The 49,719-nt window shown below is 63.8% G+C and carries 57 protein-coding genes (1 of these 57 cut by a window edge); 33 read left to right on the top strand and 24 right to left on the bottom strand.

The annotated features are described in order from the left end of the window. The first annotated feature begins 454 nt into the window (after positions 1-454). Complete coding sequence (locus GM909_RS14300) at positions 455-871, top strand: hypothetical protein (RefSeq protein WP_157017066.1); 417 nt, start codon at positions 455-457, stop codon at positions 869-871. 135 nt (positions 872-1,006) lie between these two features. Further along, the gene (locus GM909_RS14295; protein WP_157017065.1) at positions 1,007-1,441 is read left to right on the top strand and encodes a VOC family protein; all 435 of its coding nucleotides are present in this window, start codon (positions 1,007-1,009) and stop codon (positions 1,439-1,441) included. Positions 1,442-1,491: 50 nt separating this feature from the next. On the opposite strand, the gene clpS is transcribed toward GM909_RS14295, so the two are convergent. Together clpS and GM909_RS14285 are read right to left on the bottom strand one after the other, a co-directional pair. Beyond that, on the bottom strand, positions 1,492-1,836 hold the full coding sequence (clpS, locus tag GM909_RS14290) for an ATP-dependent Clp protease adapter ClpS (RefSeq protein ID WP_157017064.1): 345 nt from the start codon (positions 1,834-1,836) through the stop codon (positions 1,492-1,494). A 183-nt stretch (positions 1,837-2,019) separates the two neighbouring features. Further along, the gene (locus tag GM909_RS14285; protein WP_157017063.1) at positions 2,020-2,241 is read right to left on the bottom strand and encodes a hypothetical protein; all 222 of its coding nucleotides are present in this window, start codon (positions 2,239-2,241) and stop codon (positions 2,020-2,022) included. Between the two features lie 597 nt (positions 2,242-2,838). On the opposite strand from GM909_RS14285, the gene GM909_RS14280 reads away from it, so the two are divergent. Both GM909_RS14280 and GM909_RS26495 read left to right on the top strand, forming a co-directional pair. After that, positions 2,839-3,054 (top strand): cold-shock protein, encoded by a 216-nt coding sequence (locus GM909_RS14280; RefSeq protein ID WP_157017062.1) that lies wholly within the window; start codon positions 2,839-2,841, stop codon positions 3,052-3,054. A 424-nt stretch (positions 3,055-3,478) separates the two neighbouring features. Further along, complete coding sequence (locus GM909_RS26495) at positions 3,479-3,715, top strand: BA14K family protein (protein ID WP_407941300.1); 237 nt, start codon at positions 3,479-3,481, stop codon at positions 3,713-3,715. Between the two features lie 158 nt (positions 3,716-3,873). On the opposite strand, the gene GM909_RS14270 is transcribed toward GM909_RS26495, so the two are convergent. The 3 genes from GM909_RS14270 to GM909_RS14260 form a co-directional block, all read right to left on the bottom strand. Beyond that, positions 3,874-4,515, bottom strand: a complete 642-nt coding sequence (locus GM909_RS14270) for an MBL fold metallo-hydrolase (protein WP_157017060.1) — start codon at positions 4,513-4,515, stop codon at positions 3,874-3,876. A gap of 129 nt (positions 4,516-4,644) precedes the next feature. Continuing rightward, positions 4,645-4,938, bottom strand: a complete 294-nt coding sequence (locus GM909_RS14265; RefSeq protein WP_157017059.1) for a hypothetical protein — start codon at positions 4,936-4,938, stop codon at positions 4,645-4,647. 282 nt (positions 4,939-5,220) lie between these two features. After that, positions 5,221-6,114 (bottom strand): branched-chain amino acid aminotransferase, encoded by an 894-nt coding sequence (locus GM909_RS14260; protein WP_157017058.1) that lies wholly within the window; start codon positions 6,112-6,114, stop codon positions 5,221-5,223. Between GM909_RS14260 and GM909_RS14255 the strand changes: the two genes are divergently transcribed. The 6 genes from GM909_RS14255 to GM909_RS14230 all read left to right on the top strand — a co-directional run bounded on the left by GM909_RS14255 (position 6,113) and on the right by GM909_RS14230 (position 10,372). Beyond that, on the top strand, positions 6,113-6,328 hold the full coding sequence (locus GM909_RS14255; RefSeq protein ID WP_157017057.1) for a hypothetical protein: 216 nt from the start codon (positions 6,113-6,115) through the stop codon (positions 6,326-6,328). The genes GM909_RS14260 and GM909_RS14255 overlap by 2 nt on opposite strands. A gap of 26 nt (positions 6,329-6,354) precedes the next feature. After that, the gene (locus GM909_RS14250) at positions 6,355-6,897 is read left to right on the top strand and encodes a MarR family winged helix-turn-helix transcriptional regulator (protein WP_157017056.1); all 543 of its coding nucleotides are present in this window, start codon (positions 6,355-6,357) and stop codon (positions 6,895-6,897) included. Then, positions 6,890-7,594 (top strand): response regulator, encoded by a 705-nt coding sequence (locus GM909_RS14245; RefSeq protein WP_157017055.1) that lies wholly within the window; start codon positions 6,890-6,892, stop codon positions 7,592-7,594. Before GM909_RS14250 ends, GM909_RS14245 begins: the two co-directional genes overlap by 8 nt. 208 nt (positions 7,595-7,802) lie before the next feature. After that, positions 7,803-9,206 carry an ATP-binding protein gene (locus GM909_RS14240; protein ID WP_157017054.1) on the top strand — a complete coding sequence of 468 codons (1,404 nt, stop codon included), beginning with the start codon at positions 7,803-7,805 and terminating at the stop codon, positions 9,204-9,206. Between the two features lie 72 nt (positions 9,207-9,278). Beyond that, entirely contained in the window at positions 9,279-9,695 is a 417-nt protein-coding gene (locus GM909_RS14235; protein ID WP_157017053.1) for an antitoxin Xre-like helix-turn-helix domain-containing protein, read from the top strand. Continuing rightward, positions 9,692-10,372 (top strand): RES family NAD+ phosphorylase, encoded by a 681-nt coding sequence (locus GM909_RS14230; protein ID WP_328600460.1) that lies wholly within the window; start codon positions 9,692-9,694, stop codon positions 10,370-10,372. The genes GM909_RS14235 and GM909_RS14230 overlap by 4 nt, the downstream gene beginning before the upstream one ends. A gap of 25 nt (positions 10,373-10,397) precedes the next feature. On the opposite strand, the gene GM909_RS14225 is transcribed toward GM909_RS14230, so the two are convergent. The 3 genes from GM909_RS14225 to GM909_RS14215 are packed head-to-tail and all read right to left on the bottom strand — an operon-like array spanning position 10,398 to position 15,128. Further along, positions 10,398-11,531, bottom strand: a complete 1,134-nt coding sequence (locus tag GM909_RS14225) for an osmoprotectant NAGGN system M42 family peptidase (protein ID WP_157017052.1) — start codon at positions 11,529-11,531, stop codon at positions 10,398-10,400. Further along, positions 11,528-13,348, bottom strand: a complete 1,821-nt coding sequence (gene ngg, locus GM909_RS14220) for an N-acetylglutaminylglutamine synthetase (RefSeq protein ID WP_157017051.1) — start codon at positions 13,346-13,348, stop codon at positions 11,528-11,530. Before ngg ends, GM909_RS14225 begins: the two co-directional genes overlap by 4 nt. 4 nt (positions 13,349-13,352) lie before the next feature. After that, a complete protein-coding gene (locus GM909_RS14215; protein ID WP_157017050.1) occupies positions 13,353-15,128 on the bottom strand; it encodes an N-acetylglutaminylglutamine amidotransferase in 1,776 nt (591 codons plus the stop codon). A 158-nt stretch (positions 15,129-15,286) separates the two neighbouring features. Here GM909_RS14215 and GM909_RS14210 point away from each other — a divergent pair, with 158 nt between their 5' ends. The 4 genes from GM909_RS14210 to GM909_RS14195 all read left to right on the top strand — a co-directional run bounded on the left by GM909_RS14210 (position 15,287) and on the right by GM909_RS14195 (position 18,328). Continuing rightward, complete coding sequence (locus GM909_RS14210; RefSeq protein ID WP_235911896.1) at positions 15,287-15,697, top strand: MarR family winged helix-turn-helix transcriptional regulator; 411 nt, start codon at positions 15,287-15,289, stop codon at positions 15,695-15,697. Positions 15,698-15,949: 252 nt separating this feature from the next. Next, positions 15,950-16,831, top strand: coding sequence for a helix-turn-helix domain-containing protein (locus GM909_RS14205; protein ID WP_198174248.1), 882 nt, complete (start codon positions 15,950-15,952; stop codon positions 16,829-16,831). Positions 16,832-17,001: 170 nt separating this feature from the next. Then, positions 17,002-17,388 carry a hypothetical protein gene (locus tag GM909_RS14200; protein WP_157017047.1) on the top strand — a complete coding sequence of 129 codons (387 nt, stop codon included), beginning with the start codon at positions 17,002-17,004 and terminating at the stop codon, positions 17,386-17,388. Positions 17,389-17,422: 34 nt separating this feature from the next. Beyond that, positions 17,423-18,328: an autotransporter outer membrane beta-barrel domain-containing protein gene (locus GM909_RS14195; RefSeq protein ID WP_157017046.1), complete on the top strand. Its 906-nt coding sequence runs from the start codon at positions 17,423-17,425 to the stop codon at positions 18,326-18,328. 119 nt (positions 18,329-18,447) lie between these two features. Here the strand turns inward: GM909_RS14195 and GM909_RS14190 are convergent, their stop codons facing one another. Further along, the gene (locus GM909_RS14190) at positions 18,448-19,107 is read right to left on the bottom strand and encodes a TetR/AcrR family transcriptional regulator (RefSeq protein ID WP_157017045.1); all 660 of its coding nucleotides are present in this window, start codon (positions 19,105-19,107) and stop codon (positions 18,448-18,450) included. 240 nt (positions 19,108-19,347) lie between these two features. Here GM909_RS14190 and GM909_RS14185 point away from each other — a divergent pair, with 240 nt between their 5' ends. Both GM909_RS14185 and GM909_RS14180 read left to right on the top strand, forming a co-directional pair. Further along, the gene (locus GM909_RS14185; protein ID WP_157017044.1) at positions 19,348-19,713 is read left to right on the top strand and encodes a VOC family protein; all 366 of its coding nucleotides are present in this window, start codon (positions 19,348-19,350) and stop codon (positions 19,711-19,713) included. Between the two features lie 126 nt (positions 19,714-19,839). Next, entirely contained in the window at positions 19,840-20,835 is a 996-nt protein-coding gene (locus GM909_RS14180) for an aldo/keto reductase (protein WP_157017043.1), read from the top strand. Positions 20,836-21,045: 210 nt separating this feature from the next. On the opposite strand, the gene GM909_RS14175 is transcribed toward GM909_RS14180, so the two are convergent. The 3 genes from GM909_RS14175 to GM909_RS14165 form a co-directional block, all read right to left on the bottom strand. Further along, positions 21,046-21,405, bottom strand: a complete 360-nt coding sequence (locus GM909_RS14175) for a tRNA-binding protein (protein ID WP_157017042.1) — start codon at positions 21,403-21,405, stop codon at positions 21,046-21,048. A gap of 27 nt (positions 21,406-21,432) precedes the next feature. Next, positions 21,433-21,933, bottom strand: coding sequence for a type III secretion system chaperone family protein (locus GM909_RS14170; RefSeq protein WP_157017041.1), 501 nt, complete (start codon positions 21,931-21,933; stop codon positions 21,433-21,435). Between the two features lie 300 nt (positions 21,934-22,233). Continuing rightward, positions 22,234-22,551 carry an accessory factor UbiK family protein gene (locus GM909_RS14165; protein WP_157017040.1) on the bottom strand — a complete coding sequence of 106 codons (318 nt, stop codon included), beginning with the start codon at positions 22,549-22,551 and terminating at the stop codon, positions 22,234-22,236. A 164-nt stretch (positions 22,552-22,715) separates the two neighbouring features. Here GM909_RS14165 and lgt point away from each other — a divergent pair, with 164 nt between their 5' ends. The 6 genes from lgt to GM909_RS14135 all read left to right on the top strand — a co-directional run bounded on the left by lgt (position 22,716) and on the right by GM909_RS14135 (position 28,289). Beyond that, positions 22,716-23,552, top strand: coding sequence for a prolipoprotein diacylglyceryl transferase (gene lgt, locus GM909_RS14160; protein WP_157017079.1), 837 nt, complete (start codon positions 22,716-22,718; stop codon positions 23,550-23,552). Beyond that, a complete protein-coding gene (locus GM909_RS14155) occupies positions 23,549-24,637 on the top strand; it encodes a class I SAM-dependent methyltransferase (protein WP_157017039.1) in 1,089 nt (362 codons plus the stop codon). Before lgt ends, GM909_RS14155 begins: the two co-directional genes overlap by 4 nt. Positions 24,638-24,695: 58 nt before the next feature. Further along, positions 24,696-25,490, top strand: a complete 795-nt coding sequence (gene pgeF, locus GM909_RS14150) for a peptidoglycan editing factor PgeF (RefSeq protein WP_157017038.1) — start codon at positions 24,696-24,698, stop codon at positions 25,488-25,490. After that, entirely contained in the window at positions 25,490-26,641 is a 1,152-nt protein-coding gene (locus GM909_RS14145) for a M24 family metallopeptidase (RefSeq protein ID WP_157017037.1), read from the top strand. The genes pgeF and GM909_RS14145 overlap by 1 nt, the downstream gene beginning before the upstream one ends. Before the next feature lie 50 nt (positions 26,642-26,691). Further along, positions 26,692-27,225, top strand: coding sequence for a hypothetical protein (locus tag GM909_RS14140; protein WP_157017036.1), 534 nt, complete (start codon positions 26,692-26,694; stop codon positions 27,223-27,225). A gap of 131 nt (positions 27,226-27,356) precedes the next feature. Then, positions 27,357-28,289, top strand: coding sequence for a ribose-phosphate pyrophosphokinase (locus GM909_RS14135; protein ID WP_157017035.1), 933 nt, complete (start codon positions 27,357-27,359; stop codon positions 28,287-28,289). Here the strand turns inward: GM909_RS14135 and chrA are convergent, their stop codons facing one another. The 3 genes from chrA to GM909_RS14120 form a co-directional block, all read right to left on the bottom strand. Next, positions 28,290-29,630, bottom strand: a complete 1,341-nt coding sequence (gene chrA / locus GM909_RS14130; protein ID WP_157017034.1) for a chromate efflux transporter — start codon at positions 29,628-29,630, stop codon at positions 28,290-28,292. Continuing rightward, the gene (locus GM909_RS14125; protein ID WP_407941299.1) at positions 29,627-30,445 is read right to left on the bottom strand and encodes a chromate resistance protein ChrB domain-containing protein; all 819 of its coding nucleotides are present in this window, start codon (positions 30,443-30,445) and stop codon (positions 29,627-29,629) included. The genes chrA and GM909_RS14125 overlap by 4 nt, the downstream gene beginning before the upstream one ends. 122 nt (positions 30,446-30,567) lie before the next feature. Next, positions 30,568-31,431: a LysR family transcriptional regulator gene (locus GM909_RS14120; protein WP_157017032.1), complete on the bottom strand. Its 864-nt coding sequence runs from the start codon at positions 31,429-31,431 to the stop codon at positions 30,568-30,570. A gap of 96 nt (positions 31,432-31,527) precedes the next feature. Between GM909_RS14120 and GM909_RS14115 the strand changes: the two genes are divergently transcribed. The 9 genes from GM909_RS14115 to GM909_RS14075 all read left to right on the top strand — a co-directional run bounded on the left by GM909_RS14115 (position 31,528) and on the right by GM909_RS14075 (position 37,659). Continuing rightward, positions 31,528-31,755 (top strand): DUF1127 domain-containing protein, encoded by a 228-nt coding sequence (locus GM909_RS14115; protein ID WP_157017031.1) that lies wholly within the window; start codon positions 31,528-31,530, stop codon positions 31,753-31,755. A 264-nt stretch (positions 31,756-32,019) separates the two neighbouring features. After that, positions 32,020-32,664, top strand: a complete 645-nt coding sequence (locus tag GM909_RS14110) for a 50S ribosomal protein L25/general stress protein Ctc (protein WP_157017030.1) — start codon at positions 32,020-32,022, stop codon at positions 32,662-32,664. Positions 32,665-32,738: 74 nt separating this feature from the next. Beyond that, positions 32,739-33,458 carry an aminoacyl-tRNA hydrolase gene (gene pth, locus GM909_RS14105; RefSeq protein ID WP_157017029.1) on the top strand — a complete coding sequence of 240 codons (720 nt, stop codon included), beginning with the start codon at positions 32,739-32,741 and terminating at the stop codon, positions 33,456-33,458. Positions 33,459-33,638: 180 nt separating this feature from the next. Continuing rightward, positions 33,639-33,998 (top strand): hypothetical protein, encoded by a 360-nt coding sequence (locus GM909_RS14100; protein WP_157017028.1) that lies wholly within the window; start codon positions 33,639-33,641, stop codon positions 33,996-33,998. After that, positions 33,976-34,425 (top strand): PIN domain-containing protein, encoded by a 450-nt coding sequence (locus GM909_RS14095; protein WP_157017027.1) that lies wholly within the window; start codon positions 33,976-33,978, stop codon positions 34,423-34,425. The genes GM909_RS14100 and GM909_RS14095 overlap by 23 nt, the downstream gene beginning before the upstream one ends. A 13-nt stretch (positions 34,426-34,438) precedes the next feature. Next, the gene (gene ychF, locus GM909_RS14090) at positions 34,439-35,542 is read left to right on the top strand and encodes a redox-regulated ATPase YchF (RefSeq protein WP_157017026.1); all 1,104 of its coding nucleotides are present in this window, start codon (positions 34,439-34,441) and stop codon (positions 35,540-35,542) included. Positions 35,543-35,641: 99 nt separating this feature from the next. After that, complete coding sequence (locus GM909_RS14085) at positions 35,642-36,619, top strand: magnesium transporter CorA family protein (RefSeq protein ID WP_157017025.1); 978 nt, start codon at positions 35,642-35,644, stop codon at positions 36,617-36,619. 93 nt (positions 36,620-36,712) lie between these two features. After that, a complete protein-coding gene (locus GM909_RS14080; RefSeq protein ID WP_157017024.1) occupies positions 36,713-37,177 on the top strand; it encodes a MaoC family dehydratase in 465 nt (154 codons plus the stop codon). After that, positions 37,174-37,659 carry a hotdog family protein gene (locus GM909_RS14075; protein ID WP_157017023.1) on the top strand — a complete coding sequence of 162 codons (486 nt, stop codon included), beginning with the start codon at positions 37,174-37,176 and terminating at the stop codon, positions 37,657-37,659. Before GM909_RS14080 ends, GM909_RS14075 begins: the two co-directional genes overlap by 4 nt. A gap of 56 nt (positions 37,660-37,715) precedes the next feature. Here GM909_RS14075 and GM909_RS14070 read toward each other — a convergent pair whose 3' ends face one another. After that, a complete protein-coding gene (locus tag GM909_RS14070) occupies positions 37,716-38,381 on the bottom strand; it encodes a glutathione S-transferase family protein (protein ID WP_157017022.1) in 666 nt (221 codons plus the stop codon). Positions 38,382-38,452: 71 nt separating this feature from the next. Beyond that, positions 38,453-40,384 (bottom strand): FAD-binding monooxygenase, encoded by a 1,932-nt coding sequence (locus GM909_RS14065; RefSeq protein ID WP_157017021.1) that lies wholly within the window; start codon positions 40,382-40,384, stop codon positions 38,453-38,455. Positions 40,385-40,616: 232 nt separating this feature from the next. Here GM909_RS14065 and GM909_RS14060 point away from each other — a divergent pair, with 232 nt between their 5' ends. Next, the gene (locus tag GM909_RS14060; protein WP_157017020.1) at positions 40,617-41,114 is read left to right on the top strand and encodes a MarR family winged helix-turn-helix transcriptional regulator; all 498 of its coding nucleotides are present in this window, start codon (positions 40,617-40,619) and stop codon (positions 41,112-41,114) included. Positions 41,115-41,218: 104 nt separating this feature from the next. Here GM909_RS14060 and GM909_RS14055 read toward each other — a convergent pair whose 3' ends face one another. From GM909_RS14055 to GM909_RS14025, 7 genes are all read right to left on the bottom strand, one after another. Continuing rightward, positions 41,219-41,764, bottom strand: a complete 546-nt coding sequence (locus GM909_RS14055; RefSeq protein WP_157017019.1) for an adenine phosphoribosyltransferase — start codon at positions 41,762-41,764, stop codon at positions 41,219-41,221. A gap of 92 nt (positions 41,765-41,856) precedes the next feature. Then, positions 41,857-42,717 carry a cytochrome c1 gene (locus GM909_RS14050; protein ID WP_157017018.1) on the bottom strand — a complete coding sequence of 287 codons (861 nt, stop codon included), beginning with the start codon at positions 42,715-42,717 and terminating at the stop codon, positions 41,857-41,859. Between the two features lie 30 nt (positions 42,718-42,747). Continuing rightward, positions 42,748-44,046 (bottom strand): cytochrome b, encoded by a 1,299-nt coding sequence (locus GM909_RS14045; RefSeq protein WP_157017017.1) that lies wholly within the window; start codon positions 44,044-44,046, stop codon positions 42,748-42,750. Positions 44,047-44,067: 21 nt separating this feature from the next. Further along, complete coding sequence (petA, locus tag GM909_RS14040; RefSeq protein WP_407941297.1) at positions 44,068-44,676, bottom strand: ubiquinol-cytochrome c reductase iron-sulfur subunit; 609 nt, start codon at positions 44,674-44,676, stop codon at positions 44,068-44,070. A 236-nt stretch (positions 44,677-44,912) separates the two neighbouring features. Continuing rightward, positions 44,913-45,221 carry a DUF6665 family protein gene (locus GM909_RS14035; RefSeq protein ID WP_157017015.1) on the bottom strand — a complete coding sequence of 103 codons (309 nt, stop codon included), beginning with the start codon at positions 45,219-45,221 and terminating at the stop codon, positions 44,913-44,915. 5 nt (positions 45,222-45,226) lie between these two features. Continuing rightward, positions 45,227-47,095, bottom strand: a complete 1,869-nt coding sequence (locus tag GM909_RS14030) for an ABC transporter ATP-binding protein (RefSeq protein ID WP_157017014.1) — start codon at positions 47,093-47,095, stop codon at positions 45,227-45,229. Between the two features lie 79 nt (positions 47,096-47,174). Continuing rightward, on the bottom strand, positions 47,175-49,022 hold the full coding sequence (locus tag GM909_RS14025; protein ID WP_157017013.1) for an ABC transporter ATP-binding protein: 1,848 nt from the start codon (positions 49,020-49,022) through the stop codon (positions 47,175-47,177). Positions 49,023-49,632: 610 nt separating this feature from the next. Between GM909_RS14025 and GM909_RS14020 the strand changes: the two genes are divergently transcribed. After that, positions 49,633-49,719 carry the beginning of a tRNA (cytidine(34)-2'-O)-methyltransferase gene (locus GM909_RS14020; protein WP_157017012.1) on the top strand. It continues 372 nt past the right edge of the window, so only the first 87 of its 459 coding nucleotides appear in the window; it begins with the start codon at positions 49,633-49,635; its stop codon lies off the right edge, out of view.

Raw genomic sequence — 49,719 nt, 5'->3', positions numbered from 1 at the left:
AACGTTTCAACAGCGCCCGCGCCCTCTGCGGAGACCGGCCGCGCCTCTCAATGGATCCCGGCTCTCGCTCCGCTCGGCCGGGATGACGGGCGTTGTGAACGCCAGCGCACCCGCGACCCGAAAAAGAGCGGCCGGCCGGGCCACTATAATCTCCATCGTCATTCCGGAAGCCACCCCCTCAATCGTCATCCCGGAAGCCCGAAGGGCTATCCGGGACCCATTGGAAGATCATCGTCGAGCACGGCCCGGTCCTCGTTATCGACGTTTCAACAGCGCCCGCGCGCTCTGCGGAGACCGGCCGCGCCCCGCTTCCCGGCCCCGGCCCGGGGACCAACGGCCAGACGGAAAATCCGGGCGTGGCGAGAATGCCGCACGCCGGTGATCGGCGAAATGCAGGTGCTCGGCGAAGATCACGCTCAGGCGAAGGCAATCACCCCACCGAAGGAGATCAACCATGGCGAAGACGGCCGGCACGGCCCACGATCCCAATCTCGACGACATGCTGCGCGCGCTCGCCAGGGCGGCAAAGAGCGTGCCGGCGTCCGGCGGCGTGGAAATAATCGCGCCATTCGATCCGCCGCCCTGGCCGCGCGAGCAGATGATGGCAATGTACCGCTATCTCGCCGCCGAGGCCGGCTTGCAGAAACGCTGCCCCGACCGGCGCTGCCGGCGCACCGGCCAATGCCAGGGCGGGCCGGAGCGCGACGGCCCCGACGGTTGCGCCGAGCTTTGGGACGAGACACAGGTGCACAGCCTGACGACCGCCTTCCTCGCCCTGGCGCTCGGCTGGGCCTGCGAGGCGAAGCGCAACGAGGCGATGGCCGCGGCCTTCTTTTCCGGCGAGCCGGCGTGGCCGGACGCCGGCCGATGACATGGCCTGCCGGGCAACAGATTGCATCGCTGCGCGGAAAAAATTCCCGCCGCGTGTCGGCCCGGCCGCTCCCGCTTCGTCATTTGGACGGAATTGAACCTCATCATTCCGCAACCATGGCCATGGAGGACCACGATGAACGAACCGACAGCCCAGACAGACTTCGCGCCAATGCCGCCCGTCAAGGGCGGGCTCACGCCCTATCTCGGCATCGACGGCGCGGCGAAGGCGGCCGAATTCTACACGCGCGCCTTCGCCGCCGAGGAGGCCTATGTCGTGCCGCCCGACGAAAAGGGCCGCACCATGCACATTCACCTCTACGTCAACGGCTCGAGCCTGATGCTCGGCGATTTCTACCCCGAGCACGGCCATCCGGCGAAGGCGGTGCAGGCCTGCACGATGCAGCTCCATCTCGGCGCCGACGAGGTCGACGCGTGGTGGAAGCGCGCGGTGGACGCCGGCTGCGAGGTGATCATGCCGCTGCAGGTGATGTTCTGGGGCGACCGCTGGGGCTCGCTGCGCGACCCGTTCGGCGTCGAATGGGCGATGAATGCACCGGTGAAGAAATAGGCCGGCACCCCGGACGCGGGACGGGTTGGCCCGCCCCGCAAACCGGCGGCTCACTCCTCCGGTTCGGTGGTGAACAGGAGCGGGTAGCCCGCCGCCCGGCCCGCATCGGTGGCGCGCGTCGCCTTGGTCTCGGCGATGTCCCGGGCATAGACGGCGACGACGCACACGCCGCGCCGGTGGGCAGTGATCATGATGGCGTAGGCCTGGTCCTGAGTGACGCGGAACTCCGCCTTCAGCACCTTGACGACGAATTCGCGCGGCGTGAAATCGTCATTGACCAGGATGACCTTGTGCAGGCGCGGCCGCTCGACCTTGCGCCGCACTTTGGCGCGCGGCTTGACGACGGTATCCCCGGCCAGGCGCACCCGGCCCTTGTCCGATGGTCCCAAGCGCATGGGCCGATGATAGGACGCGATCGTGACGACGAAAAGTCCGGCCGGCGCATCGAGCCAGGCGATGAGGGCGGATGCCGACGCACGGCCGTGAGCGAAATCAAGCCTACGACAGTAGGCCGCCGGTCGTCCGGCGCCCCCGCGGAGGCCAGCGAACAAAGTGAGCGCTCGGCCGTGAGCGGAAAATCACGCGTGCCCTTCGAGCCCGGCATGCACAAGGTCGAGCGGCTGCCGCCGTCCCTTGAGATAGGCCTGCGTCACGCGGCTTTCGATTGCCGCGCGCCGCTCCTTGGCCCGCGCCGAGACACCGAGTTCGGCGCACAGCGCATCCACGACCTGCCGGATTTCACGGTCGCCCGCGCCAGCCCGCCCGGCCAGGGGCTGTTGCCGGCCTTCTGCGCCTGTCATTGCGCATTCCTCCTCGCACATCGCCCCGAAAGTCGAAATCGAAATCCGCGATGCGCCGATCCACGGTCTTTGAACGTCCTTGACGCGTCCGGAGGACCCACGGCGTTCGGCCGGTCGGTGACGCAACTCCCGTTCCACGTCCGGCTCCGACCGACATCATATTGAGCGCCGCATTCTTCAAAAAGCGTAGCCCCAATTATTCAATAATTGTTGCATGCCGTTACAAACCGCATGGAGCATGGTAGCCCTTCCGTTGCGGTATGTTAGCAAGTTGTCTTTTAGCGCCGGGCGCGCCAGGACCGGCCGAATTGCGGCGGCATGGGCGCCGGCAAGGCTCTGTCACAGCCGAAAAAGACCTTGCCCCACTTGGGAAAATATACGACAATTTTCAGGTTCGGGCATTTGCCGGCCCGGAGACTGGAATAGCCTGCCCCCGGAAAGTAGCGCAGTTCAGCACCGGGTGTGGACCATGAGAGAGAGGGTATTGCGAGGCCCCGGGCAACGGTCCAACTGTTTCTTCTCCCCCGATGAACGGCCGAGTGAACGCGGAGTCCGGCTCCGCATGACTGCAACTGACCGGTGACCAAGGAGTTTCATATGGGCGAGCAGACCGGAACGGTAAAATTCTTCAACCACGCCAAAGGCTTTGGCTTCATCACGCCCGACGGCGGCAGCAGGGACGTCTTCGTCCACATCTCTGCCGTGCAGGCTTCCGGCCTTCCTGGATTGGAAGATGGACAGGCGGTGTCCTTCGACACCGAACCCGACAAGCGCGGCAAGGGTCCCAAGGCCGTCAACCTGACGCTGGGCTGAGCCCTTAGAGCGCATTGCCCCATCGCTTTTCCGGTGGGCGTCGAACATTCCGCTCCGCGCGCCCGCCGCGCGGATTTTTTGTTTTCAGGCGCGCCGATTGTGACAGTGCGCAATATGAAATTGACGCTGAACGGCCCGTTCAGCCTGCATTCAGCCCCATTCTCCTATTTGACCTTGCATACCCGTTCGCGCCGCAGCCAACCGGTGCGAGTAAGAGGAGAATGAAATGAACCGCCTATTCAAGACCATTGTTCTGGCCGGCGCGACCGCAGCCACCATCATGCTTCCGATCATGGAAGCCAGTGCCGGGGATCGCCGCTGGCGCGATCATCATCGCCCGCGCCATCACCAACATTATGTCGAGAAGAACCGGACCGGCGAGATGATCGCGGCCGGCGTGGTTGGCCTTGCCGTCGGCGCATTGGTGGCCGGCGCGGCCAATAGCGGCAACGCGCAGCCGGTCTATCGCGAGCGCAACTACTACCCGCCTGCGCCGCGCCCGGCCTATCGACGGCCCCATGTCGTCTATGCCGACCGCGGCCTGGAGCCGTGGAGTCCCGGATGGTACCGCTATTGCGAAGACCGTTATCGCAGCTTCAACCCGAGCACCGGCACCTTCCGCGGCTATGACGGCCGCGACCATTTCTGCGCCGCCCGATAGGACCGCAGCAGCTTTTGAAATACTACGGCGCGGCGGGCAAACTGGGCCCGCCGTCCCTGCTCAAAACAGAAACGTTTGAAGCAAAGATATGCGCGCCAGATCAACATGTTGGAACATGTACCTTTCGCTCAAACGATTCCGTTTGAGCGGGACATGTTCTATCGCAGAAACGGATTCGTGCGCCGCTCCTCGCCGAACCGTCCGCCCGGCCCATGGCCGCAGATGAAGCCGACATCGTCGCCGAGCGGCAGCAGCTTTTCCTTGATCGAGCGGATCAGCGCCTCGTGATCGCCGCCCGGCAGGTCGGTGCGCCCGATCGAGCCGTGGAAGAGCACGTCGCCGACATGGGCGAACGACGCCTCGCGATTATAGAAGACGACATGGCCGGGTGCATGGCCCGGGCAGTGCAGAACCTCGAACACATGTGCGCCGAACGAGACGGTCTCGCCTTCGTCGAGGAAGCGGTCCGGCGTGCAGTTGCGCACCGCACCCGGCAGACCGAACATGCGCGCCTGCTCTTCCAGCCCATCGAGAAGCCGCTTGTCATCGGCATGCGGTCCGATGATGTCGACGCCGAGCGCCTCCTTCAGCTCCATCGCGCCACCGGCATGGTCGATATGGCCATGGGTCAGCCAGATCGCCTCGATGTCGAAGGCGTTTTCCTCGATGGCGGCCCGGATCCGCTCCACCTCGCCGCCCGGATCGACGACGACGCCCCGCTTGCTGTCGGTGTCGAACAGAATGGCGCAGTTCTGCTGGAATGGCGTGACGGGAATGATCCCGGCATTGAGCTGACCCATTATCGTCTCCCTGAATTTCGCCCAGATAGGACGAATTGACCGGTGAGGTCCACCGTGGAGACCGTTGGTCGCTGAATCAGAAGGGCGGCCGTGGCCGCCCTTCTTGGGATCTCTGTATGCGGAGCGGGCTCAGCTCTTCTTCATCGCGCCCATCACCGCGCCGACGATTGCGGTGAGGATACCGCCACCGGCGACACCGCCGACTGCATCGCCAAGCACACCGCTCATCGCGCCGGCCGCCGCTGCGGGATCACCGCCACCAAGCAACGAGGCCAGTATGGCGCCACCACCCACACCGCCGATGGCGCCGGAAATCGTCTTCATCACGGCGCTCATGGCCGCCTGCTTGAATGCTGCGCCAACGGCATGACCGCCGATCGCACCCGTAACGAGCTGAATGATAAGGGGGACAAGTGCTTCCATGGGACTTCCTCTCCCTGGAGCGCCGTATGCCCGTTCAGGCGCACAACGGACACTCCAACACTTTGAATCCGCGCACCGGTTGTCCGCAAATCAGTGCCGATTTGCGGCCGGCACGCAGGCCGGACCGGCCGAATCGCCGGGCAATCCAATCCAAATCCCAAATTAGACAAATGTCAAATAGGGTTGCGCGCCTGCAGGCGTGCAATCCCTTGTGGAGCGACCCGGAACGTTCGCAGCGAAGCGTCGCTGCGAACCGGCCCGCTCCAGCCGCACGCGGCTCGGCTATTCGGCGGCGACAGCGTGCCTGGGCCGCACCTCCGCCACATAGTCGTTCATCAGCGTGAGCGACGTCTCGCCGACATCGAAACGGTAAGGACCGACCTCCGACACCGGTGTCACCTCGGCCGCCGTGCCGGTCAGGAAGCATTCGTCGAAGCCGGCAAGTTCCTCCGGCATGATCGCCCGCTCCACGATTTCATAGCCGCGGCGGCGCGCCAGGTCGATCACGGTGCGCCGCGTGATGCCGTCGAGGAAGCAGTCGGGCGTCGGCGTGTGAAGCACGCCGTCCTTGACGAAGAAGATGTTGGCACCGGTTGCCTCGGCAACCTGCCCGCGCCAGTCGAGCATCAGGGCGTCGGCATAGCCCTTGGCCTCGGCCGCGTGCTTGGAAAGGGTGCAGATCATGTAGAGCCCCGCCGCCTTGGAGCGCGACGGCGCGGTGCGCGGATCGGGGCGACGATACTCGGCGATGTCCAGCCGGATGCCCTTGCGCTTCTGCTCGGGATCGAAATAGCTCGGCCACTGCCAGATGGCGATCGCGCAATTGATGCGGTTATGCTGCGCCGAAACGCCCATCATTTCCGATCCGCGCCAGGCGATCGGACGCACATAAGCATCGGCGAACCCCTGCTTCTTGAGCAGGGTGCGGCATGCATCTTCGATTTCAGCCACCGAATAGGGAATGGTAAAACCGAGAATGCGCGCCGATTCATGCAGGCGCTCTGTGTGCTCGGTAAGCTTGAATATCTCGCCTCCGTAAGCCCGTTCGCCTTCAAACACGGCGCTCGCATAGTGCAGGCCATGCGTCAGCACGTGGATCTTGGCGTCGGCCCACTTTACGAACTCCCCGTTCATCCAAATGAAGCCGTCAAGCTGATCGAAGGGAACGGATGCCATGCGAAACCTCCTGCGGGCGCCCTGCCCGCTTCTCGTTGGTAGTCTTTTTTCCGCGCTTGAAGCACGCGGCGTCATTGCAGTTTTGCTGATCGGCGACGAAAACGCAAAAGAAGGATCGAACCGTAGAGCGGCTCACGCTTGCCTTTTTGTTCACAATCTGTCGAAAAGCTTGCCAAAAATTACCAGCCGGCCGAATATAAGTCAATATGGCTGACATATTCCGGAGTCGAATGTAATCCAATGTCGAAAAATGCCGAGGCAGATCAGGTTCCGATCCGCAGCCCGCTCACCCGTGACGACAGCGTCAATCTCGACATCATCGAGTTGCTGTTCTTCGCCTATCGGGATTTCACCTCCGACCCCGACCAGATCCTGGCCGATGACGGATTCGGCCGCGCCCACCATCGGGTGCTGCATTTCGTCAACAGGATGCCGGGCCTTAACGTCGCGGAACTGCTCGAAGTTTTGCAGATCACCAAGCAAAGCCTGGCGCGCGTGCTCAAGCAGCTCATCGACAGCGGCCACATCGTGCAGTTGCACGGGCTGCGCGACAGGCGCCAGCGCGAACTCTACCCCACCGCCAAGGGACGCGCCCTGATCCTGGCTCTGGCTTCGCCACAGTCGCGCCGCATCCGTGCGGCACTGGAGGAGGCGGGAGTTGCCGAGAGAAGCGTGATAGAACGTTTTCTCAAGGCAATGGTAAATCCCGAGCTGAGGACGCAGATCGACAACTTGCCGGGTGCCGCCTCGGTCAATCACCGCGGAGAACAAGAACATGGCTGACGAGATGGTGGCGCCCGACGATGATGCCCCGCATCTTCTGGTGGTCGACGACGACACCCGGATCCGAACGCTGCTGAACCAGTTTCTCACGGCCAATGGCTTCCGTGTCACCATCGCCGGCACGGCGGCCGAGGCACGCCGGCGCCTGGCCGGCCTCGACTTCGACATGATCGTGCTCGACGTGATGATGCCGGGCGAAAACGGTGTCGACCTGACCCGTGCCCTGCGCGAAGAAAGGGACGTTCCCATCCTCATGCTGACGGCCCTGTCGGAGACCGACAGCCGCATCACCGGCCTCGAAGCCGGCGCCGACGACTACCTGCCAAAACCGTTCGATCCGCGCGAACTGATCCTGCGGGTCAACAACATATTGCGCCGCGGGGGACCACCGACAACGCCGAAGGTCGAGCAGATCGTCTTCGGTCCCTACACCTTCCAGATCGCCAAGCGCGAACTGCGCAATGCCGGTCAGACGATCAAGCTCACCGACCGCGAGCAGGAGATCCTCTCCATCTTCGCCGAGCGGCCGGGCGAGACGATTCCCAGGCACGAACTCGTCAGCAACGATTCCGATGTCGGCGAACGCACGATCGACGTCCAGATCAACCGCTTGCGGCGCAAGATCGAACGCGACCCGGCCAATCCGATGTGGCTGCAGACGGTGCGCGGTGTTGGATATCGACTGAGCGTGGAATAGACTGTCGCGGGCAGGGCCGAGTGTCTTCCCGGACAGGGCAGCCGCATAAGGGACAGCGAGTCTTCGCGCAAATCCCCTTCCCTCCCTCCGAGGAAGGGAAGGGTCAAAGGCTCGGGGGCCGGTGGAGCCGGCAGGCATGGCCCGAATGCAATTGCTCTGCGTCCTTGGGGGGAGCGCTTTGCGCCTCGGAAACCGGCGGGAAGAACCGATGGCGACGACAGATTCCGAAAGCATGAGCCTGGGCACGCGCCTCGCGCGGCGCGCGGGCATTGTTGCGGTCGTCTGGCGCAAATTCTGGCGGCGCGTCTCGCGCTTTATGCCGAAGCGGCTCTATCAGCGCTCGCTGATCATCGTGATCGCGCCGATGATCCTCCTGCAGTCGGTAGTCGCCTTCGTCTTCATGGAACGCCACTGGCAGACCGTGACGCAGCGCCTGTCGACCGCGGTGACGCGCGACATCGCCGCCATCATCGACTTGATCGAGACCTATCCCGGCGAGGAAGGCACCGCCAATGCCATCCGCATCGCCCAGGATCGCCTGTCGCTCAAGGTCGACATCATGCCGCCCGACCCCCTGCCCGCGCCCGGGCCCAAACCCTTCTTCTCGATCCTCGACCAGATCCTGAGCGCCGAGATCACCCGCCAGATCAACCGGCCGTTCTGGATCGACACGGTCGGCAACTCCAACGTCGTCGAAATCCGCATTCAGCTGGAGGACAAGGTGCTGCGGGTGTTCGCCCGGCGCAGCCAGGCCTATGCCTCGAACACGCATATCTTCCTGTTGTGGATGGTGGGCACGTCGCTGGTGCTGCTGACCATCGCCGTCTTGTTCCTGCGCAACCAGATCCGGCCGATCCAGCAACTTGCAGAAGCCGCCGAGAGCTTCGGCAAAGGACGCCCGACGCCGGAGGATTTCCGTCCGCGCGGGGCCGAAGAGGTACGTCGGGCAGGGCTCGCCTTCCTGCAGATGCGCGAGCGCATCGAGCGCCAGATCGAGCAGCGCACTGCCATGCTCACCGGCGTCAGCCACGACCTGCGCACCATCCTCACCCGCTTCAAGCTGCAGCTTGCGCTTGCCGCCGGCAAGGCCGACATCGAGCCGCTCAACCAGGACATCGAGGACATGCAGTCGATGCTCGAAGGCTATTTGTCCTTCGCGCGCGGCGAGGCGCTGGAAGACACCGGCAAGCTCGACCTGTCGGCCCTGCTCGACAAGCTGCGCGAGGAGGCCAAGCTGCGCAAGCGCCATCTGACGGCACGGCTTACGGGCGACGCGGAGGTGCATGTGCGCCCCACCGCGTTCACCCGACTGGTGGCGAATCTGGTCAGCAACGCCTTCCGACACGCCAAGACCGTCGAGGTCGCGGCGATCCATTCGCCCGGCGCGCTGATCATCACGATCGATGACGACGGACCCGGCATACCGCTGGAAAACCGCGAGGCCGTCTTCCGGCCTTTCGTGCGGCTCGACGCGGCGCGCAACCAGGATTCCAGCGGCACGGGGCTCGGCCTGTCGATCGCCCGCGACATCGCGCGCAGCCATGGCGGCGACGTGACGCTCGACGACAGCCCGCTCGGCGGGTTGCGCGCCGTCGTGCGCGTGCCGGCCTGAAGGAACCGCCATCCCTTGCCGTATGCCATATGACGTATTATCTTATGTCATGTGGCACAAGGAGCTTCTGTGATGCAGGTTGTTCAATCCGCCCGCGACCATTCTCCGGCGCACGGCCGGCACAACCGCCCGGAGATGTCCGCCGTCGCGGTCAAGGCTTTCCTGCGCGTGGCCGAGGCATGGACGCTGCGCAATGATGAGGCGGCCCGCCTCGCCGATGTTTCCGCGCGCACCTGGGCGCGCATGAAATCCGGTTCCTGGGCCGGCCTTCTGACGCGCGACCAGCTCATGCGCCTGAGCGGCCTGACCGGCCTCTACAAGGGGCTGCACCTCTATTTCAGCGACCGCCTGGCCGATGAATGGGTCGGCCTGCCCAATAGCGGGCCCCTGTTCGCCAACCGCCGCCCGCTCGACCGGATGATCGACGGCGGCCTGCCGGCAATTCTGGAGACACGGGACTATGTGGACGCGCTCAGGGGCGGCGCGTGAAGCTGCCGCTGACAGCGATTGCCGAGCCTGCCACCATGCGTCTGATCTCGACCGCCTATTTCAAGCCGCCGGTGCTCAGGCCGCTTGTCGACACGGACGAAGAGCTCGACATACTTGCCGAAATCGAGGGGCTGACCAGCCGCCGCCTGCGCGCCGAAACGAGCGGCGTCGGTGCGCTCGATGCGCGCGAAATGATCTTCCGCGCCTGGGGCCACACCTATATCAACGCCGCCTTTGCCTATACGCGCGCGGAGGGCAACCGCTTCAACGGCGGCGAGCGCGGCGCCTGGTACTGCGCCTTCGAGGAACTGACCGCGATTGCCGAGGTGGGCTATCATCGCAGCCGCGAACTGACCCGCATCGGGCGCTTCCATGACGAAGCGATCTACCAGTCATTGCTGGCCGGCTTCATCGGCGACTTCCACGACCTGAGACCCGCCGCGAAGCCGATTGCCTGTCTCGGCGCCGACCCGGCCATGGCCTACCCGGAAGGCCAGGCCCTCGCCCGGGCATTGCGCGAAGACGGCGCGCGCGGGCTCATCTACCCGTCCGTGCGCCGCGCGGGCGGCACCTGCCTCGTCGCCTTCGAGCCGCATACGGTGCAAAATGTGCGCCCCGGCGCGCGCTGGAAGCTCATCTGGGACGGCAGCCCCGAATACACGGTGACGACGGACTGAGCGGTGACAACCGATTGCGTCTCACTCACGCATCGGACGGTTCCTGGACCGTCGTTGGCTGCTCGGTAAAGCCCTCGACATCGGAGATTTCCTTGGTGTCGCGCTTTATCTCGAGCGGGCTTGCGACATAGATCGCCACCAGTTCGGCGGCCGATCGCAAGGCGTCGAGGTGAATGCGCTCATAGCCGTGCGAAGCATCGACGCCGAAGGCCACCAGGGCCGTGCGGATGTCGTGGCCGGCCTCTACCGCCGAAGCTGAATCGGAACGGTAGAAACGGAACACATCCTTCTGGAATCCAATATGATTTTCCCGGCACAGGTCGACCAGCTTGCGCGTCAGATGATAGTCGAAAGGCCCCGTCTGGTCGGCCATGGCGATGGTGACGCCGAATTCCGACGAGTTCTGGCCGGGCGCCGTCGTGCCGTTGTCGATCGTCACCATGGAGGCAACCTCGGGCGCAACGATCGAAGCCGCGCCGACGCCGACCTCCTCGGAAATGGTGAACAGCCAATGGACGTCGACCGGGGTGCGCAGCCCTTCGCGCTCCGTCGCCTCGAGCGCGGCAAGGGCGATCGCCACGCCCGCCTTGTCGTCCAGATGGCGCGACACGATGAAGCCCGAATCGAGGAATTCGGGCTGCGGATCGATCGCAACCATGTCGCCCACATCAATGCCCAGCGCCAGGGTTTCGTCGCGCGTGCGCGTCAGCGCGTCGATGCGCAGCTCGACATGCGGCCAGCCGACGGGCTGGGTATCGACCGCGTTGTTGTAGGTGTGGCCAGACGCCTTCAACGGCAAGATGGTGCCGCGGAAGCTGCCGCTGTCGGCATAAATGTTGGCGCGCGCGCCTTCGGCGAAGCGGGCCGACCAGTGGCCCACCGGAACGATTTCCAGCCGGCCGTTTTCCTTGACGTTCTTGACCTGCGCGCCGAGCGTGTCGAGATGCGTGACGATGGCGCGGGCGCCGGCGCGCCGGCTCCCCTGGCGCACGGCGCGGATCGCACCGCGGCGCGTCAGTTCCACGTCCATGCCGAGCCGCTCGAGTTCGCTCGTGCAGTGGCGCACGACCGTGTCGGTGTAGCCGGTCGGGCTGTCGATCGAAAGAAGCGCCTTGAGTTGGTCCGTCAGATAATCGGTGTCGATGCGCGGTTTCGTCATTCATCTGTTCTGGCCCGCATTCCGTCCCATTGCAATGCGTCGGGCATGGAATGCGGGAAAAGCAAATCGATGAAGCGCTCCGCCGTCGGCTGCGGCTCATGGTTGGCGAGACCCGGCCGCTCATTGGCTTCGATGAAGACATAGTCGGGCTCGGTCGGCGCCTTGACCATGAAGTCGACGCCGACCACCGGGATCTTGATCGCGCGCGCCGCCCGGCAGGCCGCGTCGACGAGACGCGGATGTACGATGCCCGTGACATCGTGGATGGAGCCGCCCGTATGCAGGTTGGCCGTCTTGCGCACGACGATCTCGCGCCCGGTGTCAGGTACCGTCTCTAGCGTGCAGGATTGCCCTGCCAGGCAGCGCAGGGTCTCGTCGTCGATGGGGATGGTGCTTTCGCCAGCCGTTGCCGCGGCGCGCCGGCGCGACTGGCTCTCGATCAGAGTGCGGATGTTGTCCTGGCCGTTGCCCACCACGCGCGGCGGCCGGCGCACGGCGGCGGCGACGAGCTTGTAGTCGATGACGATGAGGCGCAGATCCTCGCCCGCGAAGCAGGATTCGATCAACACCCGGTCGCAGACGCTGCGCGCCCCGGCGATGGCGCTGTCGACATCGTCCTTGCGCGACAGGCCGACCGACACCCCGCGACCCTGCTCGCCGCGCGCCGGCTTGACCACCAGGCTGCCGTGCTTTTCGAGCAATGCGGCGACGGCCGCCGCGTCGTCGGCATCGACCTGTTCGGGCACGGTCAGCCCGGCCCGCTCCACGACACGCCGGGTCACGGCCTTGTCGTCGCAGATCGAGACCGCGACGCCCGACGTCATTTCCGACAGGCTTTCGCGGCAATGCACCGCGCGCCCGCCATAGACGAGGCGGAAAAAGCCGCCCTCGGCGTCGGTGACCTCGACCTGCACGCCGCGCCGGCGCGCCTCGTCAACGATGATGCGGGCATAGGGATTGAGCGCGTCATAGCCATCCACCTGGCCGGCAAAGAGCTTCTCGTTGATCGAGTTCTTGCGCTTGACGGCAAAGATCGGCACGCGCCGAAAGCCGAGCTTCTCGTAAAGCGCGATGGCCTGCTCGTTGTCGTGCATGACGGACAGGTCGAGAAAGGCCGCGCCGCGTGCCTGGAAGTGCTCGGCCAGGCGCCTGACCAGCATCTCGCCGATGCCAGGATGGCGCGATTGCGGATCGACCGCCAGGCACCACAGCGACGCGCCGCGCTCGGGATCGTTGAACAGGCGCTGATGGTCGATGCCCGTCACCGTTCCGATGACGTCGCCGCTCGTGGTGTCCTCGGCGACGAAATAGGTGATGGAGCGGCTGTCGCGATTGGCCCAGAAGAATTCCGGACGCACGCTCACCATGCCGCGCGCGGCATAGATGTTGTTGACCGCTTCAGCGTCGATTTCCGAGGTCAACCGGCGGATGAAATAGCTCTTGGTCCTGCGCCGGCCCGGCCGGTAGGTCGACAGGTCCAGGCGATAGGTGTGCGAGGGGTCGAGGAAGGTCTCCTGTGGCGCAAGCGTCAAAAGCACGTGCGGGTCGCGCACATAAAACGCGATGTCGCGGCGGTCCTCGCCTTCGCGTGCCAGCGCCTCGACCAGCGAATGGTTGTCGGGAAAGGTCTGGGCGAAAAGCACGCGCCCCCAGCCGCAATCGATCGCGACGGAGGAACGCATTTCGCTTTCCCCGTCTTCGACATGGGTGATCGGCGGCTTCATGCTTTCGCTGCGCAGCCGCTTCAACCGGTAGCCGAGCGCCTTGTCGGTGCGGCCGGCATGCGCCCGCTGCTCGCTCGTGCGTTCCTTCGCCATCACCTCAAATCCCGTGCGTCTGCAGCCACAGCTCCAGGAGCCCGGCCTGCCAGAGCTCCGATCCGCGCAGCGGCGTGATGTGCTCGCTCGGGGCTTCGAACAGCTGTTCCAGCCACTCCTGGCGGAACAGGCCGCGCTCGCGCGCCTTCTGCGAGGTCAGCGCGCCGCGCACCATGTCGAGATAGGGACCGTCGACATATTTGAGCTGCGGCACCGGAAAATAGCCCTTCTTGCGGTCGATCACCTCTGCCGGCACGACCTGGCGCGCGACATCCTTGAGCACGCCCTTGCCGCCGTCGCGAAGCTTCTCTTCCGGCGGAATGCGCGCGGCAAGCTCGACCAGCTCGTGATCGAGAAAGGGAACCCGCGCCTCCAGGCCCCAGGCCATCGTCATGTTGTCGACCCGCTTGACCGGATCGTCGACCAGCATGGCTTTTGAATCGAGTCTCAGCGCACGGTCGACGGCCGTGTCGGCGCCGGGCCGCATGAGATGCTCTGCGACCAGTTCGCGGCTGTAGTCGACATCGTCCGTCCAGGCTTCGCCGAGCTGGGTCTTCAGCGTCTCGTGCGAGCGGTCGAAGAAGACGCGCGCATAGTCGCCGACCACGTCGTTGGAGTTCATCAGCGGCGGATACCAGTGATAGCCACCGAAGATCTCGTCGGCCCCCTGCCCCGACTGGACGACCTTGATGTGCCTGGAAACCTCCTGGGAGAGCAGATAGAAGCCGACATTGTCATAGGAGACCATGGGCTCCGACATCGCCGCGAAGGTGCCCGGCAGCGCATCCATCAGCCGATCGGAGGGCACGAAGATCTTGTGATGGTCGGTGCCGAACGTCTTGGCGATCAGGTCGGAATAGACGAACTCGTCGCCCTTTTCGCCATTGGCCTCCTCGAAGCCGACAGAAAAACTCATCAGCCCGGTCTGGCCGGCCTCGGCCAGAAGGCCGACGATGAGGCTGGAATCGACACCGCCCGACAGGAGAACGCCGACCGGCACGTCAGCCACCATGCGCCGCTTCACCGCGAGGCGCAGCGCCTCCATGACGCGGTCGCGCCAATCGGCCGAGGTCAGCTTGCTGTCGGCGGGATCGCGGGCAAAGGGCGGATTCCAGTAGATGCGTTCCTTCGACGTGCCGTCTGGTTCGATCACGCGGATGGTCGCCGGCGGCAGCTTCTTGACACCCTTGAGGATCGTGCGCGGCGGCGGCACCACGGCGTGAAAGCTCATATAGTGATGCAGCGCCACCGGATCGATCGACGTGTCCACGCCGCCCGATTTCAAAAGTGCGGGAAGTGCCGAGGCAAAACGCAACGTCTTGCCGTTTTCGGCCAGGTAGAGCGGCTTGATGCCGAAGCGATCACGCGCCATGACGATGCGGCCGCTGTCGCGCTCCTGGATGACGAAGGCGAACATGCCGTGGAAACGCTCCACGCAGGCCTCGCCCCAGGCGCGCCACGCCTTCAGGATCACTTCCGTGTCGCCATGCGAGAAGAAGGTATAGCCCTCGCCTTCCAATTCACGGCGCAGTTCGGGATAATTGTAGATGCAGCCGTTGAAGGCGATGGTCAGGCCGAGACCGGAATCGACCATGGGCTGCTGCGCCTTTTCCGACAGGTCGATGATCTTCAGCCGTCGGTGCCCGAAACCGGCATTGCCGTGGGTGACCAGACCCGACGCATCGGGCCCTCGCCGCGCCATCGCGTCCGTCATGTTGGAAATTGCTGTTGCGGAAGGCGTTCCGCCGTCGAACCTTATCTCACCACAAATGCCGCACATCGGCGCGCGTCCAAACCTCCATTGTGAAGTTGCAAATTCGCGCGATCTATTATAACTCTAATCATTAGAAGTCAAATTAAAGACACGCAGCCATCATGCTCGGTGAAGACACAGCCAACGCGCCGCGAGGCGAAAAGTTCCATGAAGCGGAGTTGCGGATGCTGCTGAAGGCAATCCGCCGCATCGTGCGCGCCAATGACCTGCAGTCGAAGGCGCTGGCGCGTGCCAGCGGGCTGACGACGCCACAACTCGTGATGCTGACCGGCGTGACCGAACTCGGCGAGGTGACGACGAATGCACTTTCCAGCTATGCCGATCTGAGCCCGGCCACTGTCGTCACCATACTGGAAAAGCTGGAACAACGCGGCATTGTCGACCGCTACCGCTCGACCATCGACCGCCGCGTCGTCTACACGCGCCTGACCGAAAAGGGCCGCGGCATGGTTGCCAATGCACCGGGCGTCTTCGGCACAGAATTCGCCGACCGCTTCATGGGCCTTCCGCAAGGCCGCCGCCGCGCCATGCTCGACGGACTCACCGAACTCGCAGAGATGATGAGCCGCGGGTGAGCCTGCGGGGCGCAGGTGATTTCGACCACATGCGCCGTTTTCGGGGCGCCGGACCGCCGCACCTGTTGACGAAAGGGCATTCAGACGGGACATTGATCGGGGGGACACAAGATGCGGGCATCCAATCCACGGCCACCAGCACTCCAATCGCGGCGTCACGGACCAGAAGCAGGGCTTCAGCATATCTCAACCCTCGCCGAACGCCCCGATCGGCGCTTTGACTATTGGCGTGCGCTGCACCCGAACATCGACATGGATGTGGTCGAAAGGGATACGCGCAAGGATTTCAGGGCTGAATTGCTGCACTACGCCGCGCCGGACGGTTCGACCTTCGGTATGGCCTCCGGCGATGACGTGGTTGTCCGTTTTGCAAAGCCCGATCGCGAGTTCGTTCTATTCAGCCTTCCTCTCTCTGGCTCGGCGGAACTCACGCAAGGCAGCGATGCAGCGCGCGTTGTTTCACCCGACAACGGCTTCCTCGCGCTCGATTCAACGCGGCCACTAACAACGGCTACCAAGCGATACAAACATCTCTATCTGACCATTCCACGAGCGAAGGTCATCGGGGTTCTCAATGATAGCGCAGATATGTTGCGCGACGGATTATTGAGCTTGCCGTCCAGCGGTGTCGCAGAACTCCTGAAATCACATCTCCTGATGACCGCGAAGGAAGGACAGCGGCTGAATGCGCATGGCGTGGCGGCGGCGGTCCGATGCGGCGTCGATCTCGCCCTGGAAACTCTTGCACAAGAACTGGTTCGCAACGGGCATTCCTTGCGCCAAGGTCCCACCGAAGCCCTTTATGCCGCCACTTGCCGCTATATCCAGCTTCACCTTGGCGACAGCACGCTTACCACTGCCCGGGTCGCCCATGCCGTCGGCTGCTCGCGCGCGCATCTCAACAGGGCCTTTGCTGAACGGGACGAACGGGTGGGCGAAACCATTCGCCTTGCCCGGCTGCAAGCGGCCTGTACGCTGCTGGCCTCGTCCGCGAATCCGTCGATCGAACAGATCGCCCATTCCTGCGGGTTCGCCAGTGCATCGGCATTTGCCCGCGCCTTCCGGGACTTTGCCGGAATGCCGCCGTCCGCTTATCGCGAACTCCGGGCACCAGAAGCCGATTCGTATCGCTGACGCTTCCAGCACCGATCGCGCCTCGATCCGCGTTAACGGCACAGGAAAAAGCTGCTTTTCAGGCGATTTGAGACAATCTGCACTGAATTGAGACACCCTGCAAAGCCCTGTTCGTGTATGCCTCCTCCAATTGAAATATTTGCGACTGGAGGCAATTGGGGATGGGACAAATGAGGGGACGGCTGCGAACCGCGCTGATTTTCATGGTGTTTGCGGTGTTGGCGGGCTGCGTGGGCGAGATGGGTGGATGTGCCACCCTGGACTTCCGCCTTGCGTATAATTACTCCATTCCAAATGAAGATGGAACAACTGATGAAGTAAAAATTATTCGAAGAAATATACCCGTCGGGAGAAATGAGAGAACAATCGCTCGCAGTACACTTGATATATACATCAACGGCACGGAAATATCAGATACAGATGCCAGGTTCGACGAAATTTTGAAGAAGATCTACATACCAGGCAATTCTGTCAAAGGGGACTGGGGAATTACAACAGCTACTTTAAATCTGAGGCCAATTGGCAATCCAGCCACCGGAATTCGTCCGGTATCTTGACATTTGATGTTTTCGCCACGGATGGGGGATTAAGATGAACATTAGGAATGGCGTCATCGCCACGTTCGGCATCGCAACGGCGGCAGCATTCATCGGGCCGGGTAGTGCGCTGGCCGAGCAAGACCCGGCAAAGATCCATCCGGAAAGCATGTCGATCACGGACGCAGACGGCAATCCGGTCCTGCTTGCCCCGATCCGCGTCTACACCGAGTACCAGTACGGCACCTCGAAATCCGACAGCGGGCTCAGCGACGTTGTCGACTACCGCGGACAGCGCGTTCTCGTCGGCGCGGATTTCATAACGCCCGGCCCCTGGCTCTTCGGCCTTGCGCTTTCCTATACCGATGCCAGCGACGACGGCAGTTCGCCCTTTGCGACCATCGACACGGACAAGATTGCCCGGGGCATATCATTCTACGTCGCAAAGCCGATCTTGCCCAACGTCGCCATTGGCGGTGCCTTCTATTACGAGGACATATCCGGGCAGTCGATCTACAACGGCTTCGACGTCAACCATGAGGATTCGGACGCCTACGGTTTCAGCGGCTTTGTCTCGATCACAAAGCCGCTGACGGAAAGGCTCGACCTCGAGCTGAGGCCGTACCTCAGATACAGCCATGGTGCGTTCAACTACGACCTGAACGTTCCGCCGACGGCCAGCACCGAAAGCACCTCGGTCCACCTGCCAGCGACGCTGTCCTTCGACGTCACGGAGGCGTTCTCTGTCTCGGGCATGGCGATGTTCAACTACACGCTCGACGAAGACACGTTCCCGAACGTGCCGGCCCCGAGCGACGCAACTGTGACGGTCGAGGCAGGCGCCTCATATGATTTCGGCAACGGAACCAGCATCTACGGCTCTGTGAACCACGTCCTGTTCGACAGCAACTACGACTCAACCAGTTTCCGGTTGGGCATGAGCTACGCATTCCTGCAATAAGGCGGGCCCTGCAACAGGGCGGGCGCCGCCGCATCCCCTGCCTCGACGGGCAGCGGGATGCGGTCAGGTCGAGCGCGTGACCGGTTCGCGGCCCGGCTCGACCCCCAAGAGGATGATGCTCACGGCGCGCCGTAGGCGGCCAGGAACACCCTGACGCCCCGCTCGGCATGTTGGCGCAACGCTTCGGGTGACGGGATTGCTTCGTCGCCCAAAAGCATCGCCCGGTTGATCGGCTCGGCCATCACCAGCCAGTTGAAATGCGAGGCGGCGGCCATCGGGTCGTCGAGGACGAGCAGATCGCGCGCAGCCAGCCGCTCGAAGGCGGCGGCCAGCATCGTCATGGCGCGCAAGGGTCCGCGCTCGTAGAGCACCCTGGCGAGGTCCGGAAAGCGCGGCACCTCGGCGATCACCAGCCGGCGCAATTGCATCAGCCGCGGCGTCATGACGACGGTGAGTTGGCGCCAGGCATAGTCGACGAGATAGCGCCTGAGCGCCTCGACACCCTCGACATGTGGCATCTCGGCGTGAACGGCGTCGCCCGCCCTTCCGGTCATGCTTGTCACGATTTCGACAAACAGCGCCTCCTTGCTGGAAAAGTGCTTGTAGACGGTCTGCTTCGACACGCCGGAAAGGGTGGCGATCTCGTCCATATTGGCGCCGAGATAGCCGTTCCTCAAGAAGGCCTCGGTGGCCGCTTCAAGGATCGCCTTGTGCTTGCGCGCCGAACGGCCCGTTTCCGCTTCCCCGGCCTGATTGTCGTCGGTTTCCATCGGCCTCATCCAGCCCGCATGTCCCTGGCCCGCATTCGCTTCAAACGGAAACGTTGAAGCAAAGATATGCACGCCATATCACTATGTTGGAGCACGTGCCTTTCGCTCAAACGATCCCGAATGAGCGGCACATGCTCTCGTTTCGAATGCCTGTTGACACTCTAGTACTGGACCGTCTAGTTTTTCGCAAGCTTGGAACTGGACCGTCCAGTTCTGCCCTAGATCGCCATTCCATTCCGGGAGACCGCCATGCACATCCAGTTCGCCGAACTGCCCGTCTTCGACCAGGACCGCGCCAAGGCCTTTTATGCCGAACATCTGGGCTGCGAGGTCGCCTCGGATGCCCCCATGGGCGCCGATGGATGGCGCTGGGTCGAGATGCGCCTTGCCGGCGCCCGGACCAACCTGCATTTCGTCCGCCGCGATGACGACAAACCGTCGGCCGGCCCGGTGCTGGTTCTGGTCGACGACGATGTCGCCGGCACGGTCGAGCGCCTGCGCGCGGAAGGCGTGGAGATCGTCACCGAGCCGCAGGACGCGCCGTGGCAACCGGGCCGGACCTTCGCCGAGTTCCGCGACAGCGAAGGCAATCGCATGGTGCTCGGCAGCGCCTGACGCCGTGCCGAAATCGGCCGCTTTCCTTCCCGCTGCCGTCAACAGCCGAAAAGACCAGGTTGACGGATCATGCTGCAGCGCCAACATGGGATTGCCGCTGGATGGCTGGATGGAAGGAAGCGACCGATGAAGACACGCAAACTCGGCCCTGAACTCACCGTATCGGCCGTCGGGCTCGGCTGCATGGGCATGAGCCACGCCTATGGCGGACAGGATGAGCAGGATTCCATCCGCACCATCCATCGCGCCGTCGAGCTCGGTGTCAGCTTCTTCGACACGGCCGAAGTCTACGGGCCGTTCGAAAACGAAAAACTGGTCGGTAAGGCGCTGAAGCCCTATCGCGACAAGGTGGTCATCGCCACCAAGTTCGGCTTCCGCATCGACACGAGCAAGTCGGGCGCCGCGGCCATGGCGGGCGTCGACAGCCGGCCAGCCCATGTCCGCGAAGTCGCCGAGGCGTCGCTGAAGCGGCTCGGGGTCGAGGCAATCGATCTCTTCTACCAGCACCGCGTCGACCCCGACGTGCCGATCGAGGATACCATCGGCGCCATGGCGGAGCTGGTGAAGGAAGGCAAGGTGCGCGCGCTCGGCCTTTCCGAGGCGGGTGCGGCGATCATCCGCCGGGCCCATGCGGTCCATCCGATCTCCGCCCTGCAGAGCGAATATTCGCTGTGGACGCGCGATCCGGAGGGCGAGGTTCTCGACACCTGCCGCGAGCTCGGCATCGGCTTCGTGCCGTTCAGCCCGCTCGGCCGCGGCTTCCTGACGGGCAAGATCCAGAAGCCCGACGATTTCGGCGATACCGATTTCCGCCGCACATTGCCGCGTTTCAGCGCAGAGAACATGGCGGCCAACGCCGCGCTGGTGAAGATGCTGGAAGAGATGGCCGAGGCCAAGGGCGTGACGACCGCGCAGCTGGCGCTCGCCTGGGTCGTCAACCAGGCGGACTTCATCGTGCCGATTCCCGGCGCCCGCAAGATCGCCCATCTGGAACAGAACGTCGCTGCGGCCGACATCGTGCTTTCAGCGGACGAACTTGCGACGCTTGCAGACATGCTGGCGCCGGAAAAATTCGCCGGCGATCGCTATGGCAAGGCCGCAATGTCGCTGACGAACCGGTAGGTCGTTGCTCCTCGTTCAAGCGAACCACCGGCCCTCGTCCTTCGACAGGCTCAGGATGAGGGCTGCCTTCGACCCGCCGGCGTCCTGCGAAAAACCGTCATCACAGTCATCGCAAGGATCAGAGACACATGTCGACTTCAGAATTGATGACGGCGCTGCACATACCGGCGCTCGCCGCGTCTCGGCGTTGATGACGCAGCGCAGGCGAGACTAAAACAGCCGCCCGCCGTTCGGCACGTCCTTGTCGATGGCGGCGAGAACGATCGCGCCGTCCGCGTCCGGAAAGCCGAGCGTCAGGACCTCCGACATGAACTTGCCGATCTGGCGCGGCGGAAAGTTGACCACCGCCATCACCTGCCTTCCGACCAGTTCCTCCGGCGTGTAGTGGTTGGTGATCTGGGCGGACGACTTCTTCACGCCGATCGTCGCGCCGAAATCGATCCTCAGCTTGATCGCCGGCTTGCGCGCCTCGGGAAAGGGCTCCGCCTCGACGATGGTGCCGGCGCGGATATCGACCTTCTCGAAATCGGCGAAGCCGATCTCCGGGCTGCGGGCGTTGTCGCTCGTCATGTCAAATCCCGTTCTGCGATGGCCTTGTCAGGCCGTTCCGTAGGTCTCGAAGAGCACGCTCGACAGCGCCTGGCGGGCCGAAACGCCAGACCAGATGACGAACTGGAAGGCCTGGAAATAGCACTCGCAGGCCTCCAGCGCGCTGTGCAGCAAGACCTCGACCTGCTGGCTCGTCGGCTCCACGCCGCCCGACAGGAGCAGCGCCTGGCGGAACATGATGGCGCCTTCCTGCTCCCACAGGTCGAAATGGCCGAACAGCATCTGCTCGTTGATCAGCGCCAAAAGCCGCATGATCTCCAGCGTCCGGTTGTCCGGCACCTTGATGTCGAAGGCGCAGGCCAGATGGAGGGCCTCGAAATCCTCCATCCATGAAAAGGAGACGTGATAGTCGGTCCAGTTGCCGGCCACCGAGATCGAGATCTCGTCGTCGCCGGCGCGCTCGAACGCCCACTCGTTTGCGTTGGCGACCTGTTCAATCACATCCACCGGATGCGCCTCGCGTGACAGGTCTATTTCCAGAAGGCTCATGATTGCTTCCTGTTGTTGTGGGAGCACCACCGCGCGCTCCGCCGGGAAACGCAGACGCGACATGCAAGACTGAGGGCCGTAACGGGAACTCTCCTGCCGGACGCCCTGCCCCGGCGCATGACCGCTTCGAATCATGCAGTAAATTCAGTCTATTGATGGAGAGTCACAGGTCCAATTCTTTTTTAACCTTACGGCCGGCCCACATGTGGATAGCGCTTTAGCCGGCTTTCCACGCCGTCGGTTAAGGGACTCTGTAAACTGGCTTTTTCGCGGCGGCGGGCTTGTGGAAACGCCACCCGGCTATTTCTTCGCCGGACGCTTCGTCCGCGCCGCGGCGGCCGGCTTGGCCGCCCCCGGCGCTTCCATTGCCGCGATTCGTGCCTCGAGCGCATCGATTCGCTCGGCGAGCTTTTCGTTCTCGCTGCGCGCCTTGGCGGCCATGTCGCGCATGGCCTCGAACTCTTCGCGCTGAACCACGTCCATGGAATTGAGAACCCGTTCGGCCTGAGCGCGGAAGGCCGTTTCCGCCTCGCGGCGCACGCCCTGCGCGGCGCCTGCGGCATCGGTGAGAAGCTTTGCGAACTCGTCGAGGATGCGGTTGGGTCCGTTGGTCGTCATTGGCGCAAATCCCATTCTTGCTCCGAGGTAAGGGGCCGGGGCCTCATTTGCAAGCCGCAACTTGCCGCAAAGGCGCGGCAATCGCGCTGCTTGACCCCGCCACGCCCCTCCATCATGGTCCGCGCGTCAACACATCCCGCAAGAGGCCGACCTTGTCCGAGATCATGCTGCTGCCGCTCCTGGCACTGCCCTTTCCCCAGATCGACCCGGTCATATTCAGCATCGGACCCCTCGCCGTCCACTGGTATGGGCTGGGCTATGTGGTCGGCATCCTGTTCGGCTGGTGGTATTCCAAGCGCCTTCTGGCGAACCCGCGCCTGTGGCCCAACGGCGAGGCGCCGCTGAAACCCGAAGCGCTCGACGATTTTCTCGTCTGGGCGGCGATCGGCATCGTTCTGGGCGGACGCATCGGCTATATCCTGTTCTACGATTTCGCGCGCTATATCGCCGATCCGCTCTCCATCTTCGCGGTCTGGCAGGGCGGCATGTCGTTTCACGGCGGCCTCATCGGCACCACGCTGGCCATGATCCTGTTCGCCCGTTCGCGCGGCTGCAGCATCTGGAGCCTGTTCGACGTCATCGCCGCCGGCGTTCCGGTCGGCCTCGGCCTGGTCCGGGTGGCGAACTTCATCAATTCCGAGCTCTGGGGCCGGCCGTCGGACGTGCCCTGGGCGTTCGTCTTTCCCAATGGCGGCGCCGAGCCGCGCCATCCGAGCCAGCTCTACGAGGCCGGGCTCGAAGGCATCGTCCTGTTCTTCGTCCTGCGCCTGCTCACGCACTATGCACTGAAGCTGAAGCAGCCCGGCTTCATCGCCGGCGCCTTCGTCACCGGCTACGGCCTGTCGCGCATCGTCGCCGAATTCTTCCGCGAGCCCGACGCCCATATCGGCTACCTGGCCGGCCAGTGGCTGACCATGGGCATGGTGCTGTCGCTGCCCATGGTGCTGATCGGCCTGTGGGCCATGCTGCGCGCACGCAGCGCGGCCGCAGCGTCGGCATGACGGCGCTCGAAAAGCGCATCAAGGCGCTCATCGCCCAGACCGGCCCGATGAGCGTGGCCGATTACATGGCCAGTTGCCTGTTCGATCCGCAGGACGGCTACTACACGACGCGCGAGCCTTTCGGCACGGCCGGCGACTTCACGACGGCGCCGGAGATCAACCAGATGTTCGGCGAACTCGTCGCCGTCTGGATCTATTCGGCCTGGCAGGCCCAGGACCGGCCATTGCCCGTCTCGCTCGTCGAGATCGGTCCCGGCCGCGGCACCTTGATGAAGGACGTGACGCGCACCTTGCGCCGGCTCGACGCCCAGCTTGCCGCACAGGCGCAGTTCATCCTCATCGAGGCGAGCCCGCGGCTGAGAGACGTGCAGGCGCGCACGCTGGCCGACGGCGGGATCGATTTCACCTGGCACGATTCGCTGGAGGCGCTGGTCGAAGCGCCGGCCTTCATCATCGGCAACGAGATCTTCGATGCCCTGCCCGTGCGCCAGTTCGTCAAGGCAAGCGGAGCGTGGCGCGAACGCTGCGTGGGTCCCGGCGACAACGATCAATTGCAGTTCGTGCTCGGTCCGGGAACGATTGACGGGACATTATTGCCCGCGGACGCCGCATTGGCCTCGGACGGTGCAATCTTCGAGCATGCGCCGGCGCGCAACGCCATGATGACGGCGATCTCGGCGCATATCCGCGCCCATGGCGGGGCCGGCCTGTTTTTCGACTACGGTCATCTCGAGCCCGGCCTCGGCGACACGCTGCAGGCGGTGCGCCAACACAAGCCCGAAGGCGTGTTCGACCATCCCGGCCTTGCCGACCTGACGAGCCATGTCGATTTTCGAGCCCTTGCCGAGGCGGCAAAGTGCCAGGGGCTGGAGACCGCCGTCATGAGGCAGGGCGATTTTCTGCTGGCGATGGGGTTGCTTGAGCGGGCCGGCCGGCTCGGCGCGAATGCCGGCGACGACGCCCGCGCGGCGGTCACCTCGGCCGTCGAGCGGCTTGCCGGCCCCGGCGCCATGGGACACTTGTTCAAGGTGCTCTCGGTATTTCCCCCGCACAAGGTTGTGCATCCCTTCGCCGGCGCACATTGACTTGATCTGCCCCCTGCCCCACGATCCGCGCCGCTTCGGCAACGGATGGCAAACAGACATGGCGAATGAACAAGGGCCGGATCCCATTCGGTCGCCCGCGCTCGGGACACTTGCCTCCCAAGGGGTAGCACACGGCTATTTCACCCGCAGGGGCGGCGTATCGGGCGGAATTTATGCCGGCCTCAACATCGGGCTCGGCTCGTCGGACGAGCGCGAAAGTGTGGTGGAAAACCGCCGCAGGGTGGCCGAGACGATGGGCGTCGCGGCACAGAATCTCGCCACCCTCTACCAGATCCATTCCGCCGAAGCCGTGACGATCAGGACGCCGCCGACCGGCGAGCTGCCACGCGCCGACGCGCTGGTGACCGACGTTCCCGGCATCGCGCTCGGTGTCACCACGGCCGATTGCGGGCCGGTGCTTTTCGCCGATGCGAGAGCGCGTGTCATCGGCGCGGCGCATGCCGGCTGGAAGGGTGCGCTCGGCGGCATCCTGGAAGCGACCATCGAGGCCATGGAAAGGGCCGGCGCCCACCGAAGCGACATCGTCGCCGTGCTCGGCCCGTCGATCAGCCAGTCGAACTACGAGGTCGGTCCCGAATTCGTCGAGCGGTTCAGGCTTGCCGACGACGCCAACGACCGTTATTTCGCGCCGTCACGCACGCCCGGTCACGCCATGTTCGATCTCAATCGCTACACGGTCGACCGGCTTGCGGCCGCCGGCGTGCAGGCATCGATGCTTGAGCGCTGCACCTATGGCGAGGAGGAGCTGTTCTACTCCTATCGCCGCGCAACACATCACAACGCGCCGGATTATGGCCGGCAGATATCGGCAATCGCGCTGGAGGATCGCTGATGGCTCTTCATTTCGAACGCACGGAATTCGACGCCCGCCGCGACCGGCTGCTGATCGAGATGGCCGACCGCAAGCTCGACGCCCTGCTCTTGTTCGCGCAGGAAAGCATGTACTGGCTGACCGGCTACGACACGTTCGGGTTCTGCTTCTTCCAGTGCCTGGTGGTCAACGCCGACGGCACCATGGTGCTCTTGACCCGCTCGGCCGACCTGCGCCAGGCGCGCCATACCTCGACCATCGAGAACATCAACCTGTGGACCGACCGCGACGGCGCCAACCCGGCCGCCGACCTGCGCAATCTGCTCAACGATCTGGACCTTCTGGGTTGCCAGATCGGCGTCGAATACGACACGCACGGGCTCACCGCCTATAATGGCCGCCGGCTCGACGAACAGCTCCAGACGTTCGGCAAGATCAGCGACGCCTCCAACATTGTCAGCCGCCTGCGCCTGTTCAAGAGCCCGGCCGAAATCGCCAAGGCGACGAAGGCGGCCGAACTGGCCGACGACGCACTCGATGCCGCCCTGCCGCTGATCAAGCAAGGCGCCGACGAGGGCAAGATCCTGGCGGCCATGCAAGGCGCGATATTTGCCGGCGGCGGCGACTACCCGGCCAACGAATTCATCATCGGTTCCGGCCCCGACGCGCTTTTGTGCCGCTACAAGGCCGGCCGGCGCAAGCTCAACAAGAACGATCAGCTGACCCTCGAATGGGCCGGCGTCTTTCACCACTACCATGCCGCAATGATGCGCACCGTGATCGTCGGCAAACCGACCAAGCGTCATCAGGAGCTCTACGAGGCGGCACATGACGCGCTGGTTGCGGTCGAGGAAGCCATGGTGCCCGGCAAGACCTTCGGCGATGTCTTCGACGCCCATGCCCGCGTGATGGAAGCGCACGGGCTGACGCGCCACCGCCTGAATGCCTGCGGCTATTCGCTGGGTGCCCGCTTCACGCCGTCCTGGATGGACATGCCGATGTTTTTCGGCGGCAATCCCGAGCCGATCGCCCCCGACATGACCCTGTTTGCGCATATGATCATCATGGATTCGGAAACGGAGACAGCCATGACCCTGGGGCGCACCTATTTGACGAGCGAAGCCGGCGCCAAGCCGCTGTCGCGTCATGGTCTGGACCTGATCGTCCGGTGACGATGGTGTTGCAGAGAAACCGTGCCGGGCGGGCAGGAAGGCCGTCGCACATGGCGGTGCTGGCCCGATACGCCGCCCTCCTCCTGCTGGCGCCGGCGCTTGCGGCCTGCAACAGCACCGAATCCGTGCTCGGCACCGTCGACGGCTCGTCCGCGGCGGCGGCCTCCACTCCGGCAACCCAGCTCGGCACGACGTCGGGCAACACGGCGCCGGCGCGCGTCAGCGGCCGCATCCGATTTGCCCCCGTCGTCGGCACGACGGTCGAGGCGGCCACGCCGCTTTCCCGGCGGCTCAAGGACAGCGCGCTCCAGCGCGGCCTTTCCATCGCCAACGGCGATGCTGCGGCCGATTACCTGATGAAGGGCTATTTTTCCGCCTTTTCGGAAGGCAACGGCACGATGGTCATTTTCGTCTGGGACGTGCTGGACCCTTCGGGCAACCGCCTGCACCGCATCCAGGGACAGGAAAAAGTCGCGCGGACGGCCCCGAACGCCTGGGACGCCGTGCCGCAAGAGACCATGGAATCGATCGCCGACGCGACCGTGAACCAGCTCGCAGGCTGGCTTGGATCGCGCAGCGGATAACCGGCACGGAGCGCGCTGCGACACAATATCTTTTGGTATGAAGGGTCGAATCGGGCCGAGCGGACTTGCAATAGTCGGCCAGAACGCTAAAAGCCGCCTCATTCCGCGCTGCTGACTGCCGGGGACATTGCATGAAGCTTTTTGCAGGCAACTCCAATCGGGTGCTGGCCGAGTCCGTCGCCCGATATCTGAACATTTCTCTTGGCAAGGCGAGTGTGCGTCGTTTCGCCGATCAGGAGATTTTCGTCGAGATCCAGGAAAACGTGCGCGGCGAAGACGTCTTCGTGCTGCAGTCGACCTCCTACCCGGCCAACGATCACCTGATGGAAATGCTCATCATGATCGACGCCTTCCGCCGCTCCTCGGCGCGGCGCATCACCGCGGTGATCCCCTATTTCGGCTATGCCCGTCAGGATCGTCGCGCCTCGGGCCGCACGCCGATCTCGGCCAAGCTGGTCGCCAATCTGATCACCCAGGCCGGCGCCGACCGCGTGCTGACCCTCGACCTGCATGCCGGCCAGATCCAGGGCTTCTTCGACATTCCGACCGACAATCTCTTCGCCGTCCCGGTGCTCTCGCGCGACGTCAAGGCGCATTACCAGCTGTCCAACGTCATGGTGGTTTCGCCCGACGTCGGCGGCGTCGTGCGCGCCCGCGCGCTCGCCAAGCGACTCGATACGCTGCTGGCCATCGTCGACAAGCGGCGCGAGCGGCCGGGCGAATCGGAGGTCATGAACATTATCGGCGACGTGCGCGGCAAGGATTGCCTGCTGATCGACGACATCGTCGATTCTGGCGGCACGCTGTGCAACGCGGCCGAAGCTCTTCTGGCCAATGGCGCAACAAGCGTGACCGCCTATATCACGCACGGCGTCCTTTCGGGCGGTGCGGTGGCGCGCATTACCGGCTCCAAGCTCAAGGAGCTCGTCACAACCGACTCCATCCAGCCGACCTCGGCCGTCGAAGCCGCGCCCAATATCCGCGTCGTCACGATCGCCGACCTGATCGGCGAGGCCATTTCGCGCACCGCGACCGAAGAATCCGTCTCCAGCCTCTTCGACTGATCAGGCCGCGAAGCGGACCAGCATTCCGGCGGCCACCGCGACGGCCAGCACCGCGATCAGGTTCGCCTGGTAGCGCATCAGTGCGATTGCCGCGCCTGAAGCGATCGCGGCGGCAAGCAGGTCGAAGCTTGCAGGCTCGGGCGCAGGCAACGCGAAGGGCCCGTATTGCCACGTCCCGACACGCCCGAACAGCACGTGGATGCCGAACCAAACGGCGAGATTGGCAATGACACCAACGACGGCCGCCGTGACCGCCGAGAGAGCCTTCGCCAGCCAGCGGACATGGCGAACCGTCTCGACATAGGGCGCGCCGGCGAAGATCCACAAGAAGCAGGGAACGAAGGTGAACCACAAGGTCACCGCAGCACCGGCCAGCCCGCCGGCGAGCGGGTCCAGTCCCGCCGCGCGGCCTCCGCCCAGAAATCCGACAAAGACGAGAACCAGGATCAGCGGGCCGGGCGTCGTCTCTGCAAGGCCGAGACCCGTGAGCATCTCGCCGGGAGCAAGCCAGCCATGGATCTCGACCGCCTGCTGCGCCACATAAGCCAGCACGGCGTAGGCGCCACCAAAGGTGACCGCCGCCATCTTGGAGAAGAATGCGGCCTCCCGGGCCAGGACGTGATCGGAGCCCAATACCGCGAACAACGCTGCAAGCGGCACGAACCAGACCATCAGCCAGACCCCGCTTGTACGCATGAACCGGGCCAGACCCGGCCGCGCCCATGCGGGCATCCCGGCATCGACAATTGCGTCGCCCCCGGCCTGGTCGGTGCCGCTGTCCGCGCTCATTCCGTGCGCCAGGACGCCGATCAGTGCGGCGGCGAGGATGATTGCGGGAAAGGGAATGTTCAATAGCGCGATGCCGACGAATGCGGCGACGGCAAGCACGACGGCGAGGCTGCCTTTCAGCGCTCGCTTCGACACTTTTACGAGCGCCTCGAGGACGATTGCCAGCACCGCCGCCTTGAGGCCGAGAAGCAACCCCTGCACCACCGGCACGTCGCCCACGAGAACGTAGACTGCCGACAGGATGACGATCACCACCGCCCCCGGCAGGACGAACAACAGACCGGCAATCAGCCCGCCGCGAACACCGTGGAGGAGCCAGCCTGCATAGGTCGCCAATTGCATCGCCTCCGGCCCCGGCAAAAGCATGCAGTAGTTGAGTGCGTGCAGGAAGCGCGGCTCGTCGAGCCAGCGCTTCTCCTCGACGAGGATACGGTGCATCAGCGCGATCTGGCCGGCCGGCCCGCCGAAGGACAAGAGTCCGATGCGCGCGAATGCGGCCGTCGCCTCGGCGAGGCCCGGCACGTTCCGGCCATTGACTGCCTCCCGGGTCATTGCGACGGCTTCCTGGGCCAGTTGTGCGTCTCCTCCCTTGCGTGCCGGCACCATCCGTAAAAGGCGTCAAAGATCACCATCCCCTTTTCGAGCTGGTGCAGATCGTCGTCTTCGGTGGCCGATAGGCCCAGCGCGGCGGCTAGCATGCCTGCCGCCTGCGGCTCGAGATCGAGCCGCGCCGTATCGGCGCCGCGCACGATGCTTGCCAGATGACCGAGTGCGCTGTCGGCAAGGCCGAACTCCTCGATCATCGTATCGAAACTGCAGCGCTCTCCGCGATGCGTGTAAAAGACGTCCGCCACATCAAAAGGAACCGCATCCATCTCATCGGCGACATCGCGAACCCATTCGGGGGCGACGAAATGGAAAATGGCGAACGGATCGACGAAACGCCGGATGAGCCACGGACAGGCAATGCGGTCGATCTTCGGCCGTTCCCGGGTCACCCAGACGCTCGGCGGGCCGGCGGGATCGACGCCCTGAATGTCGATTGCAATGGTAACGCCGTCCGCGGCCACATAAGCGTCCATGCCGCCATCGATCAGGGCGACGTCGACGCCTCGCGCCGCTAGCTCGGCGGCGGCGATTTCGCTGACATTTTCTCCATGCACGCAATAGACGACGATCGGCCGTCCGGCCGGCAGGTCCGGCAACCATTCGGCGACACGCATGTGATCCCTCCGGATCGAGCCGGCAATCCGCTGCCCGCTTTCGCGGTAAGCGGGCTCACGGCGCACATCGACGACCAGCGGCCAGTGGCCGCCACCGGTCAGGGCAACAAGGTCATGGGATGATATTCTTCGGGGCATGGGAATCCTCCGCGCAAATATGCGAAGGCGGAACTTGGGCCGTAGCCTATTCCGGGGAGTTCAGCCATGCCCCCGTAGCCGCGAATTATAACCCATTGCGGGCCGGTCTTCAATTCGCTCGGCGCTCGTCACGACGTAAAGGCGTCGCGGATCGCCTCGACCATGCCGTCGACCGCATCGCTGGTGGATTTCGGGTTGCGGTAGAGCACGACGCGCGAGGTGTCGATGTCGCCGAAGCCGTCTGCAGCTCCCAGTTCGCGGCATCCCGGCGGGATGTTGCTGCGCGAGATCGGCGCAATGGCGAGGCCTGAGGCGACGGCCATCTTCAATCCGCCGCTGGTGTCGCTGCGATAGGCGACGCGGTAGTCGATCTTTCGCTCCGCGAGCGATTTCATCGCGAAATCGGTGCACCAACCGGGACGGTTGTAGAGCGCGATCGGCAGCGGGCTCTCCATATGCTGGTTGTGTTCGTCCGAGGTCACCCAGACCGTCGGATCGATCATGAGCGTCTCGCCGCCCGGCACGTCCTGCCATTCGAACACCACGGCAAGATCGAGTTGGCCGGCATGGAGCGCGTTCATGTTGCGCGCCGACGAGCCGTAATTGGCCGATATCTCCACCTGGGGATGGCGCTTGGCGAAGGCTCCCAGGGCGTGCGACAGGATCGTGTAGCCATATTCCTCGGGAATGCCTATACGCACCTCCCCCACCAGGCTCGGCGTGCGAAATGCCGCTGTCGCCTCATCCAAAAGCGACACGATGCGTCGCGCATTGGGCAGAAACTGCTCGCCCTTCCGTGTCAATGCGACGCCACGTGAACCACGCTCGAACAGCGCCTCTCCGACTGTATCCTCAAGCCGTTTCACCTGCATGCTGATGGCCGATTGTGTGCGGCCGACCACCTCGGCGGCATGCGTGAAGTTGCCGGATTCGGCAACGGCCACGAAGGTGCGCAAGAGATCGCTGTCGAGTTGGATGGCTCCGTCTCCCATCAATGTGCGTGATGACAGACATCATAGCAATTCGTTTGAAACATGTCGAACCCAGCATTATCTCTCATCCACAACATGCAACCGAGGTGACCTGCCATGGCCTTCGCATTTGACTGGCCGACCACGACCGCTTGGTTCGGCAACCGCTCCAAAACGAAAGCGGACAATTCCCGCACTCCCGTCGCGACGCCGCTTCGCGACATTCTGTCCAAGCATGACGATCGTCTTCTGCGCGACATCGGGCTGGAGCGCAGAGAGGCCCTCGGCGTCGAGGGCATGACGCTGGAAATGCTGGCCAAGCAAAGGGCGATCTGGCGGCTCTGATCGCCAGCAGCGCGTCCTGCCTGCAAACGCGGGCCAGCAATCCAGGTCAAGAACAACAGTTCCTCACTCCCGCCGGTCATCGACCGGCGGGCTTTTTTTGCTCCAGCTTGCGCTTTGAACCGTACTTCGCTATAGAGCCGCCACCTGCGTAGACACCCTTGGAGGCAACGTGGGCGGAAGCGGCGCGGAGCCGCTTTCTACGTTTTCGGCCCCCGCACAGCGGGCGCTCGGAAGCGCTCCAGACAACACGCGAAAGGAAATGCCATGAGCCAGACATACGAGCTCAAGGCCGAAGCACGCGAACGGGTCGGTAAGGGGTCCGCCCGAGAGATTCGCCGCAACGGCAAAGTCCCTGCAGTCATCTATGGTGACAAGCAGCCCCCGGTGTCCATCACCCTCTCCTACAAGGAGATCTTCCAGCGCATCCACGGCGGCAGCTTCCTGACCACGGTCGCCACGATCGACGTCGACGGCAAGAAGATCCGCGTCCTGCCGAAGGATTTCCAGCTCGAGCCGGTGCGCGACTTCGTCTACCATGTCGACTTCCTGCGCGTCGGCAAGAACACCATGGTGAACGTGGCCATTCCGGTCCACTTCGTCAACGAGGATGAGGCGCCCGGCCTGAAGCGTGGCGGCGTGCTCAACGTCGTGCGCCACGAGGTGGAGTTCAACTGCCCGGCCAACGCGATCCCCGATGCCATCGAGATCGACCTGACCGGCCGCGACATCGGCGATTCCATCCACATCTCGGCTGTTACCCTGCCCGAGGGCGTACACCCGGTCATTCACGACCGCGACTTCACGATCGCCACCATTGCCGGCTCCTCGGCCATGAAGCCGGAGCCCGAAGAGGGTGAAGAGGCGGGCGCGGAAGAAGAAGCCGAAGAGGAAACCGAGACCGAGGAGTAATGCCGGTCATATCGGCTCGTCGCTTCACGACGGGCCGAACGGACGGAACTGCTCCAGATCGGGAGATTTGAGCCATGCAGATAGTCGCTGGTCTCGGAAATCCCGGCCCCAAATATGCCGGCAACCGGCACAATGTCGGTTTCATGGCGGCGGACGCGATCGCCCGCCGCCATTCCTTTTCGCCCTGGACGAAGAAATTCCGGGCCGAGATCGCCGAGGGAATGCTGGGCGGCGAAAAGGTCCTGCTCATCAAGCCCCAGACCTTCATGAACAATTCGGGCCAGGCGGTCGGCGAAGCGCTGCGCTTTTACAAGCTGCCGCCTTCGGCGCTCACCGTGCTCTACGACGAGATCGACCTTGCCGCGGGCAAGCTGCGAACGAAGACCGGCGGCGGCGCGGGCGGCCATAACGGCATCCGCTCGATCGATGCCCATTGCGGCAAGGACTATCGGCGCGTGCGCATCGGCATCGGCCATCCCGGCGCCAAGGAACTGGTGCACAATCACGTGCTGGGCGACTTCGCCAAGGCCGACTTGGCATGGCTCGACCCGCTGCTCGATGCCGTCGCCGACAATGCCGCTCTTCTGGCCCAGGGTGACGACAACGCCTTCATGAACAAGATCAGTCTCGCCGTGAAGAGGCCCGGCGGCGAAAGCCCGGCCGGCAACGGCAAGTCGAAGCCGAAAGGCCGCAGCCATATCCGCCAGGCGCGCCCGGCCAAGCCGGCCGCCAAGGTTCCCGAAACCGGACCGATGGCCGCCATGCTGAAGAAACTCTTTGGCGGCAAGGACTAACGGGATCGGCCCGCAGCCGAAACGACCGGACACGGTCTGCCAGACGACGTCACCGGATATTCCGGCACCGCCGCGCAAGTGGCAGGCTCATCTGCATCGTTGAAGCGCGTGCCCGTTGAGCATATATATGAAATCACAAATCTCGCGTTTTCATGATGTTGTGAAAGCTGGAGGACGGCGATGAAAAATGTCACCATTTCCTTGGATGACGAGTTGCACCACACGACACGCGTCGAGGCGGCAAAGGCCGGCAAGAGCATGTCGCGATACGTTGCCGATCTCCTGGAAACGGCGACAGGAACGGCGTCCGACGACGCGGCAGCGGACAATCCTCAAGTCGAAGCTCTGGAACGCATCTTTGCCGGCCCCATGTGGGACGTGACCGACGACGGCCGCATGCCCACGGCGCAAAAGCGCAATGAACGCATGAGCGTGAAGGCGCGCCTGGAAGCACTGCGTCAGATTTGGGAGTCGCCCACACTGCCCCTGTCCGAGGACGGGCGGATGCCCAACGCAGATGAGCGTAATGCCCGCCACTAGGGTATTCATCGACAGCACGACCCTGCTCTACACGCTTGATAGCAAGGAGCCGAAGAAGCGGCTCAAGGCGGCGATATGGCTTACTGCCCTGGCCGAACACGGGATCACGAACCTTCAGGTCCTGAACGAAGTGACGAACGTGCTGACGAAGAAACGCGCCAGATTTGACGATATTGATGTATCCGCCAGGGTCGACAATTTCTCTAGCTTCGGAAAGCGCCCGCTGACCTGGCACGAGGTATTGCATGCGCGCCGCTTGCACGAACGCCATGGCTACGCCTGGTGGGATTGTCTTCTCCTCGCCTCCGCGCTCGATCTGGGGTGCGAATTGTTCCTTTCCGAGGACCTTCAGGACGGTCAGGTGATCGAAGGCTTGACGATCGTCGACCCTTTCGCCCATAGCCCTGAACGAATTCTCGTTTCCTGACAGGACTGACATCATGGGTTTCAAATGCGGCATCGTCGGCCTGCCCAATGTGGGCAAGTCGACGCTTTTCAACGCGCTGACCAAGACGGCCACCGCCCAGGCGGCCAACTATCCCTTCTGCACCATCGAGCCGAACACGGGCGAGGTCGCCGTCCCCGACACGCGGCTCGGGAAGATCGCCGACATCGCCGGGTCGAAGGCGATCATCCCGACGCGCATTTCCTTCGTCGACATCGCCGGCCTCGTGCGCGGCGCCTCGAAAGGCGAAGGGCTGGGCAACCAGTTCCTGGCCAATATCCGCGAGGTCGACGCGATCGTCCACGTGCTGCGCTGCTTCGAAGACGACGACATCACCCATGTCGAAGGCCGCATCGACGCGATCGCCGACGCCGAGACCGTCGAGACCGAGCTGATGCTGGCCGATCTCGAAAGTCTCGACAGGCGCATCGTGCAGACCCGCAAGCGCGCCTCCGGCAAGGACAAGGAGGCGATCACCGTCCTGCCGATGATGGAAAAGGCGCTGGACCTTTTGCAAAACGGCAAGCCGGTGCGCATGCTGCTCGAGGGCATCGCTGCCGAAGACCTCAAGATCCTGCAGGGCCTCAACCTCCTGACCTCCAAGCCGGTGCTTTATGTCTGCAACGTCGCCGAGGCCGATGCGGCAAAGGGCAACGCGCAATCCGATGCGGTCGCCACGATGGCCGAGGCGCAAGGCGCGCGCTCCGTCGTCATTTCGGCCGCGATCGAGGCGGAAGTCGCGCAGCTTTCCGACGAGGAATCGGCCGAGTATCTGGAGGCGATGGGACTGGAAGAGCCCGGGCTCGACCGGGTGATCCGCACGGGCTACGCGCTTTTGGACCTCATCACCTTCTTCACCGCCGGACCGAAGGAGACGCGCGCCTGGACGGTCGAGAAAGGCGCCAAGGCGCCACAGGCGGCCGGCGTCATCCATACCGATTTCGAACGCGGCTTCATCCGCGCCCAGACGATCGCCTATGACGACTATGTGACGCTCGGCGGCGAGACGGCGGCCAAGGAAGCCGGCAAGGCACGCGACGAAGGCAAGGACTATGTCGTCCAGGACGGCGACGTGATGCTGTTCAAGTTCAACGTCTGAGGCCGTGTCGAGGCTGAATCCGTGCAGCCGGGTTGCACCATGCAAAATCCGCAATAACCTGTCGGCGATGCCCGGCACGAGGATCGCAGGAGCCCGCCGATGATCAGAGCCTTTGTTGTCGAGAACGAGCGGCTGCGCGCCGTGGACGATTTTCAGGCGGCTGCGCAGCAGATCGTGTGGGCCGACCTTCTTGCGCCGACGGATGAGGAGACCGCACTTGTCGAGGGCTGGCTCGGCTGCGACATCCCCTCGCGCGAGGAGATGGAAGAAATCGAGGTCTCGAGCCGCCTCTATGTCGAGGATGGCGCCTATTTCATGACGGCCACCCTGCCCGCCAACACCGACATCGACAGGGCCGAGATGGCGCCAGTCACCTTCGTGCTTTCGGGCAGCAGGCTGGCGACGATCCGCTACCACGAACCGCGCGCCTTCCAGACGTTTCCGCAGCACGCCGAGAAGGTGGCGATCGGCTGCACGAGCGCCGACACGATCCTGCTCGGCCTGCTGGAGGCCATCGTCGACCGCCTGGCCGACGTGCTGGAGCGCGCCGGACGCGACATCATGGAACTGGCCCGCGGCATATTTCACCCGGCCGAAAAAAAGAACGCTTCGAAGCGCGACCGCGACTTCCAGCTCATCCTGCGGCGCATCGGACGCAAGGAAGAGCTCGTCTCGAACATTCAGGGCAGCCTTTTGACGCTAGAGCGGCTGGCCGGCTTCCTGGGCGGCGCCACTTTGCAGATCAAGAGCGACAAGGTGGTGCGCGCGCGCGTAAAGACGCTGGCGCGCGACGTCAATTCGCTGAGCGATCACGCCGGCTTCCTGTCGCAGAAGATCACCTTTCTGCTCGACGCCACGCTCGGCATGATCAATATCGAGCAGTCGGCCATCATCAAGATCTTCTCGGTGGTCGCCGTGATCTTCCTGCCGCCGACCCTCGTCGCCTCCGTCTACGGCATGAATTTCCAGATCATGCCGGAACTGCACTGGGATATCGGCTACCCCTTCGCAATCATCCTGATGATCGCCTCGGCGGTCCTGCCCTTCCTCTATTTCAAGCGCCGCGGATGGTTGTGACGGCCTCCGCTGGTCCAGCATGATTACCTGGAGCGTACTTGCGCCGACCGGCCGAACAGGCCAAAATTGTTGAAACTTGAACAGGATGTGGCCATGGACCGGAAACAATGGGCCTATGAGGATTTCGAAGTCGGCGGCGAGGTGACGTTCGGCCCGCGCCGCGTCGAGGCCGACGAGATGATCGAGTTTGCCGAGCTCTATGATCCCCAGCCCATGCACCTCGATGAAGCCGCCGGGGCCGAAAGCATGCTGGGCGGCCTGTCGGCATCGGGCTTCTTCACCATCGCCACCTTCATGCGCATGATGTGCGACGCCTATCTGCTCGATTCCACCTCGCAGGGCTCGCCCGGCGTCGACTATGTCAATTTCCGCAAGCCCGTTCTCGCTGGCGACGAACTCTCCGGCAAGACGATCGTGCTGGACAAGCGCCCCTCCGGCTCGCGCAAGGGGCTCGGCTTCGTCTCGGTGCGCCACGAGCTCTACAACCAGCGCGGCGAGCTCGTCTGCGACATGGCCAATACTGGCATGTTCCTGATGCGCCAGGAGAAGGCGGCATGAACATCCACGACAATCCGTCGATCGACCGCAAGCTCGCCATCGGCGAGACGATCGTGCTCGGCTCGCACCGCTTCGAGGCCGAGGAAATCAAGGCGTTCGCCGCCAAATACGACCCGCAGCGATTTCACGTCTCCGAGAAGGAGGCGCAAAAGAGCGTCTTCGGTCGGCTCTGCGCCTCGGGCTGGCACACAGCGGCGAAATGGATGCATTTCAACGTTGCCTCCTACCCGGCCACGATCGAGCGTTCCAGGGCCTATGGCGAGCCGATCGCCTACGGCCCGGCGGCCGGCCTGCGCGATTTGAAATGGCTGAAGCCCGTCTATGTCGGCGACACGATCACCTTCACCCGCACCGCCGAAAGCCACCGCGCGCTTTCCTCGCGGCCCGGCTGGTGCCTTCTGTCGAGCCGCTGCGAAGCATTCAACCAGGACGAGGCGCTGGTCATGCAGTTCAAGGCGCTGGTGCTGATGAAGGTGGCGTAGGACGAGGCCGGTCGCGACAGGTCGCCATCATTTGCATCACACGCTGCGAATGCGCGCTAAGCGCGTCTTTGTAGGCCTGTTGATGCGGAGGTGAAAACCGCCAACTGAGCTTCGAACGCATGCTTGTATGCGGGCCGCGCTTCACCGCGGGCAACATAGGCGGCAAGGTTCGGATATTCCTCCAGCAGACCCGACCCTTGCAGCCTGCGCAGCACCGTCACCATCAGCAGATCACCGGCGCTGAACGCGCCGTCGAGCCAGTCGGCATCGCCAAGGCGAACGGAAAGGCCACCCAGCCGTTTCCGGATGCTATCCTCGAGGACACGCTGGCGCTGCTCGAACCATGGCTCGTCGCGCTCGAGGATCTTGGCGAGGCTGCGATCGAAGATCGGCGGCTCCACCGTATCGAGCGCGGCAAACATCCATGCGATGGCACGCGCCCGAGCATTCGCATCGTCCGGCAACAGGCCTGCATGGCACTCCGCGATATGGAACACGATCGCCCCCGACTCGAACAGGGCGAGATCGCCTTCCTCATAGGTCGGTATCTGTCCGAATGGATGGAGCGCGAGATGCGCGGGTTGCTTCATCGCTTTGAACGAAACCAGGCGAACGTCGTAAGGCTGGCCCACTTCTTCGAGCGCCCAGCGAACGCGCATGTCACGCGCCATACCCTTGCCGCCATCCGGCGAGCGTTCAAAGGCGGTAATGGTGGGGGGCATTGTTGTTCTCCATAGCGTCCGTCTTGAAGACGATCAGCTAAACGAGTTTCCGACACCCATGCTCGACCCGCTCAACCCCTTTCGAGCATGAAACCGTCGAAAAACGCCGCCAGCGCGTCATGGGCGTCGAGCGGCAGGACATGCGCGATGTACTGATCCGGACGCACCACCACCATGCAGCCCCGCTTCCGGTCGATCCGGCGCATGTCGAAAATGTCCTTGCCGCCGGTCAGGTCGGGACAGAACATCTTTTCGTAATCGTAAAGCCCGTAGCAGCCTTTCGCCGGCAGAAGGAGACCGGGCATCGCTTCCAGATCGAGATCGCGATGACCCTGCTGGAAAACGGCGCGCACGTCGATCACCGCGTCGACGTCCGCGCCCGCCGCCGTGTATTTCCTGACCGGCGAGTGCGGTGACTGCCCGAGAAACGTGCAAATCCGATTGATGGCGGAGTTCTCTGCAGCCGGCTCGTCCGCATCCGCGAAGGCGAAGATGCGCCAGCGCCCATCCGCCTTGATCGTGTGGCCGAGATGGACCGGCTTGGCGTCGGCAAGACGGATCGCCGGCGCGGAGTGAAAGCGCATTCCGATCTCGAGGCCTTTGGCCAGGTGCTGATGCTCGGATCCGCCCGTCAATTCCGATGGGCGGTATCTGGCGGCCGTGCCGGCCGTATAGCGCCCGTGCCGGACGAAATAGGTCTGGACCTCTGCCGGGTCGACCCCGTCCGGGTTGGCATCGGATTTCAACGGCGCGCTGAGCATGCGGGCCCATTCGCGGTCGAAATCGATCAGTTCCGCGGCGATCGCCTGCCGCTCGGCCGAATAGCTGTGCAACAGCTCCGGCCCGCTGCGACCCTGCAGCACATGAGCGAGCTTCCAGCCGAGATTGAAGGCATCCTGCATGGAAACGTTCATGCCCTGGCCGGCCTTCGGGCTGTGCGTGTGACAGGCGTCGCCGGCGATGAAGACGCGCGGCGTGCGGGTTTCGGCTTCCGGTTCGGCAACGTCGTCGAACCGGTCGCAAAGCCGCTGGCCGATCTCGTAGACCGACCACCAGGCAACCTCCTTCACGTCGAACGAATAGGGCCTGAGAATGCGCTGCGTGGCCGCAATCAGGTGATCGACCGTGATATTGCGGCTCGCCACGCGCTCGTTCTCACTCAGCTTGTCGAGCTCGACATAGATACGCACGAGATAGCCGCCCTCGCGCGGGATCACCAGAATGCTGCCCTCGCCTGCCGACTGGACAAGCGTCTTCAAACGGATGTCGGGAAAATCGGTGACGGCCAGCACGTCCATGACGCCCCAGGCCTGATTGGCCGAATCGCCGCGCAACTCACGCCCCAGAGACTTGCGCACGGAACTGCGCGCCCCATCGCAGCCGACCACATATCTGGCCCTGACGATCTCGACCTCGCCCTCATGGCCGGCATCGGTGCGCTCGAGACGCACCGTGACGGGAAAATCATCTTCGGCCGCGGCGCCCACCTCGAGATCGACCAGGCGCCTGGAATAGTCCGGCTCCAGGCGGTTCGGCGCCTTGCGCATGACGTCCAGATAGAAATCATGCACACGCGCCTGATTCAAAATCACATGCGGGAATTCCGAAAGCCCGTCCTCGACGTCCTGAACGCGGCCGCTGCGGGCGATCTTCTCGGGCCGCTCGGAATCGGGCTTCCAGAAGCTCGTCTCGTTGACCCAATAGGCCTCGCGCATCACCCGTTCGCAGAAACCGAAGGCGTGAAACATCTCCATCGTGCGGCAGGCGACACCGTCGGCCTGGCCAAGCTGCAGCGGCCCGGGTTTCTGGTCGACGATCCGCGTCGTGATGTCTGGAAAGGCGGCCAGTTGCGCGGCAAGGGTGAGGCCGGCAGGTCCGCAGCCGACGATCAGGACATCGACCGTGTCGGGCAAGGCATGGGTGTCTGCAACCGCCGTGGCCTTGGGATCTTGTTCGAAGAGGTCCGGATCGCCGGTCCTGACTCCGTTGAGGTGGAATTGCATTGGCCTGTTTCCTCCAGCCGTCCTTGCCCGGGCTCCTGTTTTTCTGTCTCGGCCGCCGTCCAAGGTTCGCCGGAACATGATCGGCATGCGCCCGGGTTCGGGCGCGCGCTCGACCACCCAGCCTGTTTGACAATGAGCCGGCCATGTCAAAACAAGGATCGACAGATCGCATATTTATACAGTACACTGATTATCAGCATACTGTCAATCTTGACCAGAGCTGGAAAGCGCGATGACACAAATCGACGACATGCCCGGACATCTGGTGCGCCGGTTCCAGCAGATCGCGGTCGCGGTGTTCCATGCCGAGGTCGCAGACGCGGGCTTTGACCTGACGCCGGTCCAGTATGCCGCACTCGTCAGTGTCAACGCCCATCCCGACATCGACCAGGTGACGCTTGCCGGCCTGATCGCCTATGACCGCACGACCATTGCCGGGGTGGTCGACCGGCTGGTCCAAAAAGGATTTCTGACGCGCGAGGTAAGCGACAGGGACCGGCGGGCACGCGTGTTGCGCGTTACCGATGCGGGGCTGGAAACGATCGGGAACATTACCCCGGCGGTGGAGGAGGCTCAGAAAGTCATGCTGGGCGGCCTGACCGATGAGGAGGCCAGGGCGTTCCTGCGGCTTCTGCGCAAGGCGACGGATGCCGCGAACGATCTGAGCCGCGCGCCGCTGCGCACGTCATCAACGGATGCGACGGCGGACGGCCGAATCAGGGCGAAATGAGAATGAACGGTCGCGGGCGTCATCCCGACCTCGCATGAGCCGTGAGCCGTGAGCCGGAATGACGGCGCAGGAGGTGCGTCCGGGATTGTTCGAGGCGAGGTAATTCAATCCCCCTCGAAGGCGACCAGGGTGCGTACCGGCACGCCGAGCGCTTCCAGCTTGGCACGGCCGCCGAGGTCCGGCAGATCGATGACGAAACAGGCGGCAATGATGTCCGCGCCCATCTGTGTGAGCAGCTTCGTCGCGCCTTCGGCCGTGCCGCCCGTGGCGATCAGGTCGTCGACGAGGATGACCTTTTCGCCCGGCGCCACCGCGTCCTTGTGCATCTCCATCTCGTCGACCCCATATTCGAGGCTGTAGGCCACCCGCACGGTCTCATACGGCAGCTTGCCCTTCTTGCGGATCGGCACGAACCCGGCCGAAAGCTGGTGGGCGATGGCCCCGCCGAGGATGAAGCCGCGCGCCTCGATGCCCGCGATCTTGTCGATCTTGTTGCCTGCATAGGGGTGAACGAGCTCGTCGACGGCGCGCCGGAAGGCACGTGCATCGCCGAGCAGCGTGGTGATGTCGCGAAACATGATGCCGGGCCTGGGATAGTCCGCAATGTTGCGGATGGACGCAAGAAGCGTGTCTTGGAGGGAGGATTTCATGCCATTGGTCCCATTGCCGGGTTGTTGTGGCGCCTTTTGGAACAAAAAGAAAGGGCGCCGAAGCGCCCTTCCCAGTATGATATTCGAGCGCTCTAATGCGCGTCGGCCCACACCTTGCGCTTGGTCATGTAGACGAGCCCGGCAAACAGGATCAGGAAGACCATGACGCGGAAGCCGGTCTTCTTGCGCTCTTCCATATGCGGCTCGGCGGCCCACATCAAAAACGCAGCGACATCCGAGGCATACTGATCGACCGTCTCCGGGGAACCGTCGTCATAGGTCACGATGCCTTCCGACAGCGGCGGCGCCATGGCCAGCGACTTGCCGCCGATGAAATGGGGATTGTAGTAGGTCCCGGTCGGAATCTGCATGCCCTCCGGCGGCTCCTCGTCATATCCGATCAACAAGGCGTGGATATAATCCGGTCCCCCTTCGGCATACTGGGTGAAGATGTCGAAGACGAATGTCGGAAAACCGCGTTCCACGGCACGCGCCTTGGCGATCAGCGAGAAGTCCGGTGGGGCAGCGCCGCCATTGGCAGCCGCCGCCGCCTGGGGGTTCGCGAACGGCGCCGGGAAATGGTCGGACGGGATCGCGGCCCGCTCGAACATGTCGCCATTGTCGTCGGGGCCGTCCGTCACCATATATTCGGCCGCGATCGTCTTCACCTGGGCTTCGGAATAGCCGAGATCCTCGAGCGCCCGGAACGGCACCAGGTTCATCGAGTGGCAGGCCGAGCACACTTCCTTGTAGATCTTGAAGCCGCGCTGCAGCTGGCCCTTGTCATAAGTGCCGAAAGGGCCGGCGAACGACCAGGAGAGTTCCTCCGGCTTCATGATCGGGAAATGCGTCGGCTCGGCCGCGCTGTGGCCTTCCTCGGCCGCATGCAGCGTCGCGCTCATTCCCGTCACGACCAGGCCCAGGACGGCCAGACCTGTGAGAATCTTTTTCATGCGAGCAGTCCTTTCCAGATTCTCGTCGGTTCAGGCGTTCTTGTCCGCGGCCGCGCCCTCGGGCACGGCGGCAGCACCTGCCTTGGTCTTCCCGAGCACGGCCTCGGTGATCGAGTTCGGCAGCTTGCGCGGCGTCTCGATCAGGCCGAGCAGCGGCATGATGACGAGGAAGAACGCGAAATAGTAGAGCGTCGCGGCCTGCGCCATGAGAACATAGGAGCCTTCCGCCGGCCGCGATCCGAGCCATCCCAGGAAGATCGCGTTGGCCGCGAAGAGCCAGAAGAACAGCTTGTACCACGGGCGGTAGGCGGCCGAGCGGACCTTGGAAGTGTCGAGCCAGGGCACGAAGAACAGCACCGCGATGGAGCCGAACATGGCCAGGACGCCGCCCAGCTTGGAATCGATCGGTCCGATCGAGAAGGTGATCGCGCGCAGGATGGCGTAGAAGGGCAGATAGTACCACTCGGGAACGATATGCGCCGGCGTCTTCAGCGGATTGGCTTCGATATAGTTGTCCGGGTGGCCCAGATAGTTCGGCAGATAGAAGACGAAATAGGCGAAGAGCAGCAGGAACAGCACCATCGCGAACGCATCCTTGATGGTCGCATACGGCGTGAACGCCACCGTGTCGGTCTTCGACTTCGGCTCGATGCCCGTCGGATTGGTCTGCCCCGTCACGTGCAGCGCCCACACATGCAGCACGACGACGCCGGCGATCATGAAGGGCAGCAGATAGTGAAGGGAGAAGAAGCGGTTGAGGGTCGGATTGTCGACCGCGAAGCCGCCCAGCAGCAATTGCTGGATCCAGTCGCCGACCAGCGGAATGGCCGAGAAGAAGCCGGTGATGACGGTGGCGCCCCAGAAGCTCATCTGTCCCCAGGGCAGCACGTAACCCATGAATCCGGTGGCCATCATCAGGAGATAGATGATGCAGCCGAGGATCCACAGAAGCTCGCGCGGCGCCTTGTAGGAGCCATAATAAAGACCGCGGAAGATGTGGATGTAGACGGCGACGAAGAACATCGACGCGCCATTGGAGTGGAGATAGCGCAAGAGCCAGCCGGAATTGACGTCGCGCATGATCTTTTCGACGGAGTTGAAGGCCATCTCCGTGTTGGCCGTATAGTGCATCGCCAGCACGACGCCGGTCAGGATCTGCGCCACCAGCATGATGGAGAGGATGCCGCCGAAGGTGTAGGCGTAGTTCAGATTGCGCGGCACCGGATAGGCGACGAATGAATCATAGATCAGCCGCGGCAGGGGCATGCGCTGGTCGATCCAGCGTTCCAGACCCGTCGACGGTTTGTAGGTAGAATGTCCACCGCTCATGTCAGATAGTCCCCTAATGCCTTAGCCGATCCGAACGACGGTGTCGGAAATGAACTCGAAGGTCGGAACCGCCATATTCTCGGGCGCCGGCCCTTTGCGGACGCGTCCCGCCGTGTCGTAGTGCGAGCCGTGACACGGGCAGAACCAGCCGCCGAAATCCCCCTGCTGGCCGAGCGGGATGCAGCCCAGATGCGTGCACACGCCGACCATAACCAGCCAGTTCTCCTTGCCTTCGCCGGCCGAGCGGTCGACGTCGGTGGCCGGCGCGTCGGAAGGCAGGTTGGCATTGCGTGCAACGGGATCCTTGAGCTCGGAAAGCGGAACTTCTTTCGCCGCCTCGATTTCCTCGGGCGTACGGTTGCGGATGAAGACCGGCTTGCCGCGCCACTTGGCCGTCACCGACATGCCCGGCTCGATGGACGACACATCGACTTCGATCGAGGCGAGAGCCAGGGTCGAGGCGTCAGGACGCATCTGATCGATGAAGGGCCAGGCGACCGCTCCCGCGCCGACGGCGGCAGCCGTACCGGTCGCGACATAAAGGAAATCCCGGCGTGTGGGTTCGGTGGTGTCGTGTGCGCTCACGGAACTCTCTTCCTCTTGACCCCGTTTGGCCGGCTCCCCATCCATCCCGCAATTTCTGCCCGCGCAGGCATGGCTCCGCAGGCCGGCTGGAATCTCCGGCAATTTGCGTTGGTTTCTAGGCATGAAGCCGACGCTTGTCCATATGCCAGCGGACCATGTGGGCAGTTTGTCGCGGGTCTATCGGACACGGTCCGCCCGTCGCCCGCTGCACGCCGCAAGCGATCGCCCGATCGGGGACGGCGCATATGCGGCATAGGCCGCCGACCGCGCCGGCCGCGGGCCTATTTCGCCCCCAGCCGAACCAGCACGCGGCCGGGAATCCGGTACTGCCGGATAATCTCGTCATGGCGGCGCAGACCGCACAATTCACGCTGGATGAAATAGGCGTAGACGGCGTCCGCCGCTTCCTTGAGGGTCCGTTCTGCGCCCTCGCCCGCCGCTTCGTCGCTTTCGGCGAGCCGCTTGAGGACGCGCTCCATTTTCTCTCCAGCCCGTCCGAGGGCGGCGGCCTTCTCGGCCAGGAAATCATACTCAAGAGCGTCAAGCGCTTCCTGGCGCTTGGCGATCCCGTCTGATGGTTTGCCGGCCATCCCCCCTATTCCGCGGCTAGACGATCGGCCAGGAAGCCGCCCGACTGCCGCTTCCACAATTGCGCATAAAGGCCGCCGCTGGCCAGCAGATCGTCATGGCTGCCCTCTTCCACGATTCGCCCCTTGTCGAGCACGATCAGCCGGTCGAGCGCGGCGATGGTGGACAGGCGATGGGCCACGGCGATGACGGTCCGGCCCTCCATCATCCGGTAGAGATTGTCCTGGATCGCCGCTTCGACTTCCGAATCGAGCGCCGAGGTCGCCTCGTCCAGGATGAGGATCGGCGCGTCCTTCAGCATCATGCGCGCTATGGCGATACGCTGGCGCTGGCCGCCGGAAAGCTTCACCCCGCGCTCGCCGACATGCGCGTCGTAGCCGCTGCGTCCCTTCGGATCGCTCACCGATACGATGAAGTCGTGCGCGGCCGCCCGTTTGGCCGCCTCGACGATCTCGGCCTCGCCGGCACCGGGGCGGCCATAGCCGATATTGTCCCGGATCGAGCGATGCATGAGCATCGGCTCCTGGCTGACCACGCCGAATTGCGCGCGCAGCGAGGCCTGCGTCAGGGTGCGGATGTCGTTTCCGTCGAGCAGGACACCTCCCTTCTCGACGTCGAACAGGCGCAGCATCAGATTGACGATGGTCGTCTTGCCGGCACCCGACGGGCCGACCAGCGCCACGCGCTCGCCCGGCCGGATGTGCAGCGACAGATCGTCGATGACGCCGCCGCCCTTGCCGTAATGGAAGGTGACGTTTTCGAAGCGGATGTCGCCGCTCGTGCGCTCGACCGAGACGGCGTTTTCGGCGTCGCGGATCGCCGGCTCGACCGAGATCGTGCCGGTCGCGTCCTGCACCGTGGCAAAGTGGCGGATGAGCCCGTTGATGTTGAACATCATCCAGCCGGACATGTTGTTGAGCCGGAAGACCAGGCCGAGCGCGGCGGCGATGGCGCCGGTCGAGATGGTTCCTGCGGTCCAGTTGGCCACCGCGATCGCGCCGACCGCCGCCATCATCGCACCGTTGAGGATGGCGACACAGGCCCGCACCGTGGTGATGTTGCGCGTCAGCCGGGTGACCGCGCGATAGAAATTCTCCAGACCGTCGCGCACGAAGGCATGCTCGCGCCGTCCGCTGTCGAACAGTTTGACGGCGACGATGTTGGTGAAGGCGTCGACCAGACGGCCGCTGAAGATCGAACGCTGGTCGGCCGTGGCGCGGCCGGCCCGGCGCAGTTCCGGCAGGATGTAGCGGATGATCAGTGCGTAGCCGCCGCACCATACCACCAGCACCAGCCCCATCAGCGGATCGAGCGCCGTCAGCAAGGTCGCGGCGAGCACCAGGAAGGTGAGGAACGACCACACCGACTGCAGCATCGAGACGATGAAATCGCCGACCGCCTCGCCGCCCTGCATGATCTTCTGGGCGATCCGGCCGGCGAAATCGTTCTGGTAGAACTCGTAGGGCTGCTCGATGACGCGCCGGAAGGCCTGCCAGCGCACCATGGCGAAAAAGCCGGGCACGATGATCTGCTGCTCGACGATTGCCGCGGCGATGACCACCGCCGCGCGAACGAACAGGATGAATATCAGCAGAACCAGGAGCTGCGGCCAATGGTCGGCCAGGAGCGTCGCCGGGCTCGAGGCGTCGAGCACGTCGATCAGCCAGCCGATCGCCCAGTAGAGCCCGGCATCGACGGCACCCGCCAGGCCGCCCATGACAAGCAGCAGCACGAAGGGTCCCTTCGCCTGGCGGGCGAAGTAGACGATGAAGCTCCAGGCATCGCGCGGCAGCACGTCGCGGCCGGGGTCGTGGAAAGGATCGATGACCCTTTCGACCCGGCGCCACAGCCGGCCGTCTGTGCTGTCGTCGTCCATATGGCGCGATTCTGATCCTTGCCCTGCAGTCACTTATCCAAGTTTCCTGAATCGATTTGGCAAGACGAAGGCGGCAGCATCACTCCGCCGCCTCCGCCGGTTCCAGGTCGAGGAAGCCGCCGGACTGGCGGTTCCAGAGCTGCGCATAGAGCCCGCCGCGCGCGATCAGCTCGTCATGCGTGCCCTCCTCCACGACCTCGCCCTTGTCCATGACGATCAGGCGGTCCATCGCCGCAATGGTCGACAGGCGATGGGCGATGGCGATCACCGTCTTGCCCTTCATCAGGCGATAGAGGTTTTCCTGGATCGCCGCCTCGACCTCCGAATCGAGCGCCGAGGTCGCCTCGTCGAGGATCAGGATCGGCGCATCCTTGAGCATGACGCGGGCGATGGCGACACGCTGGCGCTGGCCGCCAGACAGCTTCACGCCGCGCTCGCCCACATGGGCATCGAAGCCCTTGCGGCCCTTGGGATCGGTGAGCTCGCCGATGAAGTCGAGCGCCTCGGCGCGCTTTGCCGCCTCCAGCATCATCTCCTCGGTCGCGTCCGGGCGGCCATACAGGATGTTGTCGCGCACCGAGCGGTGCAGGAGCGAGGTGTCCTGCGTGACCATGCCGATATGCTCGCGCAGCGAATCCTGCGTCACGTCGGCAATGTCCTGCCCGTCGATCAGGATGCGCCCGCCCTCGATATCGTAAAAGCGCAGGAGCAGATTGACCAGCGTCGACTTGCCGGCGCCCGAGCGCCCGACCACACCGACCTTCTCGCCGGGCTCGATGGTCAGGGCCAGCTTTTCAAGCACGCCCTTCTGCTTGCCGTAGTGGAACCGGACATCGTCGAACACGATCTCGCCCTTCGACACGACAAGTTCCTTTGCATCCGGCCTGTCCTCGACAAGGCGCGGCAGCGAGATCGAGCTGATTCCGTCCTGCACGGTGCCGACATTCTCGAACAGCGCCGTCAGTTCCCACATGATCCACTGCGACATGCCCCACAGGCGCATCACCAGACCCAGCACCACCGCGACCGCGCCGACCGTGACGATCTCGGCCAGCCAGAGCTGGATCGAGAGAAAGCCGACGGCAAGCAGGCACAACGCGTTGAGCACGTAGAGCAGCCCGTAGAGCCCGGTGATCATGCGGAACTGGCGGTACACCGTATCGAGGAATCCGCCCATGCCCTCGCGCGCATAGGTCGCTTCGCGGCGCCCGTGGGAGAACAGCTTGACCGTCTGGATGTTGGTGTAGCTGTCGACCACGCGGCCGGTCATGATGGACCGGGCATCGGCCTGCTCGGCGGCGATCTTGGCCAGGCGCGGAATGTAATAGCGCATCAGGACGATGTAGCCGATCAGCCAGGCGACCAGCGGCGTGGCGAGCTTCCAGTCGGCCGAAGCCGCCAGAAACAGCATGCCGGCAAAATAGACCGTGACGTAGTTCATCACGTCCGTCATCTTGATGACGCATTCGCGCACGGCCAGCGCCGTCTGCATCAGCTTGGTGGCGATGCGACCGGCGAACTCGTCCTGGTAAAAGCTCGTCGACTGCTTCAGCAGATAGCGGTGCACCTGCCAGCGGATGCGCATGGGATAGTTGCCCATCAGGATCTGATGGGTGATGAGACCGTACAGGAACACCACCGCCGGCAGGAACACGCCGACGACAAGCGCCATGGTGAGAAGCTTGCCGCCCTCCTCGTCGAGGAAGGTCGCCCGGTCTCTCGCCGCCAGCCAGTCGACGATGTTGCCGAGGAAGGCAAACATCCACACCTCGGCGATGGCGATGATCATCATCAGCACCGTCGACAGGGCGAGCACGGGCCACGCGCCCTTGGTGAAATGCATGCAGAAGGCCAGAAACGTGCGCGGCGGCTCGAGCGGCTCGTCTGCGGGAAACGGGTTCAGTTTCTTTTCAAACCAGCGAAACATGGCAGTTCATTCTCTCAAAAAAATCAATCATCCTCGACGCGACTACCGGTGCCCCTTGCGCGGGCCAGATGCGCGCGCCGGTCTGTGTGCAGGCCGGCCGGATTCGATCGGGGTGGGCTTTGCCGGTTTGACGATACGATCGCCGCCAGCTTTCAAATGGCTCTCTGTGAGCTTCGGGCCAAGCGCCCTGCTGAAGGCTGCTGACATCGCACCGGCAGGAGCTGCCACATCGGGCGCCCCCGTCGCGATCGCATTTGGACGCTCGTCACCGGCGTGACTGGTCGACGAAACAGGTCTTGCGGAAAAATCGGCACACATCGCGTGAATCCTTCGGAAGAAAAAATGCTTCCAGCGGGATGCGGGCGATGACGGAGATTGTCAGTAGGTCGTCGAACCGATCCCGCCGTCAGGCGGAACGCCCATTTGCCGGGCAGTCAGAAGCGATACGCATGTCGTATTCCATCGCTGCCTCCTCTGGGTTCAGGTTGACGATGCGAGGCTCTATAGACCGATTTGCCCCGATTGGCTACCACCTTATTTGAGGAAGTGCTGCTTCACCACGCTTCACCCTCGGCTGTGGCAGGCGGGCAACGCAATATTGGGACCGAGAATGCACCGCGATCTGCGCATTGCGCTCTACCAACCGGATATCCCCGGCAACACCGGCGCCATCCTCAGGCTCGGCGCCTGTCTGGGG

Source organism: Mesorhizobium xinjiangense, from assembly GCF_009749525.1.
In the GTDB taxonomy this organism is placed as follows: Bacteria; Pseudomonadota; Alphaproteobacteria; order Rhizobiales; family Rhizobiaceae; genus Mangrovimarina; species Mangrovimarina xinjiangensis.
The sequence above is the reverse complement of the archived record's forward strand: the minus strand, read 5'-3'. Positions and strand labels throughout refer to the sequence as shown.

Excerpts from the sequence above, each read along its gene's own strand:
- GM909_RS14095 (WP_157017027.1), top strand. The coding sequence starts at position 33,976 with ATGAGCGTAATGCCCGCCACTAGGGTATTCATCGACAGCACGACCCTG.
- GM909_RS14255 (WP_157017057.1), top strand. The coding sequence starts at position 6,113 with ATGCGAAACCTCCTGCGGGCGCCCTGCCCGCTTCTCGTTGGTAGTCTT.
- petA (WP_407941297.1), bottom strand. The coding sequence starts at position 44,676 with ATGGATGGGGAGCCGGCCAAACGGGGTCAAGAGGAAGAGAGTTCCGTG.
- GM909_RS14080 (WP_157017024.1), top strand. The coding sequence starts at position 36,713 with ATGGACCGGAAACAATGGGCCTATGAGGATTTCGAAGTCGGCGGCGAG.
- GM909_RS14180 (WP_157017043.1), top strand. The coding sequence starts at position 19,840 with ATGAAGACACGCAAACTCGGCCCTGAACTCACCGTATCGGCCGTCGGG.
- GM909_RS14175 (WP_157017042.1), bottom strand. The coding sequence starts at position 21,405 with ATGACGAGCGACAACGCCCGCAGCCCGGAGATCGGCTTCGCCGATTTC.
- GM909_RS14085 (WP_157017025.1), top strand. The coding sequence starts at position 35,642 with ATGATCAGAGCCTTTGTTGTCGAGAACGAGCGGCTGCGCGCCGTGGAC.
- GM909_RS14115 (WP_157017031.1), top strand. The coding sequence starts at position 31,528 with ATGGCCTTCGCATTTGACTGGCCGACCACGACCGCTTGGTTCGGCAAC.
- GM909_RS14065 (WP_157017021.1), bottom strand. The coding sequence starts at position 40,384 with ATGCAATTCCACCTCAACGGAGTCAGGACCGGCGATCCGGACCTCTTC.
- GM909_RS14140 (WP_157017036.1), top strand. The coding sequence starts at position 26,692 with ATGGCGGTGCTGGCCCGATACGCCGCCCTCCTCCTGCTGGCGCCGGCG.
- GM909_RS14245 (WP_157017055.1), top strand. The coding sequence starts at position 6,890 with ATGGCTGACGAGATGGTGGCGCCCGACGATGATGCCCCGCATCTTCTG.
- GM909_RS14165 (WP_157017040.1), bottom strand. The coding sequence starts at position 22,551 with ATGACGACCAACGGACCCAACCGCATCCTCGACGAGTTCGCAAAGCTT.
- GM909_RS14300 (WP_157017066.1), top strand. The coding sequence starts at position 455 with ATGGCGAAGACGGCCGGCACGGCCCACGATCCCAATCTCGACGACATG.
- ychF (WP_157017026.1), top strand. The coding sequence starts at position 34,439 with ATGGGTTTCAAATGCGGCATCGTCGGCCTGCCCAATGTGGGCAAGTCG.
- GM909_RS14185 (WP_157017044.1), top strand. The coding sequence starts at position 19,348 with ATGCACATCCAGTTCGCCGAACTGCCCGTCTTCGACCAGGACCGCGCC.
- GM909_RS14235 (WP_157017053.1), top strand. The coding sequence starts at position 9,279 with ATGCAGGTTGTTCAATCCGCCCGCGACCATTCTCCGGCGCACGGCCGG.
- GM909_RS14100 (WP_157017028.1), top strand. The coding sequence starts at position 33,639 with ATGAAAAATGTCACCATTTCCTTGGATGACGAGTTGCACCACACGACA.
- GM909_RS14225 (WP_157017052.1), bottom strand. The coding sequence starts at position 11,531 with ATGACGAAACCGCGCATCGACACCGATTATCTGACGGACCAACTCAAG.
- GM909_RS14285 (WP_157017063.1), bottom strand. The coding sequence starts at position 2,241 with ATGACAGGCGCAGAAGGCCGGCAACAGCCCCTGGCCGGGCGGGCTGGC.
- GM909_RS14280 (WP_157017062.1), top strand. The coding sequence starts at position 2,839 with ATGGGCGAGCAGACCGGAACGGTAAAATTCTTCAACCACGCCAAAGGC.
- GM909_RS14200 (WP_157017047.1), top strand. The coding sequence starts at position 17,002 with ATGAGGGGACGGCTGCGAACCGCGCTGATTTTCATGGTGTTTGCGGTG.
- ngg (WP_157017051.1), bottom strand. The coding sequence starts at position 13,348 with ATGGCGAAGGAACGCACGAGCGAGCAGCGGGCGCATGCCGGCCGCACC.
- GM909_RS14190 (WP_157017045.1), bottom strand. The coding sequence starts at position 19,107 with ATGAGGCCGATGGAAACCGACGACAATCAGGCCGGGGAAGCGGAAACG.
- GM909_RS14035 (WP_157017015.1), bottom strand. The coding sequence starts at position 45,221 with ATGGCCGGCAAACCATCAGACGGGATCGCCAAGCGCCAGGAAGCGCTT.
- GM909_RS14170 (WP_157017041.1), bottom strand. The coding sequence starts at position 21,933 with ATGAGCCTTCTGGAAATAGACCTGTCACGCGAGGCGCATCCGGTGGAT.
- GM909_RS14295 (WP_157017065.1), top strand. The coding sequence starts at position 1,007 with ATGAACGAACCGACAGCCCAGACAGACTTCGCGCCAATGCCGCCCGTC.
- GM909_RS14025 (WP_157017013.1), bottom strand. The coding sequence starts at position 49,022 with ATGTTTCGCTGGTTTGAAAAGAAACTGAACCCGTTTCCCGCAGACGAG.
- GM909_RS14260 (WP_157017058.1), bottom strand. The coding sequence starts at position 6,114 with ATGGCATCCGTTCCCTTCGATCAGCTTGACGGCTTCATTTGGATGAAC.
- GM909_RS14145 (WP_157017037.1), top strand. The coding sequence starts at position 25,490 with ATGGCTCTTCATTTCGAACGCACGGAATTCGACGCCCGCCGCGACCGG.
- GM909_RS14060 (WP_157017020.1), top strand. The coding sequence starts at position 40,617 with ATGACACAAATCGACGACATGCCCGGACATCTGGTGCGCCGGTTCCAG.
- GM909_RS14265 (WP_157017059.1), bottom strand. The coding sequence starts at position 4,938 with ATGGAAGCACTTGTCCCCCTTATCATTCAGCTCGTTACGGGTGCGATC.
- GM909_RS14050 (WP_157017018.1), bottom strand. The coding sequence starts at position 42,717 with ATGAAAAAGATTCTCACAGGTCTGGCCGTCCTGGGCCTGGTCGTGACG.
- GM909_RS14120 (WP_157017032.1), bottom strand. The coding sequence starts at position 31,431 with ATGGGAGACGGAGCCATCCAACTCGACAGCGATCTCTTGCGCACCTTC.
- GM909_RS14055 (WP_157017019.1), bottom strand. The coding sequence starts at position 41,764 with ATGAAATCCTCCCTCCAAGACACGCTTCTTGCGTCCATCCGCAACATT.
- GM909_RS14030 (WP_157017014.1), bottom strand. The coding sequence starts at position 47,095 with ATGGACGACGACAGCACAGACGGCCGGCTGTGGCGCCGGGTCGAAAGG.
- GM909_RS14215 (WP_157017050.1), bottom strand. The coding sequence starts at position 15,128 with ATGTGCGGCATTTGTGGTGAGATAAGGTTCGACGGCGGAACGCCTTCC.
- GM909_RS14155 (WP_157017039.1), top strand. The coding sequence starts at position 23,549 with ATGACGGCGCTCGAAAAGCGCATCAAGGCGCTCATCGCCCAGACCGGC.
- GM909_RS14240 (WP_157017054.1), top strand. The coding sequence starts at position 7,803 with ATGGCGACGACAGATTCCGAAAGCATGAGCCTGGGCACGCGCCTCGCG.
- GM909_RS14045 (WP_157017017.1), bottom strand. The coding sequence starts at position 44,046 with ATGAGCGGTGGACATTCTACCTACAAACCGTCGACGGGTCTGGAACGC.
- GM909_RS14110 (WP_157017030.1), top strand. The coding sequence starts at position 32,020 with ATGAGCCAGACATACGAGCTCAAGGCCGAAGCACGCGAACGGGTCGGT.
- GM909_RS14195 (WP_157017046.1), top strand. The coding sequence starts at position 17,423 with ATGAACATTAGGAATGGCGTCATCGCCACGTTCGGCATCGCAACGGCG.
- GM909_RS14205 (WP_198174248.1), top strand. The coding sequence starts at position 15,950 with ATGGATGTGGTCGAAAGGGATACGCGCAAGGATTTCAGGGCTGAATTG.
- clpS (WP_157017064.1), bottom strand. The coding sequence starts at position 1,836 with ATGCGCTTGGGACCATCGGACAAGGGCCGGGTGCGCCTGGCCGGGGAT.
- chrA (WP_157017034.1), bottom strand. The coding sequence starts at position 29,630 with ATGACCCGGGAGGCAGTCAATGGCCGGAACGTGCCGGGCCTCGCCGAG.
- GM909_RS14270 (WP_157017060.1), bottom strand. The coding sequence starts at position 4,515 with ATGGGTCAGCTCAATGCCGGGATCATTCCCGTCACGCCATTCCAGCAG.
- pgeF (WP_157017038.1), top strand. The coding sequence starts at position 24,696 with ATGGCGAATGAACAAGGGCCGGATCCCATTCGGTCGCCCGCGCTCGGG.
- GM909_RS14070 (WP_157017022.1), bottom strand. The coding sequence starts at position 38,381 with ATGCCCCCCACCATTACCGCCTTTGAACGCTCGCCGGATGGCGGCAAG.
- GM909_RS14250 (WP_157017056.1), top strand. The coding sequence starts at position 6,355 with ATGTCGAAAAATGCCGAGGCAGATCAGGTTCCGATCCGCAGCCCGCTC.
- lgt (WP_157017079.1), top strand. The coding sequence starts at position 22,716 with ATGCTGCTGCCGCTCCTGGCACTGCCCTTTCCCCAGATCGACCCGGTC.
- GM909_RS14210 (WP_235911896.1), top strand. The coding sequence starts at position 15,287 with ATGCTGCTGAAGGCAATCCGCCGCATCGTGCGCGCCAATGACCTGCAG.
- GM909_RS14135 (WP_157017035.1), top strand. The coding sequence starts at position 27,357 with ATGAAGCTTTTTGCAGGCAACTCCAATCGGGTGCTGGCCGAGTCCGTC.
- GM909_RS14075 (WP_157017023.1), top strand. The coding sequence starts at position 37,174 with ATGAACATCCACGACAATCCGTCGATCGACCGCAAGCTCGCCATCGGC.
- pth (WP_157017029.1), top strand. The coding sequence starts at position 32,739 with ATGCAGATAGTCGCTGGTCTCGGAAATCCCGGCCCCAAATATGCCGGC.